Genomic DNA, 57,671 nt, shown 5'->3' with positions numbered 1-57,671 from the left:
GTATCGAGAATGATTCAGGTTCGAAATTGACAACCATTCGCGTTTCCATTGGAATAGCAGCAGGCCAATCCGGGCCTGCCTGCCGAGTCCGCACGTGTACGTCTGCATCTGCAACGGGGTGACCGACCACCAGATCCGCGAAGCCGCGCAGAGCGGTGTCGTGAGCGTGTCCGAGCTGACGATGCGCACCGGCTGCGGCGCCACCTGCGGTTCCTGCCTGGACATGGCGGCGGACCTGCTGGCCAAATTCAGCGCTACCCACGATCTGCCGCTGCCCGTCCTGGGCCTGCAAGCCGCCTGAGATCGCTTCGCGCTCCGTGCTCGGCTGCGGGGCGCAACTGAGCACGATTCGCGTTCCTTCATGCCTGCGCGCGACGCGCTACAGTGCCCGCGATTCCACGCAGCAGGAGCACGCTCATGAAGGGCGACGCCAAAGTCATCGAATTCCTCAACAAGGTCCTCTACAACGAGCTGACCGCGATCAACCAGTACTTCCTGCACGCCAAGATGCTGAAGAACTGGGGCCTGAAGGAACTCGCCGATCACGAGTACAAGGAATCGATCGAAGAGATGAAGCATGCGGACATCCTGTCCGACCGCATCCTCTTCCTCGAAGGCCTGCCGAACTTCCAGGCACTGGGCAAGCTGCGCATCGGCGAGAACCCGGCCGAAATCCTGCAGTGCGACCTCAGCCTGGAACGCGATGGCGTGGTCACGCTGCGCGAGGCTGTGGCCTATGCCGATTCGATCGGGGATTACGTCAGCCGCCAGCTGTTCGTGAAAATCCTTGAGTCCGAGGAAGAGCACATCGACTGGCTGGAAACCCAGCTGGACCTGATCGAGCGCATCGGCGAACCGAACTACCTGCTGACCAAGATCGACGACTGAGTCAGCCCTGCAGCGGCGCGCGCAGGTGGGCGTGATAGCCGGCCAGCGCGATCCGCGCACGCGCGAACTCGGCGATCAACAGCGCCACCGCCACGGCGGGGCGCTCCAGCGTGCCGGCACGGGCATCGTGCTCGATCCGCCAGGCCGCGGCCGACAAGGCCATCGCACCCACATTCGCACTGGCCGACTTCAGGCTGTGCGCCAACGCACGCAGCTGGTCCAGGTCCGCGGCGACCGAGGCGTCCTGCAGCTGCCGGATCAAGGGCGGGGTGTCATCGAGGAACACGCCGATGATGCGCACGGTATCCGGGCCGATCACCTCCAGCAGTTCATCGAGCACGTCCTGGTCGAGCACCGGGGCGGGTGACGCGTCGCGCGCGGGAGGCGGTGCGGAGGCGTCCGCGCCCTGCGGCGCCGGAGCTGGGGACACGCGGGCCGTGTCGTCGGCCATCGCGTCGTCGGCCATCGTACGGCCCCAGCGCGCCAGCACGGCCTGCAGCGTTTCGCGGTTGATCGGTTTGGAGAGGTAGTCGTCCATGCCGGCCTGCAGGCAGCGCTCGCGGTCGCCGGCCATGGCATTGGCGGTCATCGCGACGATCGGCAGCCGCGCCATGCCCTGTGCGGCCTCATGCGCGCGCCAGCGGCGGGTGGCCGCATAGCCATCCAGCACCGGCATCTGGCAATCCATCAGCACTACATCGAACGGCCGGGCGTGCAGCGCCTCCAGCGCCTGCTCGCCCTGCGTGGCGGTCTCCACCTCGCAGCCGAGCACCTGCAGCAGGCGCTGTGCGACCAGCAGGTTGACGCTGTTGTCTTCGACCAGCAGCAACCGCAACGGGAACTGGGGCAGCGCGGTGGGCGAGCCTGCGTACTCCACCTCAGCCAGCAATGCGGCTGGGCGCGCACTGGCCACCACCGGGCGCAGCAGCGCGTGCAGCTCGCTCTCGGCCGCCAGCCGCGACAGCGCCGGTCCGGGACCAAGCGCTTCGGGTGCGGGCGCCTCATCGCCATACAGCCACAGCAGCTTCGCCTCCGGATGCCGGCCAGGCTCGGCCACCGCTTTGTGCAGCGCGCCGATGCCATGCCGCAGGCCGTCCGTATCCGCGATCACCCAGGCCAGGGCCGGATCGATGCCGCGCCGCTGCGGTGCGCGCAGCGCGTCGAGCGCCTCGGCGCTGGTCTCCACCGTGTGCAGGCGCAGGTCATGGTGCTGGGTCACCCGCTCGATGCGCTGGGCCAGCACCGGGTCGCGCGTGATCAGCAGGGCGCGGCGCGTACTCAGCGCAGCCGGCAGGTCGCCGATCACCTTGAACAGGGGAATCTCGAACCAGAACGTGGCCCCGTGCCCCGGGCTGGAGTGCACACCGATGCGGCCCTGCATCAGGTCGATGATGCGCTTGCAGATCGCCAGTCCCAGCCCGGTACCGCCATACAGGCGCGTGGTCGAGGCGTCGGCCTGGCTGAAGGACTGGAACAGGCGCGCCTGCAGCGCGTCGTCGATGCCGATGCCGCTGTCGGCGATCTCGAACCGCAGCTGGTGCTGTGTGTTGGTCTCGCCTTGGCGCTGCACGCGCAGCCGGATCTGGCCACGCTCGGTGAACTTGATCGCGTTGACCAGCAGGTTGCTCAGCACCTGGCGCAGCCGCACCGGGTCGCCCCGGACCGACAGACGGACGGCCGGATCCAGCTCGAGCGAGAGCTGCAGGCCCTTGGGATCGGCGGCGCGCTGCATCAACTGCACGAGGCCTTCGAGCAGCTCGCGCAGGTTGAAGGTGGTGATCTCCAGGTTCAGGCCCTTGGCCTCGAGCCGGGAGTAATCGAGGATGTCATCGACGATGCGCAACAGCTGCTGCGAGCTGGTCGCGGCGGTCTGCAGCATCTGCCGCTGGTCGTTGCCGAGCTGGCCGCGCGCGATCAGGTCGAGCATCGGCAGAATGCCATTGAGTGGCGTGCGGATCTCGTGGCTCATCGTCGCCAGGAACTCCCCTTTGGCCAGCGCGGCGGCTTCGGCGGCCTGCTTGGCGGTGAGCAGTTCCTGTTCGAGCTGGTTCTGCTGCTGCCGGCGCTGCTGCAGCTGATCGCGCTCGAGCACCAACGCCTCATTGCGCCGCTGCAGCAGCTCCAGCTGGTCCTGTGCTTCACGCCAGCGGCGTACCGCCTGGATGCCGGCGATCAGTGCCAGCACGCCGGTGCCGGCGGCAATGTCGATCCACGGCCCATTGGCGCCGCTGCGCGCCATCACCGCGGCAGTGGCACACACGGCGGCCGCCGCGGCGCTGATCCAGAGCGAGGCCGGCGTGGGCGAGTGGGGTGGCCGTCCGTGGCGTCCCATGCTCAGAGCACCGAATTCTGGAAGTCGAAGTTCAGTTCGCTCCCGGCGGACTGGACCATGTTGCCCTGGATGAAATCGACCCCGCCGATCCACATCGCCGCCGCGGCCTGCGGATCCTCGATCTGCTGGCCGATGATGCGCAGCCCGGCGCGGTGCGCCCGGTCGATCGCCGCGCGCAGCTCGTCGCGGGTCTGCTGGTTGGTGTGGCTGTTGGAGAAGCGCGCGGCCATGCGGACATACGCCAGCGGCAGTTGCGCCATCAGTGCGTTGGCTTCATCGCCCGGCTCGAACTGGCTCAGGCAGAAGCGCACGCCGGCCGCATGCATGCGCGTGCAGAACTGCTGGAGGGTGACGGTGTGGATCAGCGCATCGGGCAGGCGCACATCGATGACCAGTGCGCTGCCATCGATCTGCCGGCTCGCCAGCGATTCCAGCAGCCAGTCGCCGAAGGCATCGCGGGCCAGCGTGCGCAGCGACTGCGAGACGAACAGGTGCAGCGGCTGCGCGGCGTGGCGGTAGAGATCGAGCAGGCCCAGCGCGTGGTCGAGCACCTGCTGGTCCAGATCGGCGATGCGCCCGGCCGCTTCGGCCGCGGGGATCACCTGGCCGGCGGCCAGCACGCTGCCATCGGCCTGGCGCAGGCGGAGCAGCACCTGGTACTGCGCGGTGTTGCCGCCGGCGACGGCCACGATCGGCTGGTAGGCCAGTTCCAGTTGGCCTTCGAGCAGGGCCAGGTGCTCCTGCGCAGCGACGTCTTCGCGGCGCACATAGGCGGCCACGCCGGCGGTGAGCAGGCGCGCCTGCAGCGTGGTGCGTTCGACCGCTTCCAGTGCGCTGCCCGCATCCGGGAAGCCCGGCGAGAGCTGGGCATGGCCGACCACGCCGCGCAGGTGCACCGATTCGTCATCGCGGATCACGAAGGCGCGCGAGGAGAGCTGTTGGCGCAGCGCATGCGCCATCGCATCCAGCGTGTCCTCGTCGACATCGCGGGCCAGCACCAGGAAGCTGTTGTCGTTCAGGCGCGCCAGCAGATGCGGCCGCGCGGCGTCGGCCAGGCGCTGGCCGGCCTGGGCCATCAGCCGTTCGAACGCGGCATAGCCATAGCGCTCGCGCAGGCCGAGCGCGCTGGCGATCTCGATGAAAAACAGGCCGCCGCGATCGCGATGGCTGAGCGACGCGCCGAGCTGCTGCATCACGTGGTGGCGGGTCGGGAGCCCCGTTTCCGGGTTGTTGATGGCCGGCGCGCCCTCATTGCCCGACTGCGAGGCTGCCTGAGCGCGTGCGCGGCGGATCCGGTTGGAGACCGCCGCGATCAGATGGCGTGGGCGGATCGGCTTGCTGAGGAAATCATCGGCACCGCTGTCGAGCACTTCGAACTGACGCTCCGGATCCGGGTCGCCACTGAGGAACACGATCGGCAGCAGCTGCTGGCCGGGTTGCTGGCGGATCAGCGCGGTCAGGCGCATACCGTCCAGCCCGGGCAGGTGCAGGTCCATGAGGATCAGGTCGGGCCGATGCTCGGCGATCGCCTGCTGCACGCCCTCGGCATCGCTGTGCACCAGTGCCTCCATGCCGGCACCGTGCAGCACGCTCTGCGCGAACAGGGCCTGCGAACGGTCGTCTTCGACGATCAGCACGCGGTACGGAGAGTCGATGCCCGGCGGCGGCAGGGTGCCGGTCTCGGCGTGCATCGGCGGCAGCAGGGGCGGTGGGCTGGCCGGCGCCGGCGTGAGCGCGACGACATTGCTGGGCGCCGCGGGAGCGGGCGAGGGCTGGCTCTGCCAGCGCTGCCAGTGGTCGGCCGGCGGCGTTTCAGCGCGCGCGGCGCGGGTGGATGCAACAACGTTGTCGTGAACGGCCATCAGTACTCCCAGTCTGCGCCGCAATTATGCGATGAACGCCCATGGGCAGGGCGCGCATTACCGTGGCAGGGTTCCCGGTTTGACCTGCGTCTGGCCGCTGTCGGCCTGACGCATCAGCCAGCGCATGCCTTTCCAGAGCGTCCGCCAGATCATCCACACGATCAGCGCGCCGATCAGGCTGCACGCCACCACCAGGATCAGCGCCAGCCACGGGTGCGCCAGCGCGAGTGCCAGCCCGCCGACCACCACGGTGTCCTCCGCCGCAGAGGCCATCCAGTTGCTGGCCGGTTCGGGCGAGGTGTTGAGCAGGGCACGGGTGCCGGATTTGAGTCCGTGGCTGGCCAGCGCGACGCCGGCCCCGGCGACCAGCGCGGTGCCGCTGAGCTCGCCAGTGGGGGAGAGTGTCGCGGCCGCCAGGAAGGCACCGGCCGGTACCCGGGCCAGGGTCTGGACCAGGTCCCAGACCGAATCGACCCCGGGAATCTTGTCGGCGAAGAACTCGGCAATGGCCAGCGCGGCCGAGGTGCCCAGCACCCACCACGATTCCGTGGCCTGCAGCGCAGGGGGCAGGTCGACCCAGCCGAGCAGCCCGGCCAGGCCGACGCCGAAGACGGTGAGGTAGACGCGGATGCCGGCCAGCCAGGCCAGCAGGATGCCGATCACGAACAGGTGGGCTTCGGTCATGGCACGCGCTCTGGCTGCAGAATGTGCACAGGCGCACACTATCGGGGATGACGTCCATGAACGCCACTGCCCCGATCCCGGGCCTGCGCGGACAAGGCCTTTTCCCTGACTTACACTAGCCCGTCGTTCCAGACAGGGGCCGTTGCGACAGCGCCCGCAGGCGCGGTCGCCCAGGACTGCCATGAATAAACCCGCACCTTCCCGCATCCAGATCCGCCGGCCGGGCATGCCGCCCGTGCAGGACCGCAAGCGCCTGCTGGTGCTGGGCGGGGCGTGGCTGCTGTCGCTGATCCTTGCCGTGCTGCTCGGCGCCTGGCTGGGCTCGCCCGGCGGCGACGTCGGCACCCAGCTCAAGGCGGCGGAGACCCGCAACGAGCGCCTCCAGCAGCAGCTCATCGAACTGCAGCAGCGCCAGGCGACCCTGCAGGCTTCCGACCGCATCAGCCGCGCCGCCAACAACGAGGTCCAGACGTCGCTGGGCGAGCGCGACGAAGAGATCGCCGGCCTGCGCGCCGACGTGGCCTTCTACGAGCGGCTGGTCGGTGCGACCAGCCAGCGCAAGGGCCTGAACACGCATTCGGTGGAGTTCTCGCCGGAAACCGGCGGCACCTGGCAGTACGCCGTGGTGCTGACCCAGAACCTGAACCGCGGGGCGATCAGCCAAGGGCAGATGCGCTTCACGGTGGAAGGGGTCAAGGACGGCAAGCTGACCTCGGTCAGCTGGGACGAGCTGCACCAGCGCACCAAGGTGCCGGGCCAGGAGTATTCCTTCCGGTACTTCCAGCAGCTCACCGGCAGTGTGATGCTGCCACAAGGCTTCACCCCGCAACGTGTGCGGGTCACGCTGGGATCGGGCGCGGGGGGCGCCACCCAGGTATTCGATTGGAAGCAGGCCGGAGCACCGGCGGCATCGGCAAAAGAAGGGGAGTAAGCCCATGTTTGGCAGCAACAAGTCCAACCGCGACGGACATCTGGTCGTGGACGCGCTGATCGGCGCGCAGGTGGTGATCCGCGGGGACGTGGAATTCAGCGGTGGCCTGTATGTGGAAGGCACCATCCTGGGCAAGGTGATCGCCCAGGACGGCGCCAGCAACGCCACCCTGACGGTGGCCGAGCACGGTGCCATCGAGGGTGAGATCCGCGCCCAGGTCGTGGTCATCAGCGGCCGCCTGGACGGGGACGTGCATGCCACCGAGCGGGTCGAGCTGACCCCGAGCGCCCGGGTGACGGGCAACATCCACTACCAGATGGTGGAAATGCACGCCGGCGCCCAGCTGACCGGCCGCCTGATCCACAGCTCGGCGCAGATGGCCCTGCCGCCGCCGTCCGGGGAGGCGGAGGAGGGCAAGGGCAAGGACACCGCCGCCCGCAAGAAGCTGGCCGAGGCGATGGCCTGAACTTGAAAGCGTGCTCATGCGGCCCCATGCTGGGGGCATGAGCACGCTTGTTTCCCTGCCCGGCGCACCCGCCGCCGCGCCGAACTACCAGTCCCTGGACCGTCCGCTGAACTTCACCGAGGCCGCCGCGGCCAAGGTCAAGGAGCTGATCCAGGATGAGGGCAACGCTGCCCTCGCCCTGCGCGTCTACATCGAAGGCGGTGGCTGTTCCGGCTTCCAGTACGGCTTCGAGTTCGATGAGAACCGGGCCGAGGACGATCTGGCGGTGGATACCGCCGGCGTCACCCTGCTGGTGGATCCGCTGAGCCTGCAGTACCTGATGGGCGCCGAAGTGGATTACACCGAAAGCCTGACCGGCGCGCAGTTCGTGATCCGCAATCCGAACGCGAAGACCACCTGCGGCTGCGGCAGCAGTTTCAGCATGTGATGCGCGCGCAACCGGCCGGATGCCGGTTGCCGCTTGCCAGTCCCGCCGAATGTGGGCAGGCTCTTGCGATGTCAAATTTCTCTTCGCAGCTTTCCGGTTTCGCCTTCGTCAGCGAGCCGCTGGAGCGCGCCGATACCCTGCGCGATGACGCCGATGCGTTGTCGCGGCTGTGGCCGGACGCGCGCGTACTGATACTCGACCAGGATGGCACGGCCCTGGCCGGCGATGACGGTCAGCCGCTGCCACTGACCGGCGCCGACCTGGGCGGTGGCCCGGGCACCGCGATCTTCCTCGGCCTGCGCGGCGAGCAGGCCTGGTTCTCGATGGAGGCTGCCGGGCTGTCGGTGACGGCGCCGCAGCGGGTCGACCTGCGCCAGTCCGCCGCCACGTGGTCCATCGCCGATTCCACTGCCTTCTGTTACGCCCGCGGCATGTCCTACTGGCAGTCGCGCACGCGCTTCTGCGGGGTATGCGGCGGCGCGGTGACCTTCAGCCGCAGCGGCTTCGTCGGCCGCTGCAGCCAGTGCGCCACCGAGCACTACCCGCGCGTGGATCCGGCGGTGATCGTCGCCGTGGAGAACCAGGGCAGGCTGCTGCTCGGCCGCCAGGCCAACTGGGCCCCGCGCCGCTATTCGGTGCTGGCCGGTTTCGTGGAACCCGGCGAATCGCTGGAGCAGACGGTGGTCCGTGAGGTCTTCGAAGAGAGCCGGGTGCGCGTGCGCGAGTGCCGCTACCTGGGCACCCAGCCGTGGCCGTTCCCCGGCGCACTGATGCTGGGCTTCGCCGCCACGGCCGAAGACGACGTACCGACCGTGAACGGGGAGCTGGAAGATGCGCGCTGGTTCACCGCCGAGGAAGTGGGCGCGGCGCTGGCCCGGGATGTCGAAGACGACGGCGAAGGCATCCGCCTGTCCCCGCCGATCTCGATCTCGCGCAGCCTGATCGAGCACTGGTACCAGCAGCAGGTCGCCTGACCGTCGGGTGCCGTTGCCGCAGGCTGAACACGCGGCGCGGTACATTACCAACGGCCCGGGGAATTGCCGGGCCGCAAGGCATAGTAGCGGCGCGTTCCACGTCCCGAGCCGGAGGCTTACATGTTCACCACCCTGGTCGCCGTGCTGGTTGCCTTGGCCCTGGGCCATGTCGCGCCGGGCGCGGCCGTCGCGCTGCGGCGTTTCGGCCTCTATCGGCGCTGGCTGCAGTGGCTGGACCGGCATGCCGCCGAGGACGGGACCTGGCGCGGCCGCAAGGGCGCCTGGCTGGCCGTGCTGCCGTTCGTGGCCGTGCTCGGCCTGCTCCAGTGGCTGTTCGATGACCGCATCTACGGCCTGCCCTCGCTGCTGCTGGGCGTGCTGGTGCTGGTGATGTGCTGGGGCCCGCGCGATCTGGACCGCGATGTCGAGGCGGTGATCGATGCCGATGACGCCCACGCGCGCCACCTCGCGATCACGCAGCTGCAGGCGGCCGGTGGCAGCCTGCACGAAGACGTTCCCTCGCTGGTCGAGGCCACCGTGCTCAATGCGCTGCGGCGCTGGTTCGCGGTGCTGTTCTGGTTCCTGCTGCTGGGCCCGGTCGGCGCGCTGCTGTATCGCCTGCTGGCCCTGCTCGCGGTGGGTCCGATGCGGTCGCTGGCCAGCGTGGAGGCGGTCGCCGGTGCGCGCGTGGTGCTGTTCTGGCTGGAGTGGCCGGTGGCCCAGCTGATGTCGCTGTCGATGGCGCTGGTCGGCAATTTCGATACGGCCTTCAAGGCCTGGCGCGGGGCGCATGGCAACCAGTGGTCGGCCTCCACCCATTTCCTCGGCGCGGTCGCGCGGGCAAGCGTGAGTGCCGAACTGCGCGAGGATGCGCACGATTACAGCGATGCGGGCATGGTGCCGGTGTGGCGTCGCCTGCCGGAACTGCGCGATGCGATGAGCCTGGTGTGGCGCATGCTGCTGCTGTGGATGGCGGTGCTGGCGCTGCTGGTGATCGCCGGTTGGGTCACCTAGCCGTACCGGTCAGCCCGGCGCCAACCAGGTAAAGGGGACCCACGGCAGGTTGCGTGCGATCCAGTACGCGGGCAGCAGGATCAGCCAGAAGGCGGGCTTCATCAGCAGCGTGATCAACGGCTGCAGCGCGCGTGGCCGCCAGCCCAGTGCCCAGCCGATCACCAGCGGGGCGATGGCCAGCATCAGCATGGCCAGGGGATTCATCGAGAACGCGGTGACCACATCGCCATGGGCCAGCGCGTGCAGGGCACGCGTCAGCCCGCAGCCGATGCAGTAATAGCCGGTGACCGCCAGGAAGCTGCACGGAGGGAACGGGCTGCTGGCGCTGTTGGGGTCGTAGTGCCGCAGCACCCAGAACCCCGCACCGCCCGCCACTGCGGCCGGTGGCAGCAACGCCAGCAACCAGCGCTTGCCGTGCAGCGCAGGCATCAGCTGTTGCTTTCGATCTGCTGCTGGAACTGCTGCATCTGCTCCATGTAACCGTCCACGCCCATGAAGGCGAGCGAGATCACGAACAGCACGACGCCGGCGATCAGGAAGCCGGTGGTGACCCACGCCCAGATCTTGGCGTTCTTGGAGGCACGACGCGCGCCTTCCAGGTCACCCTGGTTGAGCAGGCCGTTGACCTTGCTGGCGAACACGATCGCGACCACGCCGGTGACGATGCCGGGGAAGCTCAGGCACGACAGGCAGCACACGAAGAACGCCAGGATGGTGACGACGATCGACCAGATCAGGTGATTCGGAACGCTGCCCGGGGCGGGCGGCAGGGGGGCGGTGGCATTCATCAGCGAAGCTCCATTTGCTTGGGTGGGTGTATCAGCGCGGGCAAGGTGCCCCGGGCGGTAATCTAACCGATGTGCCTGCGTCCATGTATACGGTTACATGCAGGCAGGGCGGGGCTCACGCCTGATCGCCTCGAAGCTGCCTCACCTGCGTTTCCAGCATCGGGGCGGTCGCGGCATCGCCAGGGATCGGCGCAGAGGCAACCACCTCGACATGCGCACGGAAGCGGCGGGGCACGCGCATGCGGCCCAACCGCGTGTCGCGCCGGCTCCACATGCTCGACCACATCCCGCGCAGCGCCATCGGCACCACGGGGACCGGGCGGCGCTCCAGGATCTTTTCCACGCCCGACTTGAACGCGCCCATCTGACCATCGCGGGTCAATGCGCCCTCGGGGAAGATGCAGACCAGCTCGCCCTCGGCCAGCGCCTTGTCCACTTCGTCGAACGCGGCCTGCATCAGCGCCGGATCCTCGCGCGCGCCGGCGATCGGGATCGCCTTGGCGGTGCGGAAGATCCAGCGCATCACCGGGATGTTGAAGATCTTGTAGTACATGACGAAGCGCACCGGCCGCGGGATCGTGGCCGACAGGATCAGCGCGTCCATGTAGCTGACGTGGTTGCACACGATCAGCGCCGCGCCCTCGTCCGGCACGTGGGCCTCGATCCCGTGCGGGCGCAGCCGGTACAGCGCACGCACCATCACCCAGCTGAGGAAGCGCATCAGGAATTCGGGCACGATCGTGAAGATGTAGATCGCCACCACCGCGTTGGCGATCGCCAGCGCCAGGAACAATTGGGGGATGGACCAGTCGAGCACGCGCTGGGTCAGCAGGCCAAGACCCGCCGCGAGCACGATGAAGCCCGAGTTCTGGATGTTGAGCGCGGCGAACACGCGCGACATCTCCGACTTGGCGGTGCGGCTCTGGATCAGGGCGAACAGCGGCACCACGAAGAAGCCGGTGAACAGGCCGATGCCGATCAGGTCGATGATGATGCGCGCGCTGCCCGGGGCCTGCACGAACTGCCAGATCGACAGCCCGGCGGCGGCCGATTCGCCGACCCGCGCGAAGTACAGGTCGAGCATGAAGGCGGTCATGCCGAAGGCGCCCAGCGGCACCAGGCCGATTTCAACGGTGCGCCCGGACAGCTTCTCGCACAGCAGCGAGCCGGTGCCGGTGCCCAGCGAGAACAGCGCCAGCGCGAAGATGTACAGCGTGGAGCCGCCGCCCAGGTTCACCTCGGCATAGGTGGGCAGCTGCGAGGTCAGCATGGTGCCGACGAACCAGAACCAGGACACGCCCAGGATCGCGTTGCGCACGGCCTTCTGTTTCTTGGCCATGCGCAGCACCGCCAGCGACTCGGGCAGCGGGTTCCAGTTGATCTTCAGGTCCGGCGCGCCGGCATCGACCTTGGGAATCATCCGCGCGGTGAGGTTGCCCGCGATGGCGAGCACGATCACAGCCGTGGCCGCCACGATCGGACCGTGGCTTCCGGCCAGGGTGAAGATCAGGCCGCCGGCGATCATGCCGGTCAGGATCGACAGCGAGGTGCCCATCTCGACCAGGCCGTTGCCGCCGGTCAGTTCCTCGGGCTTGAGGATCGACGGCAGCACCGAGTATTTCACCGGCCCGAACAGGGTGGACTGCATGCCGGTGCAGAACAGCGCGACCAGCAGCACCGGCATGCTCTCGGTCAGGAAGCCGAGCGCGGCCAGCGACATGATCGCGATTTCCATGGTGGTGGTGATCACGATCAGCCGCGATTTCTCCAGCTTCTCCGCGATCTGGCCGGCCAGCGCCGAGAACAGGAAGTACGGCAGGATGAAGATCGCCGGGGCCAGGTTGGTATACAGCGAGCGCTCTTCGATCGGCGTGCCGAGGAAGAACAGCAGCGCGATGATGGCCTGGCGGTAGACGTTGTCGTTGAACGCGCCCAGCGACTGGACGATGAAAAACGGCAGGAAACGGCGTTGCCTGAGCAGAGCGAACTGACTATGGCCGGACATGGAGACTCCTTGCGAACCGGCGCAGCCTAGCATTCTCCCTGTTGGCGCAGCATGGCAGCGCCGCGGAACGATGCAGGCAGCCCCCGGGCTCAGGTAGCTCACGACCGTTGGTCGTGAGACGTTCCATGGGTCGTGAGACGTTCAACATCCGTATCGACCAACGGTCGATACCTACCGCAGCGTGCGCGCGGCCTCGTTGGCGGCACCGCGCAGCTTGGGCAGCAGGCGCAGCATCAGCCCCATCTGGGTGCGGATCAGCTGCAGCTTGGGCGGCATGTCGTCCGGGATCTGCTCCAGCTGCTCGGCCAGGGCGCGGTCGCCGTCGTTGGCGTCCTCGGCCACCGGCTCGCGCTGCTGCAGTGCGCTGGCGATCTGCTGCATCGCCTGTTCGACGCGTTCCCCACCGGACAGCGCCAGCGGATCCTGGCCGTAGCTGTCCAGCTGGGTGCGGTGGGCGCCCAGCGCGGAGAGATGGCCGAGCAGGGTGTTGGACAGCGCCAGAAAGCGGAAGCCGGCATCCAGGTTGCGGCGCACGTGGCCTGGCTCGCGCAGCATGTTCGACAGTGCCGTGGACAGCGCCGCATCGGCGTTGTGCATGTCGCGCCGCGCGATCCGGTAAGCCAGATCGTCCTGCATGCCGCTGCCGTACTGGCCGAGCACCGCGTGCAGGTACTTCGCGCAGTTGTCGAGCACGCGCGCCATCACCAGGTTCAGGCGGCGGCCCTGCCAGTCGGGCAGGATCAGGAACGCGGCGGCCGCGGCGATCGCACAGCCCAGCAGCGTATCCACCAGCCGCGGCCAGATCAGCAGGAAGCCATCGCCGATCAGGTTGAAGCAGGTCAGCGCCATCACCGTGATCGCCGCCGAGGCCACCAGGTAGCGATCGCTGCGGGTGAAGAAGAACAACAGCGCCGAAAGCAGCGCGATCAGCAGTTCGATGCGCAGGTCCTGGAACAGCTGCATCAGCGCCCAGGTCAGCACCAGGCCGATCAGCGTGCCGGCGATCCGCTGCGCCAGCCGCTGGCGGGTCGCGCCGAAATGCGGACGACACACGAAGACGATGGTCAGCAGGACCCACGAGCCGTTCTGGGCGTTGAACAGTCGGATCGCGGCGAAACCGACGATCAGCGCCAGCGCCATGCGCAGGCCATGCCGGAACAGCACGGAACCGGGGGTGAGCTGCTGGCGGATGCGCACGCCCATTTCGCGCAGCGTGTGCGGGTTGGTATCGCGCAGGCGGGTATCGACGTTGTCCAGGGTAGACTCGGACTTCTCCGCCTCTGACAGGCGGCGTTCGATGCTCTGCAGGTTGTGGCCGAGCAGTTCCAGCGAGGCCAGCAGGCGCTGCCACTGCGGATTGTGCTGGGCGCGCAGCCAGGTCAGTGAATCGGTGAGATCGGCGGTGGCCTGCTTGGTGCGCTCGCCGTACTGGAACGGCTGGCGCAGGCGGATGGCCTGGCCGAGGTTGGCGCAGGCCTCGCCCTGCAGCGCGAGCAGGCGCTGGCAGCGGTACAGCACGTCGCTGTGGAAGAACGCCTCGGTGAGCGCGCCATACGGATAGTGCGAGGAACTGGCGCGTTCGTGGAAGTCCTGCGCCATGTAGTACAGCCGCAGGTACAGGCCGGACTGCACGCCGGGCCGGCCGGAGCGGCCGAAGCGGGCCAGGATCGCGGTCTTGGCGATGTTCAGGGCCTCGACCACGCGCCGGTTCTGTTCGGCCAGGGCCAGCTGGCGCTTCTGCACATCGGCATCGCGGACCGGTTCGAACAGATCGGCCTTGAGCTGCAGGTAACGACCCAGTTCCAGGTACAGCCGCGCCACGCGCTCGCGCACCGGCCGATTGGCGAACAGGGCCGTCCACAGGATCGAGAGCAGGGCGTACCAGACCGCGCCGGCCAGCAGGTGGCTGACCGCATTGATTGACTGTGAAAGATCGGCCGCGCCGTGCTGCTCCAGCCCGATCATGGTGTAGATGGCCAGCGTCACCGTGGCCTGCGCGATGGAGGCATAGCGCTCGCCCAGCGCGCCGAGCAGGGTCAGCCCGAAGGTGGCTGCCGCCAACGCGGTGATGAACCACCACGGATGCGGGAACAGCAGCACCACCGCGGCCGCCGCGGCCACGAAGCACAGCAGCGACAGCGCCACCGATTTGATCCGCCCCCACCAGTTGTCGTCGGTCTCGGCGATCGCACTGGCGATGATGCCCAGGAACACGCCGGGCAGGGCGGTCAGCTGGTCCAGGTACCAGCACAGCCCCATCGCCGCGGACAGCGCGATGAACACCCGCAGGCCATAGCTGGCCTTCTCATGCGCCCACAGGCGGCTGACGCGGGTTTCGAACGAAGGCATGGCGACTCGGCGGAAGAGAGGCCGCCATTATTGCCGGTGCGGGGTGAAGGGGACACCTTCACCGCCGAGGGTAGTGCCGGCCGCTGGCCGGCTGTCCTGCATGGTTGGCAGCCCGGCATGGTTGGGAGCCCGGCATGGTCGGGAGCCGGCCAGCGGCCGGCACTACCTGTGGGTTTTCCGGTTACATGTCGAAGCGCACGCTTACCGCGAAGGTCCTTGGCAGGCCCACGCCTGCATTGGACCAGTACTTTCGGTTGGCGAGGTTTTCCACGCCGGCGCGCCAGGTGACGGGGTGGCCCGCGGCCTGCATGCGGTAGCCCACGCCGGCGTTGACCAGCGTGTAGTCGGGCAGCTTGAGGGTGTTGTCGGCGTCGTAGTAGACGTCGCCGTAGTAGCGGGCCAGTGCATACACGCTCAGCCCCTCGACCTGCGGGACGCTGTAATCGGCATGCAGCACGCCCTGCCAGCGGGCGGCGCCGGCGGTACGGTTGCCTTCCTGGGCCGCGCTGCCCGGGGAGAGCTTGTCGTAGGTCGGGTCCAGCCAGGTGACGCCGCCGCCGAGGGTGAACGCATCGGTCAGGCGCACGTCGGCGCTGGCTTCCACGCCTTCGTAGAGGGTGATGCCGTCCTGCACCAGCCGCTTGCCGGCGGAGGTGATCAGATCGATGTTCGCGCCACGCTCCAATCGGAAGGCGGCCGCATTCGCGCTCCAGCGCGGGTACTCGATCTTGGCGCCGAACTCGTACTGCTTGCTGATGGTCGGGTCGAGCACGTCACCGGCATTGATGTAGTCGCTGCCCACGCGGCTGCCGGCTTCCAGCGATTCGACGTAGCTGGCATACAGCGTCACCGCATCGGCCGGCTTGTACATCAGGGCGTAGGTCGGGGTGACCGGATAGGTGTGGTACGCGCCCTTGTTCTCGAAGTCGTTGTAGCGCGCACCGGCCAGCAGCGACCAGCCATCGGCGAAGCTGACGGTGTCGCTGACGAACACCGCCTGCTGCACGGTCTCGCTGCCGCGCGTCAGCACGCGCGAGCCCACCGCGTCGTGGCGCAGGGTCGGGCGCTGGTAGATGTTGCCGCGGCCGAGGGTGTTCCATTCGTACGGGCGGTCCCAACCCAGCCCGGTCTGGTGGGAGACGCCGGCAACGACCTGGTGCGACAGCGGGCCGGTCTGGAAGCGGCCCTGCACGAGGGCCTGGGCCAGCTTCCACTCGCTCTTGCCGCCGAGCTCGTAAGTGTTGACGTCGTAATCGCCGTTGACGTCATCGATGTAGGCGAAGATCTTGTTGACGTCATTCCAGGAGGTGGTCACGCCATAGCTCAGGCTGGCCTTCCAGTCGCTGTTGATCTGCCAGTCCAGGGCGGTGGAGAGCAGGCTGGAGCGGGTGTCGTAGTAGCTGCCGTCGATGCTGTTGTCGATGTCGCCCGCAAGCGGACGCGGCAGGCCGGTCAGCCCGATGAAGTAGTACTGCGGGGATTCGTTGCCGAGATCGCGCGACTGGAACACGCCATCGAAGGTCCAGGTGAGGCGGTCGCTCAGGCGCGCGTCCAGCGACAGCGCACCAACCTTGCGGTCCACGTCGCCACCGTTGAAGGTCTCGCCCTTCTCCTGGTAGGCATTGAAGCGGTAGCCGAACATGTCCTCGTTGCCGAAGCGCCCGCCCACATCGACCTGGCCGCTGACGATGCCGGCCTCGCGCCAGCCCAGCTGCGCCGACAGCGTGGTGACCTCGGTGGGCTTTTTGGTGACGTAGTTGACGATGCCGCCGGGCTGGCCGAAGCCGTACATGAAACCGCCGGGACCCTTCAGCAGTTCCACCTGCTCCATGACTTCCAGTGGCCACTCGGTGCCCCACGAGGACACCTGCAGGCCGTTGACGCGGTAGCTGTCGTAGCTCAGCTCGATGCCGCGGTTGCGGATCGGCGAGCTCCAGCCGCTGGCATAGGCGCTGACCTGGGTGACCACCGAGGGGTCGGTCAGGAAGGCCTCGCCGAGCGAGACCACCTGACGCTTCTCGATGTCTTCCCGGCCCACCACCGAGATCGCGAACGGGGTGTCGCGCACGGCGCGGTCACCCAGGGCGCCGGTGTCGGTGTGGGTGCGTTCGGCGGTGACCTTGATGGCATCCAGGTCGGTGGCGGAGCGCGCCCGGGCGCCGCCGTCGGGCGCGGACTGGGCATGGGCGGCGCAGGCGAGCGACAGCGCAACGGCCAGCGTGGCCAGGCGGGGCAGGGAGGACGACAGCATCGATGGGTTCCTTGGCGGACAGCACAACGCCGTCCGCGATCTACAGAGGGCGGGGGAGGGTCGATGGCTGGATCGCGCAGGCTGGCCGGGAACCGGCAGCGGGGGCATCGCAGAGGGCGATGCAGGACCGTGGCTGGATGAGAATTGTTGTCGTTTTGTTACATGGCGTCAAACCGGGGCGCACCTACCGGGCGTACCTGCCTGACGTACCGACCAACGGTCGGTACCTACCGGGCGATGGCGCTGCGCTTCAGGGCGCGCTTCTCGCGGCGCCGCGCGCGACGGGCCACCCAGCGCTCGCGCAGGCACGAGAAGATCACGTACAGCGCCGGGGTGCTGAGCAGGGTCAGGCTCTGCGAGAACAGCAGGCCGCCGATCATCGCGATGCCCAGCGGGCGGCGCAGCTCGGAGCCTTCGCCGAGGCCGATCGCCAGCGGCACCGCCGCCAGGATCGCCACCATGCTGGTCATCATGATCGGGCGGAAGCGCACGATGCTCGCTTCGCGTGCCGCTTCCAGCGGGGACTTGCCGTGCTCGCGCTGCGCCACCACCGCGAAGTCGATCATCATGATCGCGTTCTTCTTGACGATGCCGATCAGCAGCACCAGCGCGATCATCGAGATCACCGACAGCTCGGTGTTGGTGCCGTACAGCGCCAGCAGCGCGCCCACGCCCGCCGCCGGCAGCGTGGAGAGGATGGTGACCGGATGGATCAGGCTCTCGTAGAGCATGCCCAGCACCAGGTAGACGGTGATGATCGCCGCCATCACCAGGATCAGCATCGCCATCGGGTCCGAATCGAAGCCGAAGCCCGCGTCCTCGGCCAGGCGGATGTCGCCGGGCATGCGCATGCCGTTGACCGTGCTGTCGATGATGGCCTTGGCCTCGCCCATGCTGGTGCCGGGGGCGAGGTTGTAGCTCAGCTCCATCGTGGTGTACTGGTTTTCGTGGGTGATCTGCGACGGGGCCAGCCCCGGCACCTGCTCGGCCACGGCCGTGATCGGCACCATCTCGCCATTGCCAGCGCGCACATGGATCTGGTCCAGCGCCCCCGGTGTCGCGGTCTGTTCGGGCAGGGCGTTGACCACCACGCTGTACTGGTTGATGTCCGAGTAGATCGTGGAGATCTGGCGCTGGCCGAAGGCACCGTACAGCGCGCCGTCGATCGCACCGACCGACACACCCAGGCGTGCGGCCTTGGCGCGGTCGATCACGATGTTCTGGCGCAGGCCGGCAGCGTCCACGTCGGTGCCGACGTCGGCCAGCTTCGGGTTCTTCTTCAGCGCGGCCTGCAGCTTGGGCAGCCACTCCTGCAGCTGGGCCAGGTCGTTGCCCTGCAGCGAGACGCGGTACTGCGCGCCCTGGCTGGCACCACCGCCATCATTGCTGGGCAGGTCCTGGATCGCACGCAGCCGCAGCTGCAGGTCCGGGTAGCGGTCGGCCTTCGCGCTCAGGCGGGCCAAGGCCTCCGCCGTGGTCTCGCGGCGGCCGTCCTTGCGCGACTTCAGTTCGACGTTGAACTGCGCGCTGGATCCCTGGCGGCCACTGCCCAGGCGCACGCCCACGGTCTTCACCGCCGGGTCGGCCATCAGCATGTCGGTGATGCGGCGCTGGCGGTTGACCATGTCTTCGAAGGAGACGGTCGCACTGGAATTCGCGCGGCCCCAGATCAGGCCGGTGTCCTGGGCCGGGAACGCGCCCTTCTTGACCGCACCGAACAGGAACACCGTGGCACCGATCAGCAGCAGCGGGGTCAGCGACAGCAGCAGCGCATGGCGCAGCGAGAAGTCCAGCAGCTTCACGTAGATGCGCAGCATGCGGTCGTGGCCGGCATCGAGCAGGCGGCCGAAGCGGCTCGGTGCGCCGCCATCGGCATGCGCGCTCAGGAAGCGGCTGCACAGTGCGGGCGTCAGGGTCAGCGAGATGACCATCGAGACCACGATGGCCGCGACCAGGGTGACGGTGAACTCCCGGAAGAACGCACCCATCATGCCCTTGGCGAACAGCAGCGGGATGAACACCGCCACCAGCGAGGCGGTGATCGAGACGATGGTGAAGCCGATCTCGCGCGCGCCGGTGAGGGCGGCCTGCATGCGCGTCATGCCCTCGTCGAGGTGGCGCATGATGTTCTCGATCACCACGATCGCATCATCGACCACGAAGCCGATCGCGATCACCAGCGCCAGCAGGCTCAGGTTGTTCAGGGTGAAGCCCAGCACGTACATCACCAGCGCAGCGCCGGCCAGCGACAGCGGCACGGTCACCGCGGCGATCAGGGTCGGGGCGAGCCGGCGCAGGAACAGCGCCATGGTCAGCACCACCATCGCCAGCGCGATCAGCAGGGTGATCTGCACTTCATGCAGCGAGGAGCGGATGGTCGGGGTACGGTCGAAATAGGGGGTCAGCGTGGTGCCCGGCTGCAGGTAGTCGCGCAGGGTCGGGATCTGCGCCTTCACCCGGTCCACGGTTTCCACGATGTTGGCGCCGGCGCGGGTGAACACGTACATCACCACCGCCGGTTTGTGGTTGAACCATGCGGCCTGGTAGGCGTCCTGCTGCCCGTCGTAGACGTTGGCGATGTCCTGCAGGCGGATCACGCGGCCATCGTCGGCGGTCTTGATCACCAGCTGGGCGAAATCGGCCGCGCGCGCCACGGAGTCGTTGGCGATGATCGCGGTGGTGGTGTTGCCATCGGTGAGGAAGCCGGTGGGCGAGGTCACGTTGGCGGCGCGCACGGCGTTGCGCAGGTCATCGGCGGTCAGGCCGAGCGCGTTCATCAGGCGCAGGTTGACGTCCACGCGCACGGCCGGCGTGGAGGCGCCGGCGATATCCACCGAGGACACGCCGGTGATCTGGCGGATGCGCTGGGCCAGCAGCGAATCGGCCACGTTGTAGAGGTCGTCGGCCGACTGCGTTTCCGAGGTCAGGGCGATCGCGATGACCGGGTCGTCGTTCGGGTTCGCCTTCTGGAACATCGGCGTGCCCAGCCCGGCGGGCAGGTCGGACTGCGCCGAGTTGATCGCGGTCTGCACGTCCAGCGCGGCCGAATCGATGTCGCGGTCGCTCTGGAAGATCATGAAGACCAGCGAGCTGCCTTCCGAGCTGGACGAGCGCATGCGGTCGATGCCCGGCAGCTGGCCGAGGTGGCGCTCCAGCGGCGCGGTCACCGTGGAGGCCATCGTCGTGGCATCCGCGCCGGCCTGGTTGGCATGCACGAAGATCACCGGGATCTGGATGTTCGGCAGCGCCGACACGCCCAGCTGCAGGTAGCAGATCACACCCACCACGAACAGGCCGATGGCCAGCAGGGCGGTGCCGATCGGGCGGCGGATGAACGGGCCGGAGATGTTCATCGAACGCCTCCGCAGCGGTCTGCGGTGCTGATCATCACGCCTGCGGCTCCTGCACCGGGCCATGGCCGTGGCGCAGCGCGCGCTGTTCGCGCCGCTGGCGCAGGCGCTCGGAGAAGCGTTCCATGTACAGGTAGATCACCGGCGTGGTGTACAGCGTGACCAGCTGCGACAGCAGCAGGCCGCCGACGATGGCGATGCCCAGCGGACGACGCAGTTCCGAGCCGATGCCGGTGCCCAGCGCCAGCGGCAATGCACCGAGCATCGCGGCAGCGGTGGTCATCATGATCGGGCGGAAACGCAGCAGGCAGGCACGACGGATCGCCTCATGCGCGTTGGCCCCGGTGCGGCGGGCCTCGATCGCGAAGTCGACCATCATGATGCCGTTCTTCTTGACGATGCCGATCAGCAGCACGATGCCGACGATGCCGTCCACCGACAGCGGCAGCCCGCACACCATCAGCGCCAGCAGCGCGCCGACACCGGCCGGGGGCAGGGTGGAGATGATGGTGAAGGGATGGATGTAGCTCTCATACAGCACGCCCAGCACGATGTAGATCAGCACCAGCGAGGCGAGCAGCAGCCACACCACGTCGGTCTGGCTGCCGGTGAACTCGGCGGCCTTGCCGATGAACTGCGCGTGCACCTGCGACGGCATGTCCAGGCTGGCCTTGGTCTCTTCGATCGCCTTCACCGCATCGGACAGCGAGTAGCCGGGCGCGATGTTGAACGACACCGTGACCGCCGGCAGCTGCTGCTGGTGGCTGACCACCAGCGGAGTGCTGGTGACCCGGCCTTCGGCCAGCGCGGCCAGCGGGATGATGTTACCGGCGCCGACCGGGATGCCGGTGTTCTGCGCACCGATACCGGTGGCGGTGGACGAGTTGGACGAGGTCACCTGGCCGAAGTTGGTCGCATTGCTGCCGGTCAGTGCGCCGGCGCCGTTGGAGGCGACCGCCAGCTGGTTCATCAGCGCGGTGCTGGTGCGGAACTCCGGCGCCACTTCCAGCACCACGCGGTACTGGTTGAGCTCGGTGAAGATGGTCGAGATCTGGCGCTGGCCGAAGGCGTCGTACAGCGTGTCGTCGATGGTCTGCATCGGCACGCCGAGCACGCTGGCCTTGTCGCGGTCGATGGTCAGTTCGAGCGCGCGGCCCTGGTTGGACAGGTTGTTGTCCACGTCGGCCAGTTCCGGACGCTGGCGCAGCGCCTCGGTCATCCGCGTGGCCTGCAGCGCGACCTGGGCGCTGTCCACGTCCGACAGCGAATACTGGTACTCGGTGGCGGCCACGCGGGTATCCAGGGTGACGTCCTGCACCGGCTTGAGGTACAGCGCCACGCCGGGGATGCCGGCCACGGCCTTCTGCAGGCGCGGAAGGATTTCATCCAGCCCGTCGCGGTCGCCGCGCTCCTTCAGCACGATCGACAGCTGGCCCTGGTTGAGTGTGGGATTCATGGTGCCGGCGCCGATGAAGGCCGACACGCCGGTCACCGCCGGGTCGCCGCGCAGCGCTTCGGCCACGGCCTTGGTGCGCTGCTCCATCTGCGGGAAGGCGATGTTCTGGTCGGCCTGGACCACGCCGGTGATCAGGCCGGTGTCCTGCTCGGGCAGCAGGCCCTTGGGGATCACGATGTAGAGCACCACGGTCAGCACCAGTGCGCCGGCGGCGACGGCCAGGGTCAGCGGCTGATGCTCGAGCACCCAGTCCAGGCTGCGTTCGTACAGGCCGACGGTGCGCGACCACACGGTGGTCTTGCCGGACGCGGCCGCCCGCTCGTGCGCGTCTTCGCCTTCGGGCAGCGCATCGGGCTTGAGCAGGTAGGCGCACATCATCGGGGTGAGCGTCAGCGAGATCAGCATCGACAGCGTCACCGCGATGCTCAGCACCCAGGCGAATTCGTGGAACAGCCGGCCGGTGACACCGGGCATCAGCAGCAGCGGCAGGAACACCGCCACCAGCGAGATGGTCAGCGAGAGCACGGTGAAGCCGATCTGCTGCGCACCGATCTCGGCCGCTTCGGGTCCGCTCTTGCCCTGTTCGATGTAACGCACGATGTTCTCGATCATCACGATCGCATCGTCGACCACGAAGCCGGTGGCCACCACCAGCGCCATCAGCGAGAGGTTGTCCAGCGACATGCCGGCGAACGCCATCACGCCGAAGGTGCCGGCCAGCGACAGCGGCACCGCTACCGAGGGAATGATGGTCGCCCACAGGCGGCGCAGGAACACGAAGATCACCGCGACCACCAGGCCGATGGTGAGGATCAGGGTGAACTGCACTTCATGCACCGAAGCGCGGATGGTCTCGGTACGGTCGTTGAAGATCTCCAGGTGCACGTCGGCCGGCAGCACGTTCTGCAGCTGCGGCAGCAGCGCACGGATGCGCTCGACGGTCTGCACGATGTTGGCGCCGGGCTGGCGGCGCACTTCCAGCAGCACCGCCGGCTTGCCATCGGCCCATGCGGCCAGCTGGTCGTTCTCCACGCCGTCGACCACGTTGGCCACGTCGGACAGGCGTACCGGGCGGCTGTTCTTGTAGCTGATGATGGTGTCGCGGTACTCGGCGGCGCTGGTCAGCTGGTCGTTGGTGCCGATCGAATAGGACTGGGTCTTGCCGTTGAGCGAGCCCTTTGGCGCATTGACGTTGGCCTGGGTCAGCGCGCTGCGCAGGTCTTCCAGGGTCAGGCCCATGTTGGACAGCTGCGCCGGATTGACCTGGATGCGCACGGCCGGGCGCACGTTGCCGGCGATGGAGACCAGGCCCACGCCCTGCACCTGCGACAGGCGCTGGGCGAGGATGGAGTCGGCGTAGTTGTTGACGTCGCGCAGCGGGCGCGTGTCGGAGGTGAGCTTGAGGGTGACGATCGCCGCGTCGGCCGGGTTCACCCGGTTGTAGACCGGCTGGTAGGGCAGCGAGGAGGGCAGGGTGGCCTGGCGGATCGCGGCCTGCACGTCCTGCGCGGCGATGTCGATGTCGCGGTCCATCGAGAACTGCAGGATGATCGTGGACAGCCCCGCCGACGAATCGGAGGTCATGATCTCCAGCCCGGAGATCTGCCCGAACTGGCGCTCCAGCGGCGTGGTCACCAGCGAGGCCATGGTGACCGCGTTGGCGCCGGGGTACTGGGTGGTCACCACCAGGCTCGGCGCATCGATCTCGGGCAGCGCCGACACCGGCAGCTGGCGGTAGCCGAGGATGCCGAGCAGCAGCAGGCCCGCCATCAGCAGCGAAGTGGCGATCGGGCGGCGGATGAAAATCGTCGAAAAGCCCACGGGCGGGTCCTTGCTGGTGCGTCGTGCTGCGGTGGATCAGGCGAACGCCGGCAGGTGCGCCGGCGTCAGGAACGTGGGGCGGGCGCGATCAGCGCGGACCGCCGCCGCGGCGTCCACCGCCACCCTGCTGCTGGGCGGCCTTGAGCTCGGCTTCGGTCGGCGCGGCCGGGGTTTCGCCCGGCTTGAGCGCGGTGACCTTGGCGCCCGGCTTGAGCCGGAACTGGCCTTCGCTCACGACCCGCTCGCCGCCCTTCAGGCCCTCGGTGATCTGCACCTGGCTGTCGCCGACTTCCACGCCGCTCTTGACCGTCTGCATGGCCACGGTGCTGTCCGGCTTGACGATATAGACGTACTCGCCATCCGGGCCGCGCATCACGGCCTGGGTCGGGATCACCACACCGCCGGCGATGGTGCGCAGCTGCATGCGGACGTTGACGAACTGGCCCGGCCACAGCGCATTGTCTTCGTTGTCGAACAGGGCGCGCGCGCGGAAGGTGCCGCTGTCGCTGCTGATCTGGTTGTCGACCACGTCCAGCTTGCCGCCATCGGTGAGCACGTGCGCATCGTTGCGGTCCAGCGCGGCGATATCCACCGCGCCGGCGGCCTGGGCCTGGCGCACGGCCGGCAGCTGGCGCTCGGGCAGGTTGAACACCACGTGGATCGGATGGATCTGGGTCAGCGTCACCAGCGCGGCGCCGGCGCTGACGATGTTGCCGGCATCGACCGCGCGGATACCGGCGATGCCGGAGATCGGCGCGGTGACGCGGGTGTACTGCAGCTGCACCTGGGCGGCGCGCATGCTGGCCTCGTTGGCGGCCACGGCACTCTCGAACTGGGCGACCTGGTTGCGCTGGGTGTCGAGGTCGGTCTTGGCCACGTACTGGCGGTACTCGGGCGAATTGGAGCGCTGGTAGTTGGAGCGCGCGGTGGCGAGCTGGGCCTGGTTCTGGCGCTTGGCCGCCGCGGCTTCATCAAAGCTGGCCTGCAGGGTGCGCGGATCGATCTGCGCGAGCAGGTCGCCCTTCTTCACTTCCTGGCCTTCCTTGAAGTTCAGGCTGATCAGCTGGCCGCCCACCTGCGGGCTCACCGTGACGGTGTTCATCGCCGCGACCGTGCCCAGCGCGCTGGCATAGACCGGTACGTCCTGGCGGACCGCATCGATCACCGTGACCGGCACCGGGCCTGCATTGGCCGGATCACCGCCCTGGCGCCCTTCGGCTGCCGGACCCGCCGCGTCCCCCTTCTTGCCACCCATCAGGCGCACGCCGACAACGGCAACCACCAGCACTGCGACCACCAGCAGCACGATCTTCCAGAAACGCGACATTCAATAACTCCTGAGGGGGCTGGCGGAGGGCGGGGGGCCCCGGTTGGCTAGGCGCAAAGCATACCCGTCGCCCGTGGGCTTTCATGCATGACGGATGGGACGGGCGATCAGACCGGATGTGACGGGTGAGGTTCCCTGCATGAACGTCTGCCGGGGCAGAAAGTTACAGCGTGATCGGCGCCGATGCCCTACATTCAGGTTCGACCGCCGTCCTGATCCGTGGAGACCCTCAATGCCCCGTCTGTCGCTGTTGATGTCCGCCCTGCTGCTGGCCGCCCCCGGCCTGGCCGCCGCCGCCCCTGCCGAACGCCCGGAAGTGGCCGCCGCCGCGACCCGCCTGAAGGCCCAGGTGATCGACTGGCGCCGCGACTTCCACCAGCACCCGGAGCTGTCCAACCGCGAAGAACGCACCTCGGCCAAGGTCGCCGAGCGCCTGCGCGCGATGGGCCTGAAGCCGCAGACCGGCATCGCCCACCACGGCGTGGTGGCGATCATCAAGGGCGGCAAGCCCGGCCCGCGGATCGCCCTGCGCGCGGACATGGACGCGCTGCCGGTGACCGAGCAGACCGGCCTGCCGTTCGCCTCCAAGGCCACCAGCACCTATCGCGGCGAGACCGTCGGGGTGATGCATGCCTGCGGCCACGACGCCCACACCGCCACCCTGCTGGGCGTGGCCGATGCGCTGGTGAAGATGCGCGCGAACCTGCCCGGCGAAGTGATGCTGATCTTCCAGCCCGCCGAAGAAGGCGCGCCGCCGCCGGAAGAGGGCGGTGCGGCGTTGATGCTCAAGGAAGGCCTGTTCAAGGACTTCAAGCCGGAGGCGGTATTCGGCCTGCATGTGTTCTCCAGCGTGCCGGCCGGCCAGATCGCGGTGCGTGGCGGCCCGCTGATGGCGGCGTCGGATCGTTTCGGGATCAAGGTGATCGGCCGCCAGACCCATGGCTCGGCGCCGTGGAACGGGGTGGACCCGATCGTGGCAACGGCCGACCTGGTCGGCACCGCGCAGACCATCGTCAGCCGCCGCGCCAACCTGTCCAAGCAGCCGGCCGTGGTGACCTTCGGCGCGATCAAGGGCGGCATCCGCTACAACATCATCCCCGATGAAGTGGAGATGGTCGGCACCATCCGGACCTTCGACGAGGGCATGCGCCAGCAGATTTTCGCCGACCTGCGCAACGTGGCCGAACACACCGCCGCTGCCCATGGCGCCAAGGCGGAAACCGAGATCTACGAGGCCGAGGGCAACCCGGCCACGGTCAACGATCCGGCGCTGACCGCGCGGATGCTGCCGAGCCTGCAGGCCGTGGTGGGCGAGGGCAACGTCTACGAGCCGCCGCTGCAGATGGGCGCGGAGGACTTCTCGCTGTATGCCCAGCAGGTGCCCGGCATGTTCTTCTTCGTGGGCTCCACCAGCGAAGGAATCGATCCCGCCACCGCGCCGGCCAATCATTCGCCGAAGTTCCTGCTCGATGAGAAGGCGCTGGACGTGGGCCTGCGCGCGCTGCTGCAGGTGAGTCTGGATTATCTGAACGGGGCGCCGGCTGCGGCGCCTGGCGCAGGCTGAAGTCAGCGCCAGGCTGGTAGACGGTAGGTCCCGGCCGTTGGCCCGGGCGAAACCCGGCACGGGCGGGAGGGTTCCGATCCTCCCGCCGACTGGAAACGCCATCACCCGGTCGTCGTGGCCGTTCGGTTTCGCCGCCGGACGCCGCGCGCCTACCGGCGTAAAATGGCGGCATGAATACCCCCCAGGACTCCAGCCTCGGTCGCGAGGTGGCTTACCCGTCGCAGTACGATCCCGGCCTGCTCTTTCCCATCCCGCGCCGTGGCGCCCGCGAGGAGATCGGCCTGGACGAGGCGGCACTGCCGTTCGTCGGCCATGACCGCTGGCAGGCCTATGAGCTGAGCTGGCTGGACGGTCGCGGCAAGCCGCGCGTGGCGGTCGCCACGGTCAGCGTGCCGTGCACCTCGTCGAACCTGATCGAATCCAAGTCGTTCAAGCTCTACCTCAACTCCCTCAACAGCACGCGTTTCGACGATGACGCTGCCGCACGGCTGTGCATCACCCGCGACCTGTCGGCCTGTGCCGGCGCGGTGGTGACGGTGGTGTTCGGCGTGCCGCCGCTGGTGGAAGACGCCGAGGGCGAATCGCTGGACGAACGCGATGTCGCCATCGAGCGCTACGGACCGCCCGCACCGGAGTTTCTGTTCGCCGATGCCGATGAGGTGGTGACCGAGACGTTGAGCTCGGCCCTGCTGAAGTCCAACTGCCCGGTCACCGGCCAGCCGGACTGGGCCAGCGTCAGCGTGCGCTACCGCGGCCCGAAGATCGACCGCGACGGCCTGCTCAAGTACCTGATCAGCTATCGCGAACACGCCGAGTTCCACGAGCAGTGCGTGGAGCGGATCTTCAGCGAGATCACCCAGCGCTGCCAGCCGCAGTGGCTGGAAGTGGAAGCGCGCTACACCCGCCGCGGTGGCCTGGACATCAACCCGTGGCGGGCCAGCCCGGGCATCGCCGCCCCGGCGCGCACCGTCCGCGACCTGCGCCAGTAGGCATCGACCGTTGGTCGATGCGGTCAAGCACGCATCAAGTCCACGGTAGAGCCACGCCATGCGTGGCTGCGCGTGGCAGCGAGTCGATCGGCCCCGCCAGCCACGCATGGCGTGGCTCTACCTGACGGCGGTGCCCCGTCTGTCAGGTTCCGCGCGTCTTCACATCCACGCCATGCCCCATTAACAAGGGCTGTGACACCGTGCCTCCCATGTCGTCAATCAAGACGGGAGTGTATGGATGAGTACCGATAAGAAAGTCGACTTTTCCGGTGTCAGCGCCAGCGTCGATACCACCGCGCAGAAAGTCGATCAGGTTGATTTCTCGGGCGTGACCGCCTCGGTGGATACCACCGCGGAGAAGGTCGGAGGCACCTACACGGTGCAGAAGGGCGATTCGCTCTCGAAGATCGCCAAGCAGGAACTGGGCGATGGCAATGCGTGGAAGCGCATCTTCGAGGCCAACCGCGACGTGCTGGACGACCCGGACAAGATCCAGCCGGGCCAGACCCTGAAACTGCCGCCCAAAGCCTGATCCGCTGCACTGCCCACCATCTCACAGGGAGCAACCTCCATGAAGAAGTCGTCCATCAGTACTGCCGTTCTCGCTGCGCTTCTGGCCACCGTGGCCCTGGCCGGCTGCAAGAAGAAAGAAGACACCGCCGACAACAACGCGCAGCCGGCCGCGACCGCGCCTGCCGCCCCGGCCCCGATGACCGAAGCCGCCCCGCAGCCGATGACCGCTGCAACCGGTGTGATGGTCTCCGCGGTCACCGTGGGCAAGACCGCTGCGGCGGACAAGACCGTCACCTCGGCCGCGCTGTTCGCGCCGAAGGACGACATCATCGTCTCGATCCGCACCGATGGCAGCGCCAACAACGCCAACGTGGCGGCCAAGCTGACCTTCCAGAACGGTCAGGTCGCCGGTGAGCAGAACCAGGTGGTGAACACCACCGGTGCCGAGACCACCAACATCGCCTTCAAGAATGCCAATGGCTGGCCGGCGGGCAAGTACCGCGCGGAAGTCATGGTGGATGGTAAGGCGGCTGGATCGCCGCAGGAGTTCGAGGTCAAGTAAGCCCAGGCGCCGACTCTCTCCCGGCAACAGGCTCACGATGGACGCAGCCGCGAGGCTGCGTCTTTTTTATGGGCGTCTGCCAGACCACAGCGTTCCAGTACGTTTGCGTATGGGGCGGCTTTGCTCCGGGGGGCTGAAAACGCGACAATGCGGGGGTTTCCCGCCGTGCGCGCCGTTGGTTGGCGCGGTCCCCGGGGAAAGTGCGGGCCACGCTCTGCGAGGCCCTGCACGCGACACGGTTGCACGCGGCCCGGCATTGCCGTCGGCCATCATTCACGAGATCTGCAAGAGAGCCCTGATCCCCCATGTCGAACACGCCCAAGATTCTCTACACGCTCACCGATGAAGCCCCGTTCCTGGCCACGCAGTCGCTGCTGCCGATCGTCGAGGCCTACACCGCCACCGCCGGCATCGCCGTGGAAACCCGCGACATTTCGCTGTCCGGCCGCATCCTGGCCCTTTTCCCGGATTACCTGAAGGACGACCAGAAGGAAGCCGACCACCTGGCCGAACTGGGCCAGCTGGCGACCACCCCGGACGCGAACATCATCAAGCTGCCCAACATCAGCGCCTCGGTGCCGCAGCTGAAGGCCGCGATCAAGGAACTGCAGGACCAGGGCTTCGCGCTGCCGAATTACCCGGACGTGCCGACCGACGACGTCTCGCGCGACATCAAGGCGCGCTACGACAAGGTCAAGGGCAGCGCGGTGAACCCGGTGCTGCGCGAAGGCAACTCCGACCGCCGCGCGCCGCTGTCGGTCAAGAACTACGCCCGCAAGCATCCACATCGCATGGGCAAGTGGTCCAAGGACTGCAAGTCGCATGTCTCGCACATGGACGGCGGTGACTTCTACGGCAGCGAAAAGTCGGCGACGCTGGCCGACGCCGGCAGCCTGAAGATCGAGCTGTTCAAGGCCGACGGCAGCAGCGTCGTGCTCAAGGAAAAGACCGCGGTCAAGGCCGGTGAGATCGTCGACGCCGCGGTGATGAGCCGCACTGCGCTGGCCTCGTTCGTGCAGGCGCAGATCGCCGATGCCAAGGCCAAGGGCGTGCTGTTCTCGCTGCACCTGAAGGCCACCATGATGAAGGTCTCGGACCCGATCATGTTCGGCGTGGTCATCGAAGAGTTCTACAAGGATGTGCTGGCCAAGCACGCCGACGTGCTCAAGCAGGCCGGTTTCGATCCGAACAACGGCATCGGCGATCTGTTCGCGCGCCTGCCGCAGCTGCCCGAGGCCACCCAGGAAGCGATCAAGGCCGACCTGGCTGCCGAGTACGGCAAGCGCCCGGGCCTGGCCATGGTCAATTCGGACAAGGGCATCACCAACCTGCACGTGCCCAGCGACGTGATCGTCGATGCGTCGATGCCGGCGATGATCCGCGACTCCGGTGGCATGTGGAATGCCGACGGCAAACTGCAGGACACCAAGGCCGTCATTCCGGACCGTTGCTACGCCGGTGTGTACCAGGCCGTGATCGACGACTGCCGCACCCACGGTGCCTTCGACCCGGCGACCATGGGCTCGGTGCCCAACGTCGGCCTGATGGCGCAGAAAGCCGAGGAATACGGTTCGCACGACAAGACCTTCCAGATTCCGGCCGACGGCACCGTGCGGGTCACCGACGACGCCGGCAAGGTGATCTTCGAGCATGCCGTGCAGACCGGCGACATCTGGCGCATGTGCCAGACCAAGGACGCCCCGATCCAGGACTGGGTGAAGCTGGCCGTCAACCGTGCCCGCCTGAGCGGCACCCCGGCGGTGTTCTGGCTGGACGCTGCCCGCGCGCACGATGCGCAGGTGATCGCCAAGGTCGAGACCTACCTGAAGGACCACGACATCAGCGGCCTGGACATCCGCATCCTGGCGCCGGTGGAAGCGACCGCCTTCTCGCTGGACCGCATCCGCAAGGGTGAGGACACCATCTCGGTCACCGGCAACGTGCTGCGCGATTACCTGACCGACCTGTTCCCGATCATGGAGCTGGGCACCAGCGCCAAGATGCTCTCCATCGTGCCGCTGATGGCCGGCGGTGGCCTGTTCGAGACCGGTGCCGGTGGTTCGGCGCCCAAGCACGTGCAGCAGTTCGTCGAAGAGGATTACCTGCGTTGGGATTCGCTGGGCGAATTCCTGGCCCTGGCCGCGTCGCTGGAGCACCTGGGCAACCGCTACGACAACGCCGGTGCCACCGTGCTGGCCAAGACCCTGGACCAGGCCAACGGCCAGTTCCTGGACAACGACAAGTCGCCGTCGCGCAAGCTGGGCGGCATCGACAACCGCGGCAGCCACTTCTACATCGCGCTGTACTGGGCCCAGGCCCTGGCCGCGCAGGATGACGATGCCGCGCTGAAGGCCCGTTTTGCTCCGCTGGCCAAGGCACTGGCCGACAACGAGCAGGCCATCGTCGGTGAGCTGGCGGCGGTGCAGGGCAAGGCGGTCGACATCGGCGGCTACTACCGTCCGGACGTGGCCAAGGCCAGCGCCGCGATGCGTCCGAGCAGCACCTTCAACAGCGCGCTGTCTGCGCTGTAAGGCAGCGGTACCGCACCTGCGGTGATCGATGAAGAACCCGCGCCTAGGCGCGGGTTTTTTTATGGGCGGTGGCAAGGCCGGTACGCCTGCCTCACCTGCTGCGTTGGCGCGTCTTGCCAACGTGGGAGAGGATGCGAGCGATCTCCGCATCCAGCGCCGCCTGTCGGTCTGCAGCCTCCAACCGCAGGACGACGGTTGCATCAGTCTCCGTGCAGGCGCCAATGTTGAGGCACAGCACATCCATCAATTCGCTGCCGGCCGCGCATGCTAGACCTTGTTGGCAGGCAGCTATCTGCCAGGCGAGCCCGCTGATCTTCGGATCCACGGAAGGCGCTTCCTGCCCGGCTGCCGTTTCAGCGAGGGCACCCAGGTAGGCCATGGCCGTCGCGTCACCGGAGGCAGTGACCTGCGCTGCCAAGCCTGCGTACTCTTCTGCCGTGAGTGGCGCCGTCACGCTCTGCCGCTGACGCAACCACAGCTGCGAAGCAAGATCTCCCCCGCGCGCAGCCTGCTCCCGCCATAGCAGCATGGCCTCAAGTGGAATGAACTGGCCACCATCCACGCCGCCACATTGCGCGAAGACACGCTGGCCGATCAGGCGCATCTGCTGACCGGCGTCCGGGTCCGAATGCAGCGTGGCCATGCTTTCGATGCCTTCAAGATAGGAGGTGCGCCGGACGTTGACCAAAAAGCATTTCTCGTAGAGCTCGGCCAGCCGACGCTGCGCAAGGACATCGCCACGCTCTGCCGCCGCGCTGACGCGTTCGAATTCCTGGCGCGTAGCATCCTCGAAGCGGGCTGCAAGCGGCTCAGGTTCCAGCGCCTGGGAGGCCGGAGCCACCGCTGCCCCCGTGGGCGCCACGGCCGTCGATGACGGCCCCGTCACTGCCTGCAAGGCCGGTGGTCGTTCTCCGGTGACCGAATGCACCGCCAGCAACCCGGCGGCCACCAGGAGCGCTCCGCCCAATGCCTTCCTTCGGCGACTCGTCTTCATTGCTCTCCCTGCCCACACCCCGACGTTGCGACTTTACCCCGGAACGGCGCGGCGAACGCCCGCTGGGCAACCCCCAGTCGCTGCCGTATGGTGGCAGCAGGTCCTCTGGAAATGGCTGCATGCGCGCCTGCTGTTCCTGCCGGTTCCATCACTGCGCCATCCGGGGTGTCGCATGAACGCGACGCCGGACGCGCTCGCGCGGCTGATCCGCGATGGCTTCGAGGACTACCATGCGCGCTTCGCGGCGATCAGCCGGCGTGCGCGGCAGCGCTTCGAACAGCGCGACTGGGTGGGTGCGCGGCAGGACGCCGTGGAGCGCATCGCGCTGTATGACCAGTGCATCGCCGAGACCGTCGATGCCCTGCGCCGCGCAGTCGGTGAGCGTGTGGGTGAGCGCGCGCTGTGGCTGGAGGTTCGCGCGGCGTATGCCGCGCTGCTGGCCGGATTGATCGACGCCGAACTGTACAAGACCTTCTACAACACGCTGGCACGCCGGCTGTTCGCCACCCGCGGCGTGGACGGGGCGATCGAGTTCATGGCGATGGATGTTGAGCCGTCCGACGCCATTACCCATCCCGTCGCGCGGCACAGCTATACCCTCTCACCGACGCGCCCGGCCGACGCGTTCATGCGCGTCCTCGGCGACTATCGTTTCCATGTGCCCTATGCGCACCAGCTGCGTTGTGCTGCCGCGATCGCGGTGCGGCTGCAGGATGATCTGGCGCACTGGGGCGACTACCCGGTGCGCAGCATCGAACTGCTCGACACCGTGTTCTACCGTGAGCGCCGCGCCTATCTGGTCGGACGCGTGTTCGGCGAGCATCGCTTCTCGCCCTGCGTGATCGCGCTGGTGCATGACGAACACGGTGTTCGCGTGGATGCGGTGCTGACCCGGCGCCGCGATGTCGCCCATCTGTTCGGCGTCTCGCGCAGCTATTTCCAGGCGGATCTGGCGACCGTGGGCGATGCGGTGGTATTCCTGCGCAGCCTGCTGCCGGGCAAGCCGGTGGATGAGATCTACACGGTGCTCGGGCGCGCCAAGCAGGGCAAGACCGAGCGCTATCGCACCTTCTTCCGTCATTTCCAGGAGCAGCCGGGGGAACAGTTGGTGCATGCCGATGGCACGCCCGGCATGGTCATGGCGGTGTTCACCCTGCCCAGCTATCCGCTGGTGTTCAAGCTGATCCGGGACCGTTTCGCCTGGCCGAAAACCATGACCCGGCACCAGGTCGAGGAGAAGTATGCGTTGGTGTTCAACCTGGACCGCGTTGGCCGACTGCTTGATGCGCAGCCCTATCGGCACCTGCGCTTCCCGCGGGCGCGCTTCTCCGCGGCGCTGCGCGACGAGCTGCTGACCCAGTGCGCCAGCAGCGTGCATGAGGACGGCGACGAACTGGTGATCGCGCTGTGCTACGTGCAGCGGCGATTCCGCCCGCTCAATCTGTATCTGCGCGAGCAGACCGTGGAGTCGCGACGCGTGGCCGCACTGGACTATGCGCAGGCGATCACCGACATGGCGCGCAACAACATCTTTCCCGGCGATATGTTGCCGAAGAACTTCGGCGTCTCGCGGCATGGGCGTGCGGTCTTCTACGACTACGATGAGCTGTGTCTGGTCACCGAGTGCAACTTCCGTGCGTGGCCGGTGCCGCGCAACGAGGAGGAAGCGCTGGCTGACGAGCCGTGGTTCCAGATCGGTCCACGCGATGTGTTCCCGGAGCGCTTCTGGATGTTCATGGGCCTGCCGGCGGCTGAGCTGGCGGCGGTGCGCGAGCATTTCGCCCACCTGTTCGATCCGGCGTGGTGGCAGCGGCTGCAGGCGGGGTTCGCGGCCGGTCAATATCCGGATACGCCTCCCTATGCAGCAAGTAATAGGCTTGCCTGATTGGCCTCTCCAGGAAACCCGGGGTAGGCTTGCATGCATTCACAAGGAGAAGGTGAGATGCGTTCATTCCGAAGCGTTGCGTTGATGCTTGTACTGGGGAGCGTGGGGGCGTCGACGATGTTCGATGTGGCCGCGCAGACGAAGCGCGAGGTGCGCGAGCAGGCTGAAGCGAGCATGGTGCTGACCGGTGAGATCGATATCGGTACCGAAGGCCAGGTCGAGGCGTTCCGCCTGGACAAGCGCGCGCAGGTCGACGAGACCATCGTCACGTTCGTCGAAGGTGCCGTGAAGACGTGGCGTTTCGCCCCGGTGCTGGTGGATGGCCAGGCGGTCAAGGCACGTACGCCGGCCACCATCCGCCTGGGTGCGAAGAACAACCCCGATGGCACCGGCCAGGTCACGCTGCTGGCAGCGAACTTCGAGACGTACGACGAAACCTCGACCGACAACGTCACCAAGGTGAAGATGTCGCCGCCGGTGTATCCCGAGGATGTCTTCAATGCGCGCGGCCGTGGCGATGTACTGCTGCTGATACAGGTCGGGCGCGACGGGAAGGTACTGGATGTGGCCACCGAGCAGGTCAATCTTCGTGTAATCGCAAACGAGGCGAACATGCGGAAAATGCGCGACAAGCTGGCCCGCGTGTCGATGGGCGCCGCACGTAAGTGGACCTTCAAGGCGCCCTCTACCGGAGATCAGAAGGACGAGGCGAGCTGGACCATCCGGGTGCCGGTGCGATTCTCGTTCAGCGATGAGGTGGAGCGCTACGGCCGCTGGGACGCCTACATTCCCGGCCCGCACCAGCAGGCCCCGTGGCGCAGCGACAAGGTACTGAGCGCCGATGCCAATGCCGACCTGCTGCCCGCCGGCGGCGTGTTCATGGCGGACGCCGCCAGCAAGGCGCCGAAGCTGCTGACGCCTATTGGCGGCTGATCCCTCCGTCCGTGGTGCATCACCCGCGGCCTTCAACAGGCAGGACAGCATGCGCAGGTGTCTCGAAAGCGAGCTGAGGAGTTTGCTAGTCTGACCGCCCATCAGGACAAGGAGTCGGATTGATGAAAGCGGCATGGCAGTGGGTACTGGCGCTTGGCGTGGCAGCAGCCAGCGTAGGGGTGGCACCACAGGACCTTCGTGCGTCACCGAGCATGCGCGCGCTGCAGGGTCAGGTGGAGTCGAGCATGCGGATCAAGGGCAGCCTCGATATCGGTGCGGACGGCCGCGTCGTTGCGGTGCGCCTGGATCGGGAAAGCGCGATTCCGGCAGGCGTCGTCACCTTTGTGAAAGATGCGGTCGCCCGGTGGGAGTTCGAGCCCACCGTACGCGACGGCCAGTCCGTCGCCGTCACCACGCCGATGACGCTGCGCCTGATCGGCAAGACGCTGGACGATGGCAGTTCGCGTGTGGAGATCCGCCACGCCAGCTTTGTCGAGTACGACGAAAACGATCCGACCATCGTGGCCCGCGAGCGGGGATCGGTCCCGACCTTCCCTGTGCGCCGGGTGGGCCGCGAAGCCGCTGCGGATGTGTTCCTGCTGATCCAGGTGGGACGCGATGGCAAGGTGCGCAACGTGCTGGCCGAGCAGGTCAATCTGCGCGTGCTGGTATCGCCGCGTGAGATCGCATCAACTCGCGCCGCGTTTGCCGACAGTGCCACACAGGCCGCGCGCGACTGGCAGTTCCGGGTGCCGACGCAGGGCCCACGGGCCGCCCGCGACACGTGGGTGGTGCGCGTCGCGGTGCGCTTCGCACCGCCGGAAGATCGCAGTACGACACGGTGGGAGCCGTATCTTCCTGGCCCGCGCAACACCGCGCCCTGGCTGGCGCCCGGGACACAGTCCGTCGCGCCGGATGCCTTCGATGATGGCGTCTACCTGGCGGGTGAAAAGACCGGTCCGCAGTTGAAGACCGTGCTGGATCAGGGCTGAGGCTCGCGTAACGAAGGCAGCCTCTGGTGAGGCTGCTGACCCTGAATCGATTCACTCAGGGGTGTGTTCAACGCGCGCCATCCTGACCGATCCCGGGACGCTCCGCCTGCGGATACACCACCGTGCGATTGCGGCCCTGTTCCTTGGCCATGTACAGCGCCTTGTCGGCCAGCCGCAGCGCCTGCTGCGGATCGGCGTGATAGGTCGGGTAATGGGCCACGCCCAGCGACACGGTCACCATGCCGACCTGCTCGAACACTTCGGCGGCGACCTGCACGCGCAGGCGCTCGGCCACCTGGGCGGCGTTGGTCGCGTCGACACCCGGCAGCAGGACCAGGAATTCTTCGCCCCCGTTGCGGCAGAGCAGGTCGGTATCGCGCGCGTCATCGCGCATCAGCTGCGCGATGCGCAGGATCACCGCATCGCCGACGGCGTGGCCGAAGCGGTCGTTGATGGTCTTGAAGCGGTCGATGTCCAGCGCGATGATCCCGAACGGTTGCCCGCGCGCCTGCCAGTCTTCCAGCCCCTGCTGCAGACCACGCCGGTTCTGCAGGCCGGTGAGCGGGTCGGTCATGCTGGCGCGGTTGAGCTTGCCGATGCGGTCCTGCAGCAGGTTGAAACTGTAGAGCAGGGCGGTCCTGAGCTGGGCCACCTCGTAGTACCAGGCGCGGATGCCGGTGACATGGCGGATGGCGATGCCGGTGTCGCGGTTCTGTACGTTGCGCGCCAACTGCCACAGCGGCCGCGAGATGCGCCGTGCGAACCACCAGGTGATCAGCAGCGACAGGATGCCCAGCGGGATCGCGTTCCAGATCACCGAGGACATCAGTTTGGACAACGCGGCCAGCGTGGCGGTGGTCGGGCGCTGGGCGACCACGCCCCAGCCCACGCTCGGCACCGGTGCATAGCCGGCCAGCATCAATACGCCGTGGCTGTTGCGCACCTGCTGCGCGCCGGAATGCCCGTGGGTGACCGCCTGGACGGCCGGGTTCTCCAGCGCGAACTGGCCGACCCGGTCCTGTTCGATGTGGTACAGGATGCGACCGTGGCGATCGACCACGTACAGGTAGGAGCCATCGCGGTAATAGTGTTTGCCCAGCAGGGACTGCAGGATGCTGCGCTGGCGCAGGTAGATCGTCCCGCTGACGTAGCCCTGGTACTCGCCCTGTGCAGAGAAGATCGGGTGCGAGATCGCGACCAGCAGCCGGCCTGTCGCCGACTCGTAGGGGTCGCTGATGAAGGGCACGCGGCGATCGAGGGCATCGCGGTTGCCGCTGCTCTTGAGCAGCACGCCCTGCAGCGCCAGGCTCTGCGGCGAGGTGGCCAGCACGGTGCCGCCGGCATCCACGATCAGCACCGAGTTGAAGCTGTTGGTCTGCAGCTGCAGGCGCGCTGCCTCGGCTTCCAGCGCCTCGCGATCGTGACGGCGCTGGCCGAGCAGGGTGGCGCTGTAGGCCACCTGCTGCTGGGCCGACAGCACGAAGTTCTGGGTCGACTCGGCAAGCTTGCTGGCGTACACGCGGTTGGCCTCCAGCGTGTTGCCGATCAACTGCTCGCGCTGCACGCGGTAGCTGGCATGCAGGGTGTTGGCCAGGGCGATGATCGCGCTGAGCAGGGCCAGGGCAAGGATCAACGTGCCGAGAGTGAGACGGGCAGACAACGGGCGCATGCGGTTCACGGGCAGCAGGGTGCAGCGCCAACCGGACAGGCGGGTGGAACGGCAACGGCGAAGCAGTCAGGAGCGCACGACATCGCCTTGAACCGGTGCGCATTCCGCGCCCGTCCGCTGACGACCCCGCCCCCGGGCGGTCAACAACACTTTCGGCGGCGATTATTGCGGATTACGCTGCCGCGTGGGTGAAGCGGTGCGTCCGCGGAGCAGCACGCTGCATCCCGCGGCGCTGGCGGCAGCCGGTGCATGTCGTGCCCGGAGCGTTGCCGTGTGTGCTGCCGACAGTGCTGGACAATCGAGGCGCAAGCGGGTTCCATGTCTGGCTGCCAATTGACCGGCACTCCCTATCTGGAAGGACACGCGATGGATACCCCCGCTGCCGTCCGCGGACAACATGTGCAAAGCAATCGCGTTGCACTGGCCGTGGTCACCGCCATTTTCTTCATGTGGGGCTTCCTCACGTGCCTCAATGACATCCTGATTCCGCATCTCAAGGCGGCGTTCGCGCTGACCTGGGTACAGGCGATGCTGGTCCAGTTCACCTTCTTCGGTGCGTACTTCCTGATGTCGCTGCCCGCCGGGCGCCTGGTCGCGGCGGTGGGTTACAAGCGTGGCATCGTCGCCGGGCTGGCCATTGCCGGCGTCGGCGCGCTGCTGTTCTGGCCGGCTGCGCAGGCGCATGTGTACGGCCTGTTCCTCGGTGCGCTGTTCGTACTGGCCACCGGCATCACGGTGCTGCAGGTGGCCGCCAATCCCTACGTCGCGCTGCTCGGGCCGGAACAGACCAGTTCCAGTCGGCTGACGCTTGCGCAGTCGATGAATGCGCTGGGCACGACCATCGCGCCGCTGTTCGGCGGGCTGCTGATCCTCTCGGCTGCGCCGCGCACCGCTGATGAGCTGGCCTTGCTGCCGCAGGCCGAGGCACTGGCCTATCGCGCCGCCGAAGCGCAGTCGGTGCAGCTGCCGTACTTCGGTCTGGCGGTCGCACTGTTCGTGCTGGCCGTGGCGATCTGGATGTTCCGCCTGCCGACGATCCCGGGCGTGGAGGACACCGCGGCCAGCGGTCGCGGCCGGCTGCGCGATGCGCTGCGCCACCGCCACCTGCGCTACGGCGTGCTGGCGATCTTCTTCTACGTGGGCGCCGAAGTTTCGATCGGCAGCGTGCTGGTCAACTTCCTCTCGATGCCGGGCATCGGCGAGGGCCTGACCGAACAGGAAGCCACGCGCTACGTGTCGCTGTACTGGGGCGGTGCGCTGGTCGGCCGACTGCTCGGTGCGGCGTTGCTGACCCGTCTCGACCCGCGCCGCATGCTGGGTGTGTTCGCGTTGATCGTGATGGCCCTGCTCACGGTGACGATGCTGGGCAGCGGCAACCTGGCCAAGTGGAGCGTGGTCAGCATCGGCCTGTTCAACTCGATCATGTTCCCGACCATCTTCGCTCTGGCGATCGCACGGCTGGGTACGCTGACCGGGCAGGCGTCGAGCCTGCTGGTGATGGCGATTGTCGGTGGGGCGGTCATTCCCCTTGCGATGGGCTGGCTGGCCGACCACCACGGGCTGCAGCTGTCCTTCCTGCTGCCCATGCTGTGCTACGTCTTCATTGCGTTCTACGCGTGGCGTGGTTCGCGCCACGGCGGCTGAGGCAACGCGACGGCGGCTGGGTAGTCCAGCGCGCCGTTCCGTCCGGAAGATGCCGAAGTCAGGATCTCGATACGAAAAAGGCCCCGCACTGCGGGGCCTTTTCCTGTCCGGATGATGCGCCGATCAGCGCTTCATCGAACCGAAGAACTCGTCGTTGGACTTGGTGTTCTTCATCTTGTCGAGCAGGAATTCCATCGCAGCCATTTCATCCATCGGATGCAGCAGCTTGCGCAGGATCCAGATCTTCTGCAGCAGTTCCGGTTCGATCAGCAGATCTTCGCGACGGGTACCCGAGCGGTTGATGTCGATCGCCGGGAACACGCGCTTTTCGGAGATACGACGGCTCAGGTGCACTTCGCTGTTGCCGGTGCCCTTGAACTCTTCGTAGATCACCTCGTCCATCTTGCTGCCGGTATCGACCAGCGCGGTGGCGATGATGGTCAGGCTGCCGCCTTCCTCCACGTTGCGCGCGGCGCCGAAGAAGCGCTTCGGACGGTGCAGGGCGTTGGCGTCCACACCACCGGTGAGCACCTTGCCGGAGCTGGGCACCACGTTGTTGTAGGCACGCGCCAGGCGGGTGATCGAGTCGAGCAGGATCACCACGTCCTTCTTGTGCTCGACCAGGCGCTTGGCACGCTCGATCACCATTTCGGCGACCTGCACGTGACGGGCGGCCGGCTCGTCGAAGGTGGAGCTGATGACTTCGCCGCGCACGGTGCGCTGCATTTCCGTCACTTCTTCCGGGCGCTCATCGATCAGCAGGACGATCAGGTGCACGTCCGGATGATTGGTGGTGATCGCCGTCGCCACCTGCTGCATCATCATCGTCTTGCCGGCCTTGGGCTGGGAGACGATCAGCGAACGCTGACCCTTGCCCTGCGGTGCCATCAGATCGAGGATGCGGCCGGTGATGTCTTCGGACGAACCGTTGCCACGTTCCAGGGTGAAGCGCTTGCGCGGGAACAGCGGGGTCAGGTTCTCGAACAGCACCTTGTTCTTCGACGCTTCCAGCGGCTCACCATTGATGGTGTCCACGATCGACAGCGCGAAGTAACGCTCGCCGTCCTTCGGGAAGCGGATGCGGCCGGACAGATGATCGCCGGTACGCAGGTTGAAGCGGCGGATCTGGCTGGGCGAAATGTAGGTATCGTCCGGGCCGGCCAGGTAGCTGGCTTCGGCCGCGCGCAGGAAGCCGAAGCCGTCCGGCAGGATTTCCAGCACGCCGTCGGCGGCAACGCCGTCGCCATGGCGGGTCAGCACCTTGAGCAGGGCGAAGATCACGTCCTGCTTGCGGGCGCGGGCGACGCCTTCGGAAATCTGCAGCTGCTCGGCGATTTCCAGCAGCTTCTGCGCCGGCATGCGCTTGAGGTCGCTCAGCGAGTAGACCGGGAAGCCTTCCGGCACGTTGGCCTGCTGGCTGCGCACGAACGGCTGCTGCTCACCGCTGTCCTGCGGCATGCCATCGTCGTTGTAGCGATCGCCACCGCGGTTGCGGTCACGGCGATTGCGGAAACGATCGCGGCGGTTGCCCTGGCCTTGACCTTGACCCTGGCCTTGGCCCTGGTTCTGGCCCTGACCCTGCTGGTACGGGTTCTGCCCGCCCTGCGGGTTCTGGTTGCGGCCGTTCTGGTTGCGCTGGCCACCGTCGCCGGTGTCCTGCTGACCACCGCCCTGCGAGGGCGATGCGTCGCCACCGGCAGACGCCGCCGGTGCCGATGCCTGCGGAGCTGCCGAAGAAGCGGCAGCCGGCGCCGGCGCGTCAGACGCGGCAGCCAGAGGCAGAGCGGGTTGTGAGGGGGGGGAACCTGCGTCGGCACCGGTGTTGGCGGCGGCCTTGGCGACGCGCGGCTTGCGCACGCGCTTCTCGGCGGGCGCGTCGGCGCTCCCGGGTTCGGAAGTAGTGATATCGGACAAGTGCTGGATTCCTCGCTAGAAGGTGCGAGCGCCCGGCAGGGCGGCGAACGTTGGGAAAGGATCTGGAAGGAAACTGCGTCCAGAAGATGCGGCGCGCGAATGCGGCCGGATATGCCGACACTAACACCGGCTCGCGGCGGCGCGCAAGCCGGGTGGGGCAGGGTCATTCATGCGGGCGACGGGCCCGCGTGGCAGCCGGACGGGCCGGCTGCCTGCTGCGATCAGGCCAGGGCCTTGTCGAGCATGCCGGCCAGCTGGGCCTTGCCGACGGCACCGATCTGCTGGGCCTGGACTTCGCCGTCCTTGAACACCAGCAGCATCGGGATCGAGCGCACGTGGTACTTGGCGGCCAGTTCGCGCTGTTCGTCGACGTTGACCTTGGCGATCTTGGCGCGGCCGTTGTAGGCGTCGGCCAGTTCGTCCAGCGCCGGGGCGATCATCTTGCAGGGACCACACCATTCGGCCCAGAAATCGACCAGCACCGGTTCCTTGGAATCCAGTACTGCGCTTTGGAAGTCAGCGGTGCTGACGTGTACAACCTTGTCGCTCATCTTGGTTTCTCGTCTGGTAATGCACCCGGCAGGGCCGGAGGAAGTTGAAGTTGGGCAACGCCACCCGGGCGTCACCCGCGTCTGGTGCCTCGTGGCCGCGGGCGGCCAGCGGTGCGTTCGGCGGATGCCTGGACGCTCACGGGGCGCAGTGTACCGCTATCGCCGTGACCGGACAGACGCTGGTTGGAAAGAAGCATCCCGTCATCGCCCACCTGCGGTGTCGCGACGATCCCCTTCGATATGCGGGGGCCTGGACCCCGGTTCCACCCCCGTCAGCGGGGCCGTTCAACCGGCGGCATGCCCGGTGAATGCGGGGTGCAGATCCACTCCCGAGGCACTGGACCGCCCTGCAACGGCGCGCCGGGCGGACATTCTCACCGGGTTGTGCGACGAACTATCCCGGTTTGGCGCCGACATTGCGCTAAACTGGGGCATTGTGCGGCGCCCTGGACCTGGAGTCCGGCCCCGCCAATCCCGGCGCAGGGGCCGTTTGCGACGGTGCCCCCCAAGATTGCAAGCCACCCCGCACCTCTGCCGGGATGGCCTTACCAAGACGGACTCATGAGCGACAAACCGCTGACCGATTTGACCTTCTCCACTTTCGACCTGCATCCGGCGCTCCAATCCGGGCTTGAAAGTGCTGGTTTCACCCGCTGCACCCCGATCCAGGCGCTGACCCTGCCGGTGGCACTGCCCGGTGGCGACGTCGCCGGCCAGGCCCAGACCGGTACCGGCAAGACCCTGGCGTTCCTGGTCGCGGTCGTGAACCGCCTGCTGACCCGCCCGGCGCTGGCCGATCGCAAGCCGGAAGATCCGCGCGCACTGATCCTGGCCCCGACCCGTGAGCTGGCCATCCAGATCCACAAGGACGCGGTGAAGTTCGGTTCCGACCTCGGCCTGCGCTTCGCGCTGGTCTACGGTGGCGTGGACTACGACAAGCAGCGCGAGATCCTGCAGCAGGGCGTGGACGTGATCATCGCCACCCCGGGCCGCCTGATCGACTACGTCAAGCAGCACAAGGTGGTTTCGCTGCACGCCTGCGAAATCTGCGTGCTCGACGAAGCCGACCGCATGTTCGACCTGGGCTTCATCAAGGACATCCGCTTCCTGCTGCGCCGCATGCCCGAGCGCAGCACGCGCCAGACGCTGCTGTTCAGCGCCACGCTCAGCCATCGCGTGCTGGAGCTGGCCTACGAGCACATGAACGAGCCGCAGAAGCTGGTGGTGGAGAGCGAATCGATCACCGCCGCCCGCGTCCGCCAGCGCATCTACTTCCCGGCCGACGAAGAAAAGATCCCGCTGCTGCTGGGCCTGCTCTCGCGCAGCGAAGGCGCCCGCACCATGGTGTTCGTCAACACCAAGGTGTTCGTCGAGCGCGTGGCGCGTTCGCTGGAAAAGGCCGGCTACCGCGTCGGCGTGCTGTCCGGCGACGTGCCGCAGAAGAAGCGTGAGAGCCTGCTCAACCGCTTCCAGAAGGGCCAGCTGGAAATCCTGGTGGCCACCGATGTCGCCGCCCGCGGCCTGCACATCGATGGCATCAAGTACGTCTACAACTACGACCTGCCGTTCGATGCGGAAGACTACGTGCACCGCATCGGCCGCACCGCGCGCCTGGGCGAAGAGGGCGATGCGATCAGCTTCGCCTGCGAGCGCTATGCGATGGGCCTGCCGGACATCGAGGCCTACATCGAACAGAAGATCCCGGTCGAACCGGTCACCAGCGAGATCCTGACCCCCATCCCGCGCGCGCCGCGCGCCCCGCTGCCGGAAGGCGAGGGCGATGCCGAGGGCGACGAGAATGAGAGCGTCGGCCAGATCTTCCGCGAAGCACGCGAAGCGCGGGCCGCCGAAGAGCAGCGCCGTGGCGGTGGCAGCAGCAGCCGTGGCGGCAAGCCGTCCGGTGGCCGCAGCGAGCGCCGCGCCCCGGGTGAGCGCAGTGCCGATGGCAAGCCCCGCCGCGAGCGCAAGCCGCGCGTGGAAGGCGAGCAGCCGGTCGCCGCCGTCGATGCGGTCGATACCGAGGCCAAGCCGCAGCTCGCGCCGACCGCCGCCCCGTCTGCCGAAGGCAGCCCGGCGGTGGAAGGTGAGCGCGCGCCGCGCAAGCGTCGTCGTCGTCGCCACGGCCGTCCGGTCGAGGGTGCCGAAGGCGCGGCAGCGACCGGCCCGGTGACCCCGGTGCAGGTGACCGCCAAGCCGATGCGCGGCACGCCGGCCGCCGACCCGGGCGCCTCGTTCCTGACCCGCCTGGGCCGCAAGATCCGCCGGATGCTGTCCGGTTCGTAAGACCGGACGCGCGACCCGCGATGCCTGGGGGGTATAGCCCCCTTGGTAAGGGGGCGGTCGCGAAGCGACGGGGGATCGGGTGCTGATGAGAGGGCCCACGGTTTGCGCAGCGAACCGTGGGGCGACAGCGTGAATGCGATGGCGCTTGCCCCGACCAACGGTCGGCACCTACCGTCTGACACCCCACCTCCACGCCGCCACCCTCGTCCTGCATAATCAGGGGATGAGCGTCCTGCGTTTTGACAATGTCAGCAAACAATATGCCGGCGGCCACCAGGCACTGGTGGACGTCAGCTTCGATGTCGCCCCCGGGGAAATGCTGTTCGTCACCGGTCACTCCGGTGCGGGCAAGAGCACCCTGCTCAAGTTGATCCATCTCGACGAGCGGCCCAGCCGCGGCGCGGTGATCTTCGATGAGCGCAACCTGCTGAAGGTGCGCGGCGGCAGCATTCCGCGGCATCGGCGCGAGGTCGGTGCGGTCTACCAGGACCACCGCCTGCTGATGGACCGCAGCATTGCCGAGAACGTCGCCCTGCCGTTGATCCTGCGCGGCACCCGCCGCAACGAGATCGGCAAGCGCGTGCGCTCGGTGCTCGAGCGCATGGGCCTGGGCCACCGCGAGAAGGCGCTGCCCTCGCAGTTGTCGGCCGGTGAGCAGCAGCGCGTCGGCATCGCCCGTGCGATTGTCGGCGAGCCCAAGCTGCTGGTCGCCGACGAACCGACCGGCAATCTGGATCCCACACTGGCGGCGGAGATCATGGCCTTGTTCGCCGAGCTGCCCGACCGTGGCACCAGCGTACTGGTGGTCAGCCACGATCTGGCCCTGCTGCGACGCATGCGCAAGCGCGTGCTGATCCTGGACCACGGCCGCCTGGTCGATGACATCTCGCCGCAGGACCTGGCCGAATGAACGCACCGGTGACCAAAGAAACCGCCGCGCCCTCACGCCTGGGCGTGTGGCTGCACCATCACGGCCACAGCGTGGTCTTCAGCCTCGGCCGCGCGTGGCGCAAGCCGTGGGCAACGCTGCTCACGGTGATGGTCATGGCACTGGCACTGGCCCTGCCGCTGGGCCTGTCGATCGCGCTGGACAACCTCACGCACTTCGCCGGCAGCGTGCAGCAGTCGCGCGACATCAACCTCTTCCTGAAGACCGACGCCGGTGCCGATGCGGCCCGCCAGGTGGCCGAGACCCTGCGCGGTCGCGCCGACGTGGCCAACGTCACCGTGCAGACGCCGGAGCAGGGCCTGGCCGAGCTGCGCGAGAGCGCCGGGCTCGGCGAAGCCATCGATGCACTGCATGACAATCCGCTGCCGACCCTGCTGATCGTGACCCCGGGCGAGGGCACCGATGACGCGCGCCTGGCGCAGTCGCTGGAGGGCCTGCCGCAGGCCGACCTGGTCCAGCACGATGCGCTGTGGCGCAAGCGCCTGGATGGCTGGCTGGGCTTCGGTACGCGCCTGGTGCAGGTGCTGTCGGTCCTGCTCGGCCTTGGTGCCGCGCTGGTGGTGGGCAATACGGTGCGGCTGGACATCCAGGCCCGCCGCGATGAGATCGGCGTGCTGCAGCTGCTCGGCGCCAGCGATGGCTTCATCCGTCGCCCCTTCCTGTATCTGGGCGCGTGGTACGGCCTGGGCGCCGGCGCGGTCGCCCTGGCATTGATCGGTGCGGCCGGGTTGGCCCTGCGCCCGCCGCTGGCCGCGCTGTCGCAGAGTTATGGCAGCCCGTTCGTGCTGCATGGTCTGGATCTGCTGCATTCCTCGTTCGTGCTGCTCGGCACCGTGGTGCTGGGCTGGCTGGGCGCCTGGCTGGTGACGGGGCATTTCCTGCGCCAGACCCGTCCGACCGAAACCTGAGGTCCGCATGCGTCCGCAAGCCCTCAAGCACCTCGCCGACGACGCACCGCGCGTGATGGTCGTCGACGGCTCCAGGCTGGTCCGCAAGTTGATTGCCGATGTGCTGCAACGCGAACTGCCGGCGGTGGAGGTGGTGGGCTGCGCGAGCATCGCCGAGGCGCGTGCGGCGCTGGACGCCGGGCCCGTCAGCCTGGTCACCACCTCGCTCACCCTGAGCGATGGCGACGGGCTGGACCTGGCGCGCATCGTGCGCGACGCGGCGGGCCAGGCCTACGTGCCGGTGATCGTGGTGTCCGGCGACGCGCAGCAGCATCTGGAGCAGCGCCGCTTCACCGAGTACGTCACCGATTATTTCGACAAGGCCCTCGGCCACGAAGCACTGGCCACCTTCATCCGTGGCTATGTGCAGCCGGAGACGATTCCCGGCGCGACCATCCTGTACGTCGAAGACAGCCGCGTCGTCGCCGAAGCGACCAAACGCATGCTCGAACGGCAGGGTTTGAACGTGCTGCATGTGCTGACCGCCGAAGATGCCTTCGCGCTGCTCACGGCCGAATCGCTCGGCCGCAGCAGCCACCGCATCGACCTGGTGCTCACCGATGTCACGCTCAAGGGCGAGCTCAGTGGCCGCGATGTGGTGCAGCGCGTGCGCGTGGATTTCGGCTACGGCAAGCGCCGCCTGCCGGTGCTGGTGATGACCGGTGACGGCAACCCGCACAATCAATCCGGCCTGCTGCAGGCCGGTGCCAACGATCTGGTGCAGAAACCGATCGAAGAGCGGCTGCTCATCACCAAGGTGCTGTTCCAGCTGCGCCTGTCCCGCCTCAACGACAAGCCTGTAGTGCGATGAATGACGATGTAGTGCCCAGCATCCAGCTCGAGCCGAGCTGGAAGACGCGTATCGGTGATTACCTGCTGCGCCCGGACATGCGCGAACTCTCCGCGTTCCTGCGCCAGCGCAAGGCGGCCGGGGCGCAGGTGTTCCCGCCCGGCCCGCAGATCTTCGCCGCGTTCGATGCCACGCCCTTCGACCAGGTCAAGGTGGTCATCCTCGGCCAGGATCCGTATCACGGGCCTGGCCAGGCGCACGGCCTGAGTTTCTCGGTGATGCCGGGCGTGCCGGTGCCGCCGTCGCTGCTGAACATCTACAAGGAGATCGAGGCCGATCTGGGCATCCCGCGTCCCGACCATGGGTGCCTGCTGCCGTGGGCGCATCGTGGCGTGCTGCTGCTCAACGCGGTGCTGACCGTGGAAGCGGGCAACGCCGGCTCGCATCAGCGTCGCGGCTGGGAAGGCTTCACTGATCACGTCGTGGACACCCTGAACCGCGAGCGCGAAGGCCTGGTTTTCCTGCTGTGGGGCAGCTACGCGCAGCAGAAAGGCAAGGTCATCGACACCGGGCGGCATCGCGTGCTCAAGGCGCCGCATCCTTCGCCGCTGTCGGCGCATCGCGGTTTCCTGGGCTGCCGCCATTTCTCGATGACCAACGAGTACCTGCAGCGCCGCGGCCACGACCGCATCGACTGGTCGCTGCCGCCGCGCGCCGCGCTGGATGCCGCGGGCTGATCACCCGCGGCCGTCTGCTACACGGCCAGCATCTCGATGATCGATTGCGCGACCTGCCGCTTGCGCGGTGGCAGCCGCCGCAGCAGCGACAGAATGTTGCCTTCCAGGTCATCGCGCACGTAGTCCTGTGCGGGCGCGGTCATCGTGAGTTCCTCCCCGCTGGCTTTGCACACGCCGCGGCCGGTGGCCAGCCACTCGAAGCGCACCCGCGTACTGATGGCGATATGTGCCAGGTGCGACACACTCGGATGGGTGCCGCCACGCCGTTCCCATTGCGCCACCGCGCTGCGCTTGACCCCGGTTTCCATCGCCAACTGCGTTTGTGACATCCCTGCGCTGGTGCGTGCTGCGCGAATTCGATCCGACATCGCCAACATGGCCTTCCCCTTTCTCATTCCTTGAACGGTGGATGGTTATCGATACTTACCGGGCAGTGATTCTTTTTCCACTCTGTACAGAATGACTTGCCGCCCCTGTCGCGCCGAGCGCTCCACCGTGAAACCGCTGGCCGACAGTGAAACTTCCCCCTGCACGCGCCGTGGCCGGTTTGACGGTTTCCCTGCGTGCACGTAGTTAATCCCTCAAGCCGGCCATGACGCGCCGGGACATCCAAAACATCGGAAGCAGGCCGATGCCCTGTCGATCATGGTCGGTATCCACCGGCCCGTGAAAGACCGCTTCGGCCAGGACGCAGGGGATGGCCGATGGATAAAGTTTCTGTTGTGAAGTTGGCGTTACGGCGATTCAGCTTGAGGGCTGTTTCGCTGTTATTTGTGATGTTGATCGCATTAAGTGCGGGTATTTCCACCGCCAGCGCGCAATCGGCCTGCACGGCTGGCGCGTGCGTGAGCGCCGGGCCGCGCCTGGCTTCGATCGATTCCACCCAGAGCCCCGTGCTCAATCTCCTGTTCGGCGCGCTGCTGCCCGGCACCACGGTCAACCTCAGCGTGGTCGACTGGAACAACCTGGCGGGCGCCAACATCAATCTCAACGCGCTGCTGACCCAGCTCAACGGCGGCGTGGTGGTGAGTGATCCCAGCCAGGTGCTCAACGCCAACATCACCCTGGGGCAGCTGCGTGCGGCGATGGTGCAGGTGCTGCAGGCCGACGGGCAGACCGCGGCAGCCAACGTGCTCAACGCGCTGCCGCTCGGGGCGGCCGGGGTGAGCGGTAACATCCGCCTGGCCGACATCCTGCAGATCGCACTGCCCACCGGTTCGCTGGCGACGGTGCGGCTCAACGTGCTGGACCTGCTGACCGGTGGCATCCAGCTCTACAACTTCCGCAACGTCCTCACCACGCCGAACCCGATCACGGTCAACACCGCCGCACTCGGCCTCAACGGCGTCGCCAACGTGCGCCTGTGGCTGCAGGTGGTCGAGCCGCCGGTCTACACCTGCGGCGCGGCGGGCGCGGCATTCCACAGCGCGGCGATCCGCATCAAGCTGGATCTGGACCTGGTGCAGGGGCTCAACACCGGCACGCTCTCGGCGGCGTTGAGCGGCCTGAATCTGCTGGGTGTCACGCTCTCCAACACCAGCATCACCGCCGATGTCCTGCATCTGCAGGTGTACGCCGATGTCGCGCGTGCCGAAGGCGCGATCTCGGCGATCAACCTGGTCGGCAACGCGGTCACCCTGCAGGCGCGGCCGGGCCTGGTGAATCTCTACGTCGGCCAGATCAGCGATGCCACCTTCTTCAACCGCAGCACCGTGCTGACCGACACCGCGTTGAGTGCGGCCACCCTGACCTCGCTGAGCGTGCGCGTGCGGGTCTCGGCCAACGTGCTCGGCCTGCTCACGCCGGTGGCCGACATCACCATCCCGCTGACGGTGAGCATCCGCAGTTTCGCCACTGCCACGCCCGGGCTGCAGAGCGCCAGTTTCACCGGCCCATACCCACAGACACGCACGCTGAGCGCCGGCACCGTCAGTGCGGCGACGATGGTCTCCACCCTGGTCAATTCGCTCAGCATCCAGGTCACCAGCGGCAATCCCACGGTCACCCTGCTGGGCGGCATCCCGTTGCCGCTGCCGGTGGCCGACCTGGTCAACGGCATCGTCAACACGCTGCTCACGCCGATCCGCACGCAGGTCAACGCGCTGGTCACGCCGGTGTTGACCGCGCTGCTCGGCGGCGTGGTCGACAACCTGCTGGCCCTGCTCGGCATCCGCATCGGCCAGGCGGTGTTCACCGTGGAAGGCATCACCCAGGCCTGTGCGGCGACGCTGCAGCTGGTCAAGGACCTGCAGCCGACCAGCGACACCGGGCGCTTCAATCTCTCCATCACCTACAACGGCAGTACCGTCGGCTCGGCCAGCAACGTCGGCAACAACGGCGCCACCGCCGCGGTGATCACCGTCCCCGGCGGCAGCTACGCACTGGCCGAAGCCGCCGCGGCCGGCACCACGCTCGCCCGCTACGCCAGCACCTGGCAGTGCACGGACCAGAACAACACCGTGGTGTCCTCCGGCAGCGGCGGCAGCTTCACCCTGCAGGCACCGGCCATGACCGCCACCGCCGTCACCCTGGTGTGCCGGATCACCAACCGCACGCGGCAGGCGGACCTGTCGATCACCAAGACCGATGGCAGCAGCAGCTACACGCCGGGCGGCACCGCGACCTACACGTTGCTGGTCCGCAACGACGGCCCGGATGCGGTGACCGACGCCGTGGTCGCCGACAGCCTGCCCAACGGGACCACGCTGCGCGGCGCCTGGACCTGCAGCGCCACCAGCGGCAGCACCTGCGCCGCGGCGAGCGGCGGTGCCGTCGGCGGCAACGCGGTGAACGTGGGGGTGAACCTGATCAACGGCGGGCAGGCCACGATCAGCGTACCGGTCAGTTTCAGCAGCAACCCGGGCGCGTACTAGCGCCTGGTGCAGCACCGCGTGTGGCGCGGGGTGACCCGTGCAGGGGATGGACAGGACCACTGTTTTCGAGGATGAGCGCATGGCAGCAACCGGCACATACAGCAGGGCAGGGACGGCTTCGGCCTGCATCGCGCGCGCGGTGGCCCTGCTGGCGTTGCTGCTGCCGCCGCCGCTGCTGCTGGCGCAGAGCTATCCCAACCCGCTCAACAACACCGCCACCGTGACGGCGCCGGCCGATGTCGGCGATCCCGCGCCCGGCAACAACAGCGCCACCGACAGCAATGCACTGGCCCTGCAGGCACAGCTGAGCGTCACCAAGGCGCTGCTCAGCGCCACACCGGTCGCGGCCGGTGGAGCGGTGCAGTACCGCATCCAGGTCAACAACGCGGGCCCGTCCGCCGCCTCGGGCGTGGGCGTGGTCGATACCGTGTCCGCGCTGCTCACCAATGTCAGCTGGACCTGCCAGGCCACCACCGCCGCCTCGTCGTGCGCGCAGGCCACCGGCAGCGGCAATGCGATCAACGTGCAGGTCACTGTCGGGGTCAACGACAGCGTGGTGCTGCTGGTCACGGGCACGGCGCCGACCAGTACACCGGCCACGGTGCCGGCCAACAGCGTCTCGCTGGTGCTGCCGGTGGGCACCACCGACCCGACCCCGGGGGACAACACCGCGACCACGCCGGCGGTGCCGGTGCAGGCCAACGCGCTGGTGGCGAACAACGACACCTTTGCCACGGCGATCTCTTCGACCACGGGCGGCAGCACGCCCACCGTGCTCGGCAATGACACGCTCAACGGCGCGCCGGTGAACGGGCCCGACCTGATCATCGCGCTGCAGAGCGCACCGTCCGGCTTCACGATCAACAGCGCAGGCGTGATCACCGTGCCCGCGGGTGCGGCCGCCGGGGCAACCACGCTGACCTACCAGATCTGCGAGAACGCCTCGCCGACCAACTGCGCCACCGCGACGGTGAGCCTCATCATCGGCCCGACCGCGGTGAACGACAGCTTCAACGCGACCGGTGGCGCGCCCTCGCTGACCGCTACCGTGGCCGCCAACGACAATGCACCGGCAGGCGCGGTGTTCACCGCCGTCGGCGTGCCGCCGGCCGGTCTGACGCTCAACGGCGACGGCAGCTTCACCTACGCGCCCGCCGGTGGCATCGCCGCGGCGACGTCCTTCCAGTACCAGGTCTGCCTGCCGGCACCGAACGGCACCGTCTGCAGCACGGCGACCGCCTCGATCGTGGTCAATGCGAACGCGCTGGTCGCCGTCGATGACACCTTCACCACGCCCCTTCCGCCCGGCACCGGCGGGCTGACCCCGAGCGTGCTCGGCAACGACACCTTCAACGGCGGCACCGTGCCGCAGGCGCAGGTCACGCTGAGCCTGGTCGGTGCACCGGCCGGCTTCGCGATCAATGCCAACGGGACGATCCAGGTGCCCGCCACCGCTGCGGCCGGCCCGTTGGCGCTGACCTACCGTTTCTGCGAGAACGCGCTGCCAGCCAACTGCGCCACGGCCACGGCGAATCTGATCGTCAGCCCGGACGCGGTCAACGATACGGTCACCACGCCGGGCGGCGGACAGCCCGCGACCGGCACCCTGGCCGGCAACGACACCATCGCCAGCGGCTCCACCTACACGCTGGGGATCGCGCCGACCCGGGGCATCGCGGTGGTCAACGCCGATGGCACCTTCAGCTATACGCCGACCAACGCCAATACCGGACCGGACTCGTTCACGTACCAGGTGTGCCTGCCGACGCCGAACACGACGGTGTGCGACAGCGCGACCGTCAGCGTCAACGTGCAGGGCAACCAGATCGCCGCCGTGGACGATCTGTTCGTCACACCGCTGCAGCCAGGCAGCACCACGAGCGTCAGCCTGCTCGCCAACGACACGCTCAACGGCGCGGCGGTCGCGCCGGGCGCGGTTGCCCTCACGCTCAGCAATGCGCCGGCCGATTACGCCGTCGACGCCGGTGGGCAGGTGATTGTTCCCGCCAGTGCCGCCGCCGGTGCGGTGAATTTCAGCTATCAGATCTGCGAATTGGCCACCCCGGGCAATTGCGCCACCGCCAACGTCCAGTTGGTGATCGCACCGGATGCGGTGGACGACATCGTCACGGCCACTGCGGGCATCGCCTTGGCTGGTACGGTTGCCGGCAACGACAACGTGCCGGGCGGCGCGCAGTTCAGTGTGCTGGCGGTGGCCGCGCACGGCAGCGTCACGCTCGCCGCCGATGGCAGCTTCAGCTATACCGCCCAGGCGGCCTACACCGGGCCGGACAGTTTCCGTTACCAGGTGTGCCTGCCCGCACCGAATGGCAACGTCTGCGACAGCGCCACGGTCACGATCAACGTCAGCCCGGGTGCGATCGTCGCCACCAACGATGATTTCAGCAGCGCGCCGCTGACCAGCGCCGGTGGGCTCACCGCCAGCGTGCTGGGCAACGACACCCTCAACGGCGTTGCGATCCTTCCCGCGCAGGCCGCGCTCTCGCTGATCAACGCCCCTCCGGCCGGCTACACCCTCGATGCCGCCGGCCAGCTGCAGGTGCCTGCCGGTACCGCCGCCGGTCCGGTCACCCTGACCTATCAGCTGTGCCAGGCCGGTACCAGCAACTGCGCCACCGCCACCATCGTCGTGGTGATCGCGCCGGATGCGGTGGCGGATGCGTACACCACCCAGGTCGCCACGCCGCTCAGCGGCAATGTGTCGGTGAACGACAACACCGCGGTCGGCACCACCTTCGCGGTGACGGGCGCGACTCCGCCCGGCCTGGCGTTCAACGCCGATGGCAGCTTCACCTACACCCCGCCGGCGCAGTACACCGGCACCACCACGTTCAACTACCAGGCCTGCCTGGCCGCGCCGCTGGCGGGCGTCTGCGATACCGCCACGGTCACGCTCAACGTCAATGCCGGCACCCTGGTCGCCAATGACGATGATTTCCGCAGCGCGATCATCACGCCCACCACCGGCGGCACCACCAACAGCGTGTTGGCCAACGACACCATCAACGGTGCCATTCCGCCTGCGCCGGCCCAGGTGATCCTGAGCCTGGTCGGTGCGCCGGCCGGGTATGTACTCAACAGCAACGGCACGATTTCGGTGCCGGGCGGTGCAGCGTCCGGAGCGGTCGACTTCTCCTACCAGCTGTGCGAAGCGGCGCTGCCCGGCAACTGCGCCACGGCGGCGGTGCGCCTGCTGCTGGCGCCGGTGGCGGTCAACGATACCTTCAGCACACCGGTAGGCGTGGCAGTGACCGGCAACGTGGCCGGCAATGACAACGTGCCGGCGAACGCCGCCTTCAGCCTGAGTGGCACCGCGCCGACCGGGCTGGTGTTCAATCCGGATGGCGGCTTCACCTATACCCCGCCGGCCGGCACCCAGGGCGCGATCACCTTCGCCTACCAGGCCTGCCTGCCTGTGCCGGACAACGCGGTGTGTGCGGGCGCGACGGTCACCCTCAACGTCAATGCCGGCACCCTGATCGCCAATGACGATGATTTCCGGGGCGCCCCGATCGACCCCGAGCTCGGCGGCAGCACCGCTTCGGTCCTGGTCAATGACAGCCTCAACGGCACCGTGCCGCCCGCCTCCGCGGACGTGCTGCTCAGTCTGGTCGGTGCGCCGGCCGGCTATACGCTGGCTTCCGATGGCAGCGTGACGGTCGGCAGCGGCGTGCCGGCCGGTGCGGTCACGCTGACCTACCAGCTGTGCGAAGCGGCGTTGCCGGGCAACTGCGACTCGGCGCAGATCCGGCTGCTGGTGGCACCGTCCGCGCAGGCCGACGTGTTCTCCACGCCGGCCGGTCAATTGCTGGCGGGCAACGTCGGCAGCAACGACAACGCGCCGGCCGGTGCGGTGTTCTCCCTGACCACCCCGGCGCCGGCGGGACTGCAGTTCGGCCTGGACGGCACGTTCCAGTACACGCCGCCGGCCGGCTTCACCGGGCCGGTGACGTTCACCTACCAGGTCTGCCTGCCGGCGCCGGACACCGCCCAGTGCCGCACCGCCACGGCGACCATCAACGTCAACGCCGGCACGCTGCTGGCGCGCGATGACGACTTCAGTGCCGCGCCGCTCGCGCCCGGCGGCACCACCACGGTCAGCGTGCTGGCCAACGACGCGCTGGATGGCGTCACACCGCCGGCCCCTGCGAGCGTGCTGCTCAGCCTGGTCGGCGCCCCGGCCGGCTACGCGCTGGATGCCAATGGTCTGCTGCAGGTGCCGCCCACCGCGGTGGGCGGTGCTGCGGTGCTGACGTACCAGGTCTGCGAAGCGGCGCTGCCGGGCAACTGCGCCAGCGCCACGATCCGTCTGGTGGTCTCACCGTCGGCGACCAACGATGTGTTCTCCACGCCGGCCGGGCAAGCGCTCAACGGCGCCGTGGGCGACAACGACAACGTGCCACCGGGCGCACTGTTCACCGTCACCGGCACCGCGCCGGCCGGCCTGGTGTTCAGCGGCAGCGGCAGCTTCACCTATACGCCGCCGGTCGGTACCACCGGCGCGGTCACGTTCGACTACCAGGTCTGCCTGCCGGCGCCCAACGCCACGCTGTGCGCGAATGCCAGCGCCACCATCACCGTCAACGCAGGCACGCTCGCCGCCAATCCGGATGACTTCAGCACGACCCCGATCAACCCGGTCACCGGCGGCAGCACCCCCTCGGTGCTGGCCAACGATGCGCTCAATGGCAGCACTCCGCCGACGGCAGCCGATGTGCTGCTGTCGTTGCAGGGCGCGCCGGCCGGGCTGGCCATCACCGCCGAAGGTGCGGTGACGGTGGCACCGGGCACGCCGGCAGGCGTGAAGAATCTGACCTACCAGCTCTGTGAAGCAGCGGCGCCATCCAACTGCGCCATCGCCACCGCACGCGTGGTGGTCGCGCCGTCCGCCGTGGACGATGCGTTGTCCACGCCCTCGGGCCAGGTGCTGAACGGCTCGGTGGCCAGCAACGACAATGTGCCGGTGGGCGCCCAGTTCACCGTGCTCAACATCCCGCCGGACGGTCTGGTGCTCGCGGCCGACGGCACCTTCAGCTATACGCCCCCGGTCGGCTTCAGTGGCGCAATCCCGTTCACCTACCAGGTCTGCCTGCCGGCACCGGACGCGGGCGTCTGCGCGACGGCCAGCGTCACCCTCAACGTCAACAGCGGCACGCTGGTGGCGGTCGACGACAGCTTCGCCACGCCGCTCGCCCCCGGTACCGCCTCGCCGTCCGTGCTGGTCAACGACACACTCAATGCGGCCACGCCGCTGCCTGCGGAGGTCGTGCTGTCGCTGATCGGCGCGCCGACCGGTTTCGCCATCGCTGCCGATGGCACGGTCACGGTCGCCGCCGGGACCGCCGCCGGCGCCACCACGCTCACGTACCAGATCTGCGAAGCCGCTGCGTCGTCCAACTGTGCCACCGCCAGTATCGCGCTGGTGGTGGCGCCTGCGCCGGTCAACGATGCGTTCGCCGTGCAGGCGGGCCAGACGATCAACGACACGGTGTCGGGCAACGACAACATGCCGATCGGGTCGCTCTACAGCGTGCCGGGCGCACTGCCGTCTGGTGTGACCTTCAATGCCGACGGCAGCTTCAGCTACACGCCGCCGGCCGGCACCACCAGCCCGACCAGCTTCATCTACCAGGCCTGCCTGCCGGCGCCGAACGCGGCCGTCTGCGGCACCGCCACGGTCACGCTCAACATCAACAACGGCGCCCTGGTCGCGACCGACGACAGCTTCGGTGCGATCGCGCCGGGCGCTGCCACGCCCAGCGTGTTGAACAACGATGCGCTCAACGGCGTCAGCCCGGTACCGGCCGCCAGCGTCTCGCTGAGCCTGGTCGGCGCGCCGGTCGGATTCACGATCAACCCCAACGGCACGGTCTCGGTGGCGGGCAATGCGCCTACCGGTGCGACCACGCTGAGCTACCAGATCTGCGAAACCGCCGCGGCGAACAACTGCGCCACCGCGAGCATCGCGCTGGTGGTGCGTCCGGCACCCGTCGATGATGCGATCGCCGTGCAGGCCGGCCAGCCCAACAGCGGCAACGTGTCGGGCAACGACAACATGCCGGCGGGCTCGACCTGGAGCGTGGCCGCGCCGCCCCAGGGCCTGGTGTTCAACAGCAACGGCAGCTTCACCTATACGCCGCCGGCCGGCACCGTCGGCCCGGTCACGTTCGCCTACCAGGCCTGCCTGCCCGCACCGGATGCCGCCCTGTGCGGCACCGCCACGGCCACCTTGACCATCGCCGTCAACGCCGTGGTCGCCAACGACGATACCTTCGCTGCGCCGCTCACCGGTGGCTCCGCCACGCCCAGCGTGCTGGCCAACGATTCGCTCAATGGCGTGAGCCCGCCGGCCGCGGCGACGGTGCAGCTGCTGCTGGTCGGCGCACCGGCCGGCTTCGTGATCAACAACGATGGCACCGTGCAGATTCCCGTCGGCGCCACCGCCGGTGCCACGACGCTGACCTATCAGCTGTGCGAAGCCGCATCGCCGACCAACTGCGCCACCGCCGCGATCCGCATCGTGGTCACGCCGGCGCCGCAGAACGATGCCTTCTCCGTGCCGGCCGGTGGCACGCTCGTCAATGGCAGCGTCGCCGCCAACGACAGCATGCCGACCGGGTCCACCTGGACCGTGCAGGGCACGCCGCCGAACGGGCTGGTGTTCAATGGCGACGGCACCTTCAGCTACACGCCGCCGGTGGGCACCACCGGTGCGGTGACCTTCACCTATCAGACCTGCCTGCCCGCACCCAATGCCGGTGTCTGCGGCACGGCGACGGTCACGCTCAACGTCAATCTGGGCACGTTGGCGGCCGCCGACGATAGCTTCACCGACATCGCGCCGGGTACCGCCACGCCCAGCGTGCTCGGCAACGACGCGCTCAACGGCGTCAGTCCGCCGGCGCCGGCCACCGTGCAGCTGAGCCTGGTCGGTGCACCGTCCGGTTACAGCATCGCCCCGGACGGGACGATCAACGTGCCGACCGGTGTCGTCGCCGGCGCGACCACGCTGACCTATCAGATCTGCGAAACCGCCGCGCCGTCCAATTGCGATACCGCCACCGTTGCGCTGGTGATCCGTCCGGCACCGCAGAACGATGCCTATGCGGTGCAGGCCGGTGGCACGATCAGCAACGGCAACGTCGCGGCGAACGATGGCATGCCGGCCGGCGCGAGCTGGGCCGTGCAGGGCGCGCCTCCGGCGGGCCTCGTGTTCAATGCCGATGGCACGTTCACCTATACCCCGCCGGTCGGCACCACCGGTCCGGTCACCTTCACCTACCAGACCTGTCTGCCGGCCCCGAACGCGGCACTGTGCGCGACCGCCACGGTGACGCTCAACGTCAACACCGGCACCCTGGCCGCCGCCGATGACACGCTCACCGGCGTGCTGCCGGGCGCCACC

The 57,671-nt window shown here is 67.9% G+C and carries 39 protein-coding genes (1 of these 39 running past the window's edge); 23 read left to right on the top strand and 16 right to left on the bottom strand.

Annotation, left to right across the window (positions count from 1 at the left end; genetic code table 11):
* The first annotated feature begins 94 nt into the window (after window positions 1–94).
* Together ABE424_RS10350 and bfr are read left to right on the top strand one after the other, a co-directional pair.
* Window positions 95–301 carry a (2Fe-2S)-binding protein gene (locus tag ABE424_RS10350; RefSeq protein WP_088433582.1) on the top strand — a complete coding sequence of 69 codons (207 nt, stop codon included), beginning with the start codon at window positions 95–97 and terminating at the stop codon, window positions 299–301.
* Between the two features lie 116 nt (window positions 302–417).
* The gene (gene bfr, locus ABE424_RS10345) at window positions 418–888 is read left to right on the top strand and encodes a bacterioferritin (RefSeq protein WP_176987968.1); all 471 of its coding nucleotides are present in this window, start codon (window positions 418–420) and stop codon (window positions 886–888) included.
* A 1-nt stretch (window position 889) separates the two neighbouring features.
* Here bfr and ABE424_RS10340 read toward each other — a convergent pair whose 3' ends face one another.
* From ABE424_RS10340 to ABE424_RS10330, 3 genes are read right to left on the bottom strand one after another with little or no spacing between them, the layout of a single operon-like run.
* Entirely contained in the window at window positions 890–3,220 is a 2,331-nt protein-coding gene (locus ABE424_RS10340; RefSeq protein ID WP_346490631.1) for an ATP-binding protein, read from the bottom strand.
* A 2-nt stretch (window positions 3,221–3,222) separates the two neighbouring features.
* Entirely contained in the window at window positions 3,223–5,082 is a 1,860-nt protein-coding gene (locus ABE424_RS10335; RefSeq protein ID WP_346490632.1) for an EAL domain-containing protein, read from the bottom strand.
* 57 nt (window positions 5,083–5,139) lie between these two features.
* Entirely contained in the window at window positions 5,140–5,766 is a 627-nt protein-coding gene (locus tag ABE424_RS10330) for a DUF4126 domain-containing protein (protein ID WP_346477867.1), read from the bottom strand.
* 181 nt (window positions 5,767–5,947) lie between these two features.
* Between ABE424_RS10330 and ABE424_RS10325 the strand changes: the two genes are divergently transcribed.
* The 5 genes from ABE424_RS10325 (at window position 5,948) to ampE (ending at window position 9,578) form a co-directional block, all read left to right on the top strand.
* Window positions 5,948–6,697, top strand: coding sequence for a DUF6776 family protein (locus ABE424_RS10325; RefSeq protein WP_346477866.1), 750 nt, complete (start codon window positions 5,948–5,950; stop codon window positions 6,695–6,697).
* A 4-nt stretch (window positions 6,698–6,701) separates the two neighbouring features.
* The gene (locus tag ABE424_RS10320) at window positions 6,702–7,163 is read left to right on the top strand and encodes a polymer-forming cytoskeletal protein (RefSeq protein ID WP_346477865.1); all 462 of its coding nucleotides are present in this window, start codon (window positions 6,702–6,704) and stop codon (window positions 7,161–7,163) included.
* 37 nt (window positions 7,164–7,200) lie between these two features.
* On the top strand, window positions 7,201–7,590 hold the full coding sequence (erpA, locus tag ABE424_RS10315) for an iron-sulfur cluster insertion protein ErpA (RefSeq protein ID WP_019185327.1): 390 nt from the start codon (window positions 7,201–7,203) through the stop codon (window positions 7,588–7,590).
* A 68-nt stretch (window positions 7,591–7,658) separates the two neighbouring features.
* Window positions 7,659–8,564: an NAD(+) diphosphatase gene (gene nudC / locus ABE424_RS10310; protein WP_176987974.1), complete on the top strand. Its 906-nt coding sequence runs from the start codon at window positions 7,659–7,661 to the stop codon at window positions 8,562–8,564.
* Between the two features lie 120 nt (window positions 8,565–8,684).
* Window positions 8,685–9,578, top strand: a complete 894-nt coding sequence (gene ampE, locus ABE424_RS10305) for a regulatory signaling modulator protein AmpE (protein WP_346490633.1) — start codon at window positions 8,685–8,687, stop codon at window positions 9,576–9,578.
* 9 nt (window positions 9,579–9,587) lie between these two features.
* Here ampE and ABE424_RS10300 read toward each other — a convergent pair whose 3' ends face one another.
* From ABE424_RS10300 to ABE424_RS10265, 8 genes are all read right to left on the bottom strand, one after another.
* A complete protein-coding gene (locus ABE424_RS10300; RefSeq protein WP_346490634.1) occupies window positions 9,588–10,007 on the bottom strand; it encodes a DUF2752 domain-containing protein in 420 nt (139 codons plus the stop codon).
* Window positions 10,007–10,366, bottom strand: a complete 360-nt coding sequence (locus tag ABE424_RS10295) for a CD225/dispanin family protein (RefSeq protein WP_176987977.1) — start codon at window positions 10,364–10,366, stop codon at window positions 10,007–10,009. The genes ABE424_RS10300 and ABE424_RS10295 overlap by 1 nt, the downstream gene beginning before the upstream one ends.
* A gap of 115 nt (window positions 10,367–10,481) precedes the next feature.
* A complete protein-coding gene (locus ABE424_RS10290) occupies window positions 10,482–12,371 on the bottom strand; it encodes an MFS transporter (RefSeq protein WP_346490635.1) in 1,890 nt (629 codons plus the stop codon).
* 171 nt (window positions 12,372–12,542) lie between these two features.
* Window positions 12,543–14,720, bottom strand: coding sequence for a YccS family putative transporter (gene yccS / locus ABE424_RS10285; RefSeq protein ID WP_346490636.1), 2,178 nt, complete (start codon window positions 14,718–14,720; stop codon window positions 12,543–12,545).
* 181 nt (window positions 14,721–14,901) lie between these two features.
* Entirely contained in the window at window positions 14,902–16,971 is a 2,070-nt protein-coding gene (locus ABE424_RS10280) for a TonB-dependent receptor (protein ID WP_346490637.1), read from the bottom strand.
* Window positions 16,972–17,198: 227 nt separating this feature from the next.
* Window positions 17,199–20,324: an efflux RND transporter permease subunit gene (locus ABE424_RS10275; RefSeq protein ID WP_346490638.1), complete on the bottom strand. Its 3,126-nt coding sequence runs from the start codon at window positions 20,322–20,324 to the stop codon at window positions 17,199–17,201.
* Between the two features lie 34 nt (window positions 20,325–20,358).
* Window positions 20,359–23,598 carry an efflux RND transporter permease subunit gene (locus ABE424_RS10270; protein ID WP_346490639.1) on the bottom strand — a complete coding sequence of 1,080 codons (3,240 nt, stop codon included), beginning with the start codon at window positions 23,596–23,598 and terminating at the stop codon, window positions 20,359–20,361.
* A gap of 88 nt (window positions 23,599–23,686) precedes the next feature.
* On the bottom strand, window positions 23,687–24,925 hold the full coding sequence (locus tag ABE424_RS10265) for an efflux RND transporter periplasmic adaptor subunit (RefSeq protein ID WP_346490640.1): 1,239 nt from the start codon (window positions 24,923–24,925) through the stop codon (window positions 23,687–23,689).
* A gap of 232 nt (window positions 24,926–25,157) precedes the next feature.
* Here ABE424_RS10265 and ABE424_RS10260 point away from each other — a divergent pair, with 232 nt between their 5' ends.
* From ABE424_RS10260 to ABE424_RS10240, 5 genes are all read left to right on the top strand, one after another.
* The gene (locus ABE424_RS10260) at window positions 25,158–26,489 is read left to right on the top strand and encodes a M20 family metallopeptidase (RefSeq protein ID WP_346490641.1); all 1,332 of its coding nucleotides are present in this window, start codon (window positions 25,158–25,160) and stop codon (window positions 26,487–26,489) included.
* Window positions 26,490–26,659: 170 nt separating this feature from the next.
* On the top strand, window positions 26,660–27,478 hold the full coding sequence (gene queF / locus ABE424_RS10255) for an NADPH-dependent 7-cyano-7-deazaguanine reductase QueF (protein ID WP_346490642.1): 819 nt from the start codon (window positions 26,660–26,662) through the stop codon (window positions 27,476–27,478).
* Between the two features lie 238 nt (window positions 27,479–27,716).
* Complete coding sequence (locus tag ABE424_RS10250) at window positions 27,717–28,010, top strand: LysM peptidoglycan-binding domain-containing protein (protein WP_346477857.1); 294 nt, start codon at window positions 27,717–27,719, stop codon at window positions 28,008–28,010.
* Window positions 28,011–28,049: 39 nt separating this feature from the next.
* Window positions 28,050–28,553: a hypothetical protein gene (locus tag ABE424_RS10245; protein WP_176987987.1), complete on the top strand. Its 504-nt coding sequence runs from the start codon at window positions 28,050–28,052 to the stop codon at window positions 28,551–28,553.
* Window positions 28,554–28,858: 305 nt separating this feature from the next.
* Window positions 28,859–31,084, top strand: a complete 2,226-nt coding sequence (locus tag ABE424_RS10240; protein WP_346490643.1) for an NADP-dependent isocitrate dehydrogenase — start codon at window positions 28,859–28,861, stop codon at window positions 31,082–31,084.
* A 91-nt stretch (window positions 31,085–31,175) separates the two neighbouring features.
* Here ABE424_RS10240 and ABE424_RS10235 read toward each other — a convergent pair whose 3' ends face one another.
* On the bottom strand, window positions 31,176–32,078 hold the full coding sequence (locus ABE424_RS10235) for a hypothetical protein (RefSeq protein WP_346490644.1): 903 nt from the start codon (window positions 32,076–32,078) through the stop codon (window positions 31,176–31,178).
* A 172-nt stretch (window positions 32,079–32,250) separates the two neighbouring features.
* Between ABE424_RS10235 and aceK the strand changes: the two genes are divergently transcribed.
* The 3 genes from aceK to ABE424_RS10220 all read left to right on the top strand — a co-directional run bounded on the left by aceK (window position 32,251) and on the right by ABE424_RS10220 (window position 35,888).
* Window positions 32,251–33,963 carry a bifunctional isocitrate dehydrogenase kinase/phosphatase gene (aceK, locus tag ABE424_RS10230; protein WP_346490645.1) on the top strand — a complete coding sequence of 571 codons (1,713 nt, stop codon included), beginning with the start codon at window positions 32,251–32,253 and terminating at the stop codon, window positions 33,961–33,963.
* Window positions 33,964–34,020: 57 nt separating this feature from the next.
* Window positions 34,021–34,896 (top strand): energy transducer TonB, encoded by an 876-nt coding sequence (locus ABE424_RS10225; protein WP_346490646.1) that lies wholly within the window; start codon window positions 34,021–34,023, stop codon window positions 34,894–34,896.
* A 122-nt stretch (window positions 34,897–35,018) separates the two neighbouring features.
* Entirely contained in the window at window positions 35,019–35,888 is an 870-nt protein-coding gene (locus tag ABE424_RS10220) for a protein tonB (RefSeq protein WP_346490647.1), read from the top strand.
* Window positions 35,889–35,955: 67 nt separating this feature from the next.
* Here the strand turns inward: ABE424_RS10220 and ABE424_RS10215 are convergent, their stop codons facing one another.
* Window positions 35,956–37,557: a sensor domain-containing diguanylate cyclase gene (locus ABE424_RS10215; protein ID WP_346490648.1), complete on the bottom strand. Its 1,602-nt coding sequence runs from the start codon at window positions 37,555–37,557 to the stop codon at window positions 35,956–35,958.
* A gap of 366 nt (window positions 37,558–37,923) precedes the next feature.
* Here ABE424_RS10215 and ABE424_RS10210 point away from each other — a divergent pair, with 366 nt between their 5' ends.
* Entirely contained in the window at window positions 37,924–39,201 is a 1,278-nt protein-coding gene (locus ABE424_RS10210; protein WP_194243557.1) for a sugar MFS transporter, read from the top strand.
* Between the two features lie 123 nt (window positions 39,202–39,324).
* Here ABE424_RS10210 and rho read toward each other — a convergent pair whose 3' ends face one another.
* Window positions 39,325–41,115, bottom strand: coding sequence for a transcription termination factor Rho (gene rho, locus ABE424_RS10205; RefSeq protein WP_346490649.1), 1,791 nt, complete (start codon window positions 41,113–41,115; stop codon window positions 39,325–39,327).
* A 221-nt stretch (window positions 41,116–41,336) separates the two neighbouring features.
* Entirely contained in the window at window positions 41,337–41,666 is a 330-nt protein-coding gene (trxA, locus tag ABE424_RS10200) for a thioredoxin (protein WP_176987992.1), read from the bottom strand.
* Window positions 41,667–42,227: 561 nt separating this feature from the next.
* Between trxA and rhlB the strand changes: the two genes are divergently transcribed.
* From rhlB to ung, 5 genes are all read left to right on the top strand, one after another.
* Entirely contained in the window at window positions 42,228–43,949 is a 1,722-nt protein-coding gene (gene rhlB, locus ABE424_RS10195) for an ATP-dependent RNA helicase RhlB (protein WP_346490650.1), read from the top strand.
* Window positions 43,950–44,172: 223 nt separating this feature from the next.
* Window positions 44,173–44,859 carry a cell division ATP-binding protein FtsE gene (gene ftsE / locus ABE424_RS10190; RefSeq protein WP_019183511.1) on the top strand — a complete coding sequence of 229 codons (687 nt, stop codon included), beginning with the start codon at window positions 44,173–44,175 and terminating at the stop codon, window positions 44,857–44,859.
* Complete coding sequence (gene ftsX, locus ABE424_RS10185) at window positions 44,856–45,806, top strand: permease-like cell division protein FtsX (protein WP_346490651.1); 951 nt, start codon at window positions 44,856–44,858, stop codon at window positions 45,804–45,806. Before ftsE ends, ftsX begins: the two co-directional genes overlap by 4 nt.
* Before the next feature lie 7 nt (window positions 45,807–45,813).
* On the top strand, window positions 45,814–46,656 hold the full coding sequence (locus ABE424_RS10180; RefSeq protein WP_176987995.1) for a response regulator: 843 nt from the start codon (window positions 45,814–45,816) through the stop codon (window positions 46,654–46,656).
* Window positions 46,653–47,372 carry a uracil-DNA glycosylase gene (ung, locus tag ABE424_RS10175; RefSeq protein WP_346490652.1) on the top strand — a complete coding sequence of 240 codons (720 nt, stop codon included), beginning with the start codon at window positions 46,653–46,655 and terminating at the stop codon, window positions 47,370–47,372. Before ABE424_RS10180 ends, ung begins: the two co-directional genes overlap by 4 nt.
* Window positions 47,373–47,389: 17 nt before the next feature.
* Here the strand turns inward: ung and ABE424_RS10170 are convergent, their stop codons facing one another.
* Entirely contained in the window at window positions 47,390–47,740 is a 351-nt protein-coding gene (locus tag ABE424_RS10170) for a helix-turn-helix domain-containing protein (RefSeq protein ID WP_346501898.1), read from the bottom strand.
* 477 nt (window positions 47,741–48,217) lie between these two features.
* On the opposite strand from ABE424_RS10170, the gene ABE424_RS10165 reads away from it, so the two are divergent.
* On the top strand, window positions 48,218–50,245 hold the full coding sequence (locus ABE424_RS10165; protein ID WP_346501894.1) for a hypothetical protein: 2,028 nt from the start codon (window positions 48,218–48,220) through the stop codon (window positions 50,243–50,245).
* A gap of 79 nt (window positions 50,246–50,324) precedes the next feature.
* Window positions 50,325–57,671: the 5' portion of an Ig-like domain-containing protein gene (locus tag ABE424_RS10160; RefSeq protein ID WP_346490655.1), read on the top strand. 4,971 nt of this gene lie beyond the right edge of the window; the window shows 7,347 of its 12,318 coding nt (coding positions 1–7,347); its start codon is at window positions 50,325–50,327; its stop codon lies off the right edge, out of view.

Origin of the sequence: Stenotrophomonas sp. TWI1149 (genome assembly GCF_039673155.1) — a bacterium.
In the GTDB taxonomy this organism is placed as follows: Bacteria; Pseudomonadota; Gammaproteobacteria; order Xanthomonadales; family Xanthomonadaceae; genus Stenotrophomonas; species Stenotrophomonas maltophilia_AA.
The sequence above is the reverse complement of the archived record's forward strand: the minus strand, read 5'-3'. Positions and strand labels throughout refer to the sequence as shown.

Bases quoted from the DNA above. Each gene is read 5' to 3' on its own strand.
- rhlB (WP_346490650.1), top strand. From the start codon at position 42,228: ATGAGCGACAAACCGCTGACCGATTTGACCTTCTCCACTTTCGACCTG.
- bfr (WP_176987968.1), top strand. From the start codon at position 418: ATGAAGGGCGACGCCAAAGTCATCGAATTCCTCAACAAGGTCCTCTAC.
- ABE424_RS10265 (WP_346490640.1), bottom strand. From the start codon at position 24,925: ATGTCGCGTTTCTGGAAGATCGTGCTGCTGGTGGTCGCAGTGCTGGTG.
- erpA (WP_019185327.1), top strand. From the start codon at position 7,201: ATGAGCACGCTTGTTTCCCTGCCCGGCGCACCCGCCGCCGCGCCGAAC.
- ABE424_RS10260 (WP_346490641.1), top strand. From the start codon at position 25,158: ATGCCCCGTCTGTCGCTGTTGATGTCCGCCCTGCTGCTGGCCGCCCCC.
- ABE424_RS10330 (WP_346477867.1), bottom strand. From the start codon at position 5,766: ATGACCGAAGCCCACCTGTTCGTGATCGGCATCCTGCTGGCCTGGCTG.
- ABE424_RS10235 (WP_346490644.1), bottom strand. From the start codon at position 32,078: ATGAAGACGAGTCGCCGAAGGAAGGCATTGGGCGGAGCGCTCCTGGTG.
- ABE424_RS10225 (WP_346490646.1), top strand. From the start codon at position 34,021: ATGCGTTCATTCCGAAGCGTTGCGTTGATGCTTGTACTGGGGAGCGTG.
- ABE424_RS10290 (WP_346490635.1), bottom strand. From the start codon at position 12,371: ATGTCCGGCCATAGTCAGTTCGCTCTGCTCAGGCAACGCCGTTTCCTG.
- ABE424_RS10250 (WP_346477857.1), top strand. From the start codon at position 27,717: ATGAGTACCGATAAGAAAGTCGACTTTTCCGGTGTCAGCGCCAGCGTC.
- yccS (WP_346490636.1), bottom strand. From the start codon at position 14,720: ATGCCTTCGTTCGAAACCCGCGTCAGCCGCCTGTGGGCGCATGAGAAG.
- ABE424_RS10215 (WP_346490648.1), bottom strand. From the start codon at position 37,557: ATGCGCCCGTTGTCTGCCCGTCTCACTCTCGGCACGTTGATCCTTGCC.
- ABE424_RS10340 (WP_346490631.1), bottom strand. From the start codon at position 3,220: ATGGGACGCCACGGACGGCCACCCCACTCGCCCACGCCGGCCTCGCTC.
- ABE424_RS10275 (WP_346490638.1), bottom strand. From the start codon at position 20,324: ATGAACATCTCCGGCCCGTTCATCCGCCGCCCGATCGGCACCGCCCTG.
- ung (WP_346490652.1), top strand. From the start codon at position 46,653: ATGAATGACGATGTAGTGCCCAGCATCCAGCTCGAGCCGAGCTGGAAG.
- ABE424_RS10170 (WP_346501898.1), bottom strand. From the start codon at position 47,740: ATGTCGGATCGAATTCGCGCAGCACGCACCAGCGCAGGGATGTCACAA.
- ABE424_RS10320 (WP_346477865.1), top strand. From the start codon at position 6,702: ATGTTTGGCAGCAACAAGTCCAACCGCGACGGACATCTGGTCGTGGAC.
- ABE424_RS10325 (WP_346477866.1), top strand. From the start codon at position 5,948: ATGAATAAACCCGCACCTTCCCGCATCCAGATCCGCCGGCCGGGCATG.
- ampE (WP_346490633.1), top strand. From the start codon at position 8,685: ATGTTCACCACCCTGGTCGCCGTGCTGGTTGCCTTGGCCCTGGGCCAT.
- ftsE (WP_019183511.1), top strand. From the start codon at position 44,173: ATGAGCGTCCTGCGTTTTGACAATGTCAGCAAACAATATGCCGGCGGC.
- ABE424_RS10245 (WP_176987987.1), top strand. From the start codon at position 28,050: ATGAAGAAGTCGTCCATCAGTACTGCCGTTCTCGCTGCGCTTCTGGCC.
- ABE424_RS10300 (WP_346490634.1), bottom strand. From the start codon at position 10,007: ATGCCTGCGCTGCACGGCAAGCGCTGGTTGCTGGCGTTGCTGCCACCG.
- queF (WP_346490642.1), top strand. From the start codon at position 26,660: ATGAATACCCCCCAGGACTCCAGCCTCGGTCGCGAGGTGGCTTACCCG.
- trxA (WP_176987992.1), bottom strand. From the start codon at position 41,666: ATGAGCGACAAGGTTGTACACGTCAGCACCGCTGACTTCCAAAGCGCA.
- ABE424_RS10280 (WP_346490637.1), bottom strand. From the start codon at position 16,971: ATGCTGTCGTCCTCCCTGCCCCGCCTGGCCACGCTGGCCGTTGCGCTG.
- aceK (WP_346490645.1), top strand. From the start codon at position 32,251: ATGAACGCGACGCCGGACGCGCTCGCGCGGCTGATCCGCGATGGCTTC.
- ABE424_RS10210 (WP_194243557.1), top strand. From the start codon at position 37,924: ATGGATACCCCCGCTGCCGTCCGCGGACAACATGTGCAAAGCAATCGC.
- nudC (WP_176987974.1), top strand. From the start codon at position 7,659: ATGTCAAATTTCTCTTCGCAGCTTTCCGGTTTCGCCTTCGTCAGCGAG.
- ABE424_RS10240 (WP_346490643.1), top strand. From the start codon at position 28,859: ATGTCGAACACGCCCAAGATTCTCTACACGCTCACCGATGAAGCCCCG.
- ABE424_RS10295 (WP_176987977.1), bottom strand. From the start codon at position 10,366: ATGAATGCCACCGCCCCCCTGCCGCCCGCCCCGGGCAGCGTTCCGAAT.
- ABE424_RS10180 (WP_176987995.1), top strand. From the start codon at position 45,814: ATGCGTCCGCAAGCCCTCAAGCACCTCGCCGACGACGCACCGCGCGTG.
- ABE424_RS10220 (WP_346490647.1), top strand. From the start codon at position 35,019: ATGAAAGCGGCATGGCAGTGGGTACTGGCGCTTGGCGTGGCAGCAGCC.
- ftsX (WP_346490651.1), top strand. From the start codon at position 44,856: ATGAACGCACCGGTGACCAAAGAAACCGCCGCGCCCTCACGCCTGGGC.
- ABE424_RS10335 (WP_346490632.1), bottom strand. From the start codon at position 5,082: ATGGCCGTTCACGACAACGTTGTTGCATCCACCCGCGCCGCGCGCGCT.